The sequence below is a fragment of the Actinomadura sp. NPDC000600 genome (assembly GCF_040492135.1).
Lineage (GTDB): Bacteria > Actinomycetota > Actinomycetes > Streptosporangiales > Streptosporangiaceae > Spirillospora.
On record NZ_JBEUPD010000025.1, the window covers coordinates 56034 to 113704 of the forward strand.

49 protein-coding genes (2 of these 49 cut by a window edge) are annotated in these 57671 nt (G+C 72.9%); 20 read left to right on the forward strand and 29 right to left on the reverse strand.

Going from position 1 to position 57671, the window contains the following annotated elements; all coding sequences use genetic code 11:
• The 5 genes from ABWI07_RS30105 to ABWI07_RS30125 form a co-directional block, all read right to left on the reverse strand.
• On the reverse strand, positions 1-568 hold the 5' end (the start) of the coding sequence (locus tag ABWI07_RS30105) for an ABC transporter ATP-binding protein (RefSeq protein ID WP_353820585.1). The gene continues 1169 nt to the left of window position 1, outside the view; the window shows 568 of its 1737 coding nt (coding positions 1-568); its start codon is at positions 566-568; its stop codon lies beyond the left edge, outside the window.
• Between the two features lie 146 nt (positions 569-714).
• Positions 715-870, reverse strand: a complete 156-nt coding sequence (locus ABWI07_RS30110; RefSeq protein ID WP_168221299.1) for a VenA family class IV lanthipeptide — start codon at positions 868-870, stop codon at positions 715-717.
• Positions 871-875: 5 nt separating this feature from the next.
• Positions 876-2837, reverse strand: coding sequence for an alpha/beta hydrolase family protein (locus ABWI07_RS30115; protein ID WP_353820586.1), 1962 nt, complete (start codon positions 2835-2837; stop codon positions 876-878).
• Positions 2771-5626 (reverse strand): class IV lanthionine synthetase LanL, encoded by a 2856-nt coding sequence (gene lanL / locus ABWI07_RS30120; RefSeq protein WP_353820587.1) that lies wholly within the window; start codon positions 5624-5626, stop codon positions 2771-2773. Before lanL ends, ABWI07_RS30115 begins: the two co-directional genes overlap by 67 nt.
• A gap of 461 nt (positions 5627-6087) precedes the next feature.
• A complete protein-coding gene (locus tag ABWI07_RS30125) occupies positions 6088-7218 on the reverse strand; it encodes an ROK family transcriptional regulator (RefSeq protein WP_149264811.1) in 1131 nt (376 codons plus the stop codon).
• A 149-nt stretch (positions 7219-7367) separates the two neighbouring features.
• Here ABWI07_RS30125 and edd point away from each other — a divergent pair, with 149 nt between their 5' ends.
• From edd to ABWI07_RS30145, 4 genes are read left to right on the forward strand one after another with little or no spacing between them, the layout of a single operon-like run.
• Complete coding sequence (gene edd / locus ABWI07_RS30130) at positions 7368-9179, forward strand: phosphogluconate dehydratase (RefSeq protein ID WP_353820588.1); 1812 nt, start codon at positions 7368-7370, stop codon at positions 9177-9179.
• The gene (gene glk, locus ABWI07_RS30135) at positions 9176-10135 is read left to right on the forward strand and encodes a glucokinase (RefSeq protein WP_353820589.1); all 960 of its coding nucleotides are present in this window, start codon (positions 9176-9178) and stop codon (positions 10133-10135) included. Before edd ends, glk begins: the two co-directional genes overlap by 4 nt.
• Positions 10132-10758, forward strand: a complete 627-nt coding sequence (gene eda, locus ABWI07_RS30140; RefSeq protein WP_149264814.1) for a bifunctional 4-hydroxy-2-oxoglutarate aldolase/2-dehydro-3-deoxy-phosphogluconate aldolase — start codon at positions 10132-10134, stop codon at positions 10756-10758. Before glk ends, eda begins: the two co-directional genes overlap by 4 nt.
• A 36-nt stretch (positions 10759-10794) precedes the next feature.
• Positions 10795-11184, forward strand: coding sequence for a PPOX class F420-dependent oxidoreductase (locus ABWI07_RS30145; protein ID WP_353820591.1), 390 nt, complete (start codon positions 10795-10797; stop codon positions 11182-11184).
• Here ABWI07_RS30145 and ABWI07_RS30150 read toward each other — a convergent pair.
• Positions 11165-11335, reverse strand: a complete 171-nt coding sequence (locus tag ABWI07_RS30150) for a hypothetical protein (protein ID WP_200842446.1) — start codon at positions 11333-11335, stop codon at positions 11165-11167. The two genes, ABWI07_RS30145 and ABWI07_RS30150, sit on opposite strands and share 20 nt — an antisense overlap.
• A 73-nt stretch (positions 11336-11408) precedes the next feature.
• Here ABWI07_RS30150 and ABWI07_RS30155 point away from each other — a divergent pair, with 73 nt between their 5' ends.
• Positions 11409-12329, forward strand: coding sequence for a LysR family transcriptional regulator (locus tag ABWI07_RS30155; protein ID WP_353820592.1), 921 nt, complete (start codon positions 11409-11411; stop codon positions 12327-12329).
• Positions 12330-12337: 8 nt separating this feature from the next.
• Here the strand turns inward: ABWI07_RS30155 and ABWI07_RS30160 are convergent, their stop codons facing one another.
• Positions 12338-14932 (reverse strand): ABC transporter permease, encoded by a 2595-nt coding sequence (locus tag ABWI07_RS30160; RefSeq protein ID WP_353820593.1) that lies wholly within the window; start codon positions 14930-14932, stop codon positions 12338-12340.
• Between the two features lie 130 nt (positions 14933-15062).
• On the opposite strand from ABWI07_RS30160, the gene ABWI07_RS30165 reads away from it, so the two are divergent.
• Both ABWI07_RS30165 and ABWI07_RS30170 read left to right on the forward strand, forming a co-directional pair.
• Positions 15063-16415 (forward strand): sensor histidine kinase, encoded by a 1353-nt coding sequence (locus tag ABWI07_RS30165; RefSeq protein WP_353820594.1) that lies wholly within the window; start codon positions 15063-15065, stop codon positions 16413-16415.
• Positions 16412-17056 carry a response regulator gene (locus ABWI07_RS30170; protein WP_353820595.1) on the forward strand — a complete coding sequence of 215 codons (645 nt, stop codon included), beginning with the start codon at positions 16412-16414 and terminating at the stop codon, positions 17054-17056. Before ABWI07_RS30165 ends, ABWI07_RS30170 begins: the two co-directional genes overlap by 4 nt.
• Before the next feature lie 11 nt (positions 17057-17067).
• Here ABWI07_RS30170 and ABWI07_RS30175 read toward each other — a convergent pair whose 3' ends face one another.
• Entirely contained in the window at positions 17068-17610 is a 543-nt protein-coding gene (locus tag ABWI07_RS30175; RefSeq protein ID WP_353820596.1) for a DUF1707 SHOCT-like domain-containing protein, read from the reverse strand.
• A 2-nt stretch (positions 17611-17612) separates the two neighbouring features.
• Positions 17613-18257, reverse strand: coding sequence for a PadR family transcriptional regulator (locus tag ABWI07_RS30180; protein WP_353820597.1), 645 nt, complete (start codon positions 18255-18257; stop codon positions 17613-17615).
• A gap of 214 nt (positions 18258-18471) precedes the next feature.
• On the opposite strand from ABWI07_RS30180, the gene ABWI07_RS30185 reads away from it, so the two are divergent.
• Positions 18472-20454, forward strand: coding sequence for a bifunctional phosphatase PAP2/O-acyltransferase family protein (locus ABWI07_RS30185; protein ID WP_353820598.1), 1983 nt, complete (start codon positions 18472-18474; stop codon positions 20452-20454).
• Between the two features lie 140 nt (positions 20455-20594).
• On the opposite strand, the gene hpnH is transcribed toward ABWI07_RS30185, so the two are convergent.
• Genes hpnH through hpnC form a run of 6 tightly spaced genes read right to left on the reverse strand, consistent with a single transcriptional unit; the run spans position 20595 to position 27706 of the window.
• Positions 20595-21599 (reverse strand): adenosyl-hopene transferase HpnH, encoded by a 1005-nt coding sequence (gene hpnH / locus ABWI07_RS30190; protein WP_149264819.1) that lies wholly within the window; start codon positions 21597-21599, stop codon positions 20595-20597.
• Positions 21600-23591 (reverse strand): squalene--hopene cyclase, encoded by a 1992-nt coding sequence (shc, locus tag ABWI07_RS30195; protein ID WP_235037435.1) that lies wholly within the window; start codon positions 23589-23591, stop codon positions 21600-21602.
• Positions 23591-24616 (reverse strand): polyprenyl synthetase family protein, encoded by a 1026-nt coding sequence (locus ABWI07_RS30200; protein ID WP_149264820.1) that lies wholly within the window; start codon positions 24614-24616, stop codon positions 23591-23593. Before ABWI07_RS30200 ends, shc begins: the two co-directional genes overlap by 1 nt.
• Positions 24613-25932 (reverse strand): hydroxysqualene dehydroxylase HpnE, encoded by a 1320-nt coding sequence (gene hpnE / locus ABWI07_RS30205; protein WP_200842448.1) that lies wholly within the window; start codon positions 25930-25932, stop codon positions 24613-24615. Before hpnE ends, ABWI07_RS30200 begins: the two co-directional genes overlap by 4 nt.
• Positions 25929-26846, reverse strand: coding sequence for a presqualene diphosphate synthase HpnD (hpnD, locus tag ABWI07_RS30210; RefSeq protein WP_149264821.1), 918 nt, complete (start codon positions 26844-26846; stop codon positions 25929-25931). The genes hpnE and hpnD overlap by 4 nt, the downstream gene beginning before the upstream one ends.
• A complete protein-coding gene (gene hpnC / locus ABWI07_RS30215; RefSeq protein ID WP_353820599.1) occupies positions 26843-27706 on the reverse strand; it encodes a squalene synthase HpnC in 864 nt (287 codons plus the stop codon). The genes hpnD and hpnC overlap by 4 nt, the downstream gene beginning before the upstream one ends.
• Positions 27707-27840: 134 nt before the next feature.
• On the opposite strand from hpnC, the gene ABWI07_RS30220 reads away from it, so the two are divergent.
• The 5 genes from ABWI07_RS30220 to ABWI07_RS30240 all read left to right on the forward strand — a co-directional run bounded on the left by ABWI07_RS30220 (position 27841) and on the right by ABWI07_RS30240 (position 34166).
• A complete protein-coding gene (locus ABWI07_RS30220; RefSeq protein WP_353820600.1) occupies positions 27841-28824 on the forward strand; it encodes a DUF2804 domain-containing protein in 984 nt (327 codons plus the stop codon).
• A 309-nt stretch (positions 28825-29133) separates the two neighbouring features.
• Entirely contained in the window at positions 29134-30681 is a 1548-nt protein-coding gene (locus ABWI07_RS30225) for a carboxylesterase/lipase family protein (protein ID WP_353820601.1), read from the forward strand.
• Positions 30682-30905: 224 nt separating this feature from the next.
• On the forward strand, positions 30906-31124 hold the full coding sequence (locus ABWI07_RS30230; RefSeq protein ID WP_149264825.1) for a hypothetical protein: 219 nt from the start codon (positions 30906-30908) through the stop codon (positions 31122-31124).
• A 697-nt stretch (positions 31125-31821) separates the two neighbouring features.
• Positions 31822-33390, forward strand: coding sequence for an HNH endonuclease signature motif containing protein (locus ABWI07_RS30235; protein WP_353820602.1), 1569 nt, complete (start codon positions 31822-31824; stop codon positions 33388-33390).
• Between the two features lie 80 nt (positions 33391-33470).
• Positions 33471-34166, forward strand: a complete 696-nt coding sequence (locus ABWI07_RS30240; RefSeq protein WP_149264827.1) for a hypothetical protein — start codon at positions 33471-33473, stop codon at positions 34164-34166.
• Between the two features lie 52 nt (positions 34167-34218).
• On the opposite strand, the gene ABWI07_RS30245 is transcribed toward ABWI07_RS30240, so the two are convergent.
• On the reverse strand, positions 34219-34512 hold the full coding sequence (locus ABWI07_RS30245; protein WP_149264828.1) for a DUF1905 domain-containing protein: 294 nt from the start codon (positions 34510-34512) through the stop codon (positions 34219-34221).
• A gap of 384 nt (positions 34513-34896) precedes the next feature.
• Between ABWI07_RS30245 and ABWI07_RS30250 the strand changes: the two genes are divergently transcribed.
• Positions 34897-37662, forward strand: coding sequence for an aconitate hydratase (locus tag ABWI07_RS30250; protein WP_353820604.1), 2766 nt, complete (start codon positions 34897-34899; stop codon positions 37660-37662).
• 55 nt (positions 37663-37717) lie between these two features.
• On the opposite strand, the gene ABWI07_RS30255 is transcribed toward ABWI07_RS30250, so the two are convergent.
• On the reverse strand, positions 37718-38437 hold the full coding sequence (locus ABWI07_RS30255) for an SDR family oxidoreductase (protein WP_149264830.1): 720 nt from the start codon (positions 38435-38437) through the stop codon (positions 37718-37720).
• A gap of 84 nt (positions 38438-38521) precedes the next feature.
• On the opposite strand from ABWI07_RS30255, the gene ABWI07_RS30260 reads away from it, so the two are divergent.
• Positions 38522-39112, forward strand: coding sequence for a TetR/AcrR family transcriptional regulator (locus tag ABWI07_RS30260; RefSeq protein ID WP_353820606.1), 591 nt, complete (start codon positions 38522-38524; stop codon positions 39110-39112).
• On the opposite strand, the gene ABWI07_RS30265 is transcribed toward ABWI07_RS30260, so the two are convergent.
• On the reverse strand, positions 39109-39729 hold the full coding sequence (locus ABWI07_RS30265; protein ID WP_149264832.1) for a LysE family translocator: 621 nt from the start codon (positions 39727-39729) through the stop codon (positions 39109-39111). The two genes, ABWI07_RS30260 and ABWI07_RS30265, sit on opposite strands and share 4 nt — an antisense overlap.
• 74 nt (positions 39730-39803) lie before the next feature.
• Between ABWI07_RS30265 and ABWI07_RS30270 the strand changes: the two genes are divergently transcribed.
• From ABWI07_RS30270 to mug, 3 genes are all read left to right on the forward strand, one after another.
• Complete coding sequence (locus ABWI07_RS30270) at positions 39804-40742, forward strand: aldo/keto reductase (protein WP_149264833.1); 939 nt, start codon at positions 39804-39806, stop codon at positions 40740-40742.
• Between the two features lie 22 nt (positions 40743-40764).
• Positions 40765-41484, forward strand: coding sequence for a sulfite exporter TauE/SafE family protein (locus ABWI07_RS30275; RefSeq protein ID WP_353820607.1), 720 nt, complete (start codon positions 40765-40767; stop codon positions 41482-41484).
• A gap of 62 nt (positions 41485-41546) precedes the next feature.
• Positions 41547-42110 (forward strand): G/U mismatch-specific DNA glycosylase, encoded by a 564-nt coding sequence (mug, locus tag ABWI07_RS30280; protein ID WP_353820608.1) that lies wholly within the window; start codon positions 41547-41549, stop codon positions 42108-42110.
• On the opposite strand, the gene ABWI07_RS30285 is transcribed toward mug, so the two are convergent.
• The 6 genes from ABWI07_RS30285 to idi form a co-directional block, all read right to left on the reverse strand.
• Positions 42097-42705: a Uma2 family endonuclease gene (locus ABWI07_RS30285; RefSeq protein ID WP_353820609.1), complete on the reverse strand. Its 609-nt coding sequence runs from the start codon at positions 42703-42705 to the stop codon at positions 42097-42099. The two genes, mug and ABWI07_RS30285, sit on opposite strands and share 14 nt — an antisense overlap.
• Positions 42706-42797: 92 nt before the next feature.
• Positions 42798-43226, reverse strand: a complete 429-nt coding sequence (locus ABWI07_RS30290) for an ASCH domain-containing protein (RefSeq protein ID WP_235037436.1) — start codon at positions 43224-43226, stop codon at positions 42798-42800.
• Positions 43227-43488: 262 nt separating this feature from the next.
• Positions 43489-44409 (reverse strand): carbohydrate ABC transporter permease, encoded by a 921-nt coding sequence (locus ABWI07_RS30295; RefSeq protein ID WP_149264838.1) that lies wholly within the window; start codon positions 44407-44409, stop codon positions 43489-43491.
• A complete protein-coding gene (locus ABWI07_RS30300; protein ID WP_235037437.1) occupies positions 44406-45314 on the reverse strand; it encodes a carbohydrate ABC transporter permease in 909 nt (302 codons plus the stop codon). The genes ABWI07_RS30295 and ABWI07_RS30300 overlap by 4 nt, the downstream gene beginning before the upstream one ends.
• Positions 45311-46615, reverse strand: a complete 1305-nt coding sequence (locus tag ABWI07_RS30305) for an ABC transporter substrate-binding protein (protein WP_353820610.1) — start codon at positions 46613-46615, stop codon at positions 45311-45313. Before ABWI07_RS30305 ends, ABWI07_RS30300 begins: the two co-directional genes overlap by 4 nt.
• A gap of 129 nt (positions 46616-46744) precedes the next feature.
• Positions 46745-47323: an isopentenyl-diphosphate Delta-isomerase gene (idi, locus tag ABWI07_RS30310; RefSeq protein ID WP_353820611.1), complete on the reverse strand. Its 579-nt coding sequence runs from the start codon at positions 47321-47323 to the stop codon at positions 46745-46747.
• Between the two features lie 150 nt (positions 47324-47473).
• Between idi and dxs the strand changes: the two genes are divergently transcribed.
• Entirely contained in the window at positions 47474-49396 is a 1923-nt protein-coding gene (gene dxs, locus ABWI07_RS30315; protein ID WP_353820613.1) for a 1-deoxy-D-xylulose-5-phosphate synthase, read from the forward strand.
• Here dxs and ABWI07_RS30320 read toward each other — a convergent pair.
• The 5 genes from ABWI07_RS30320 to ABWI07_RS30340 all read right to left on the reverse strand — a co-directional run bounded on the left by ABWI07_RS30320 (position 49393) and on the right by ABWI07_RS30340 (position 56218).
• Positions 49393-49758 (reverse strand): hypothetical protein, encoded by a 366-nt coding sequence (locus ABWI07_RS30320; protein ID WP_149264842.1) that lies wholly within the window; start codon positions 49756-49758, stop codon positions 49393-49395. The two genes, dxs and ABWI07_RS30320, sit on opposite strands and share 4 nt — an antisense overlap.
• A 65-nt stretch (positions 49759-49823) precedes the next feature.
• Positions 49824-51182 (reverse strand): FAD-dependent oxidoreductase, encoded by a 1359-nt coding sequence (locus ABWI07_RS30325; protein ID WP_149264843.1) that lies wholly within the window; start codon positions 51180-51182, stop codon positions 49824-49826.
• Positions 51183-51233: 51 nt separating this feature from the next.
• Positions 51234-52727 (reverse strand): amino acid permease, encoded by a 1494-nt coding sequence (locus ABWI07_RS30330; protein ID WP_200842451.1) that lies wholly within the window; start codon positions 52725-52727, stop codon positions 51234-51236.
• 210 nt (positions 52728-52937) lie between these two features.
• Complete coding sequence (locus tag ABWI07_RS30335) at positions 52938-55019, reverse strand: 3-hydroxyacyl-CoA dehydrogenase NAD-binding domain-containing protein (RefSeq protein ID WP_235037438.1); 2082 nt, start codon at positions 55017-55019, stop codon at positions 52938-52940.
• The gene (locus tag ABWI07_RS30340; RefSeq protein ID WP_149264845.1) at positions 55016-56218 is read right to left on the reverse strand and encodes a thiolase family protein; all 1203 of its coding nucleotides are present in this window, start codon (positions 56216-56218) and stop codon (positions 55016-55018) included. Before ABWI07_RS30340 ends, ABWI07_RS30335 begins: the two co-directional genes overlap by 4 nt.
• A gap of 233 nt (positions 56219-56451) precedes the next feature.
• On the opposite strand from ABWI07_RS30340, the gene ABWI07_RS30345 reads away from it, so the two are divergent.
• On the forward strand, positions 56452-57671 hold the 5' portion of the coding sequence (locus tag ABWI07_RS30345) for an AMP-binding protein (protein WP_353820614.1). 556 nt of this gene lie beyond the right edge of the window; 1220 of the gene's 1776 nt are visible here — the first part of the coding sequence; it begins with the start codon at positions 56452-56454; its stop codon lies beyond the right edge, outside the window.

Below are 57671 nucleotides of genomic sequence, written 5' to 3' on the forward strand. Positions count from 1 at the left end.
CCCGGACGACGAACACCCGCAGCGCGACCAGCAGCGGCGGCACCCCGGCCGCGAACGCGGCGGCGAGCCACCAGTCGATCAGGGCCAGGCCGGCCAGCGCGCCGGCGGTGGTGGCCAGCGCGGCGGCGGCCGACAGCAGCAGGACGGGGAACGCCGCCGGACCCGACGCGGACTCGGTGAGCCGGGACAGCACGTCCCCCGCGGGGAAGCGCCGGCGCCCCTCCGGTCCGAGGGCCAGCACGTGCCGCAGCAGCCGGTGCCGGAGCCAGGCGGTGACGTCGCTGCCGCAGTAGGAGCCGAGCACGTCCTCGCCGGTGGTGGCGACCGCCGCCGCGGCCAGGACGAGCGCGAGCCACGCCGCGGAGGCGCCGACGTCCTGCTGGGCGCGGGCGGCGTCGACCGCCCGGGCGAGCATGACGGGCGTCGCCAGCGTCGCGGCGACGCGGACGATGGCGAGGAGGACCAGCACGCCCATCGCCGCCCGGAAGCGGGCCATCGCCGTGCGCAGGAGCCGCCGGCCTCCGGCGCGCAGTGCCGCGGAGTCGCCCGATGTGCCGGTGAGGGCCACGCGCCACGACTCCGTTCGCTTCCGGGGGATGTCTTCTACACTCGTAAGTGGGTCCGGTCACGGACCGGCTCGTGGCCGGTCCGTGACCGGGGTTCTGCGGGCCGGGGTTCATTCAGGGGTCCCGGGTTCCGCATGGGCTGCGCTGATCAGGCGCAGGAGATGCCGATGCAGATCGTGTTGAGCAGCGTCAGCAGGCCGACACACGCGCAGGTGCCGCCGAGCTGGATGCCGTCGATCTCCACGGGGTCGGTCTCGGGCAGCTCCTGCAGAGCGGCCACGAGGTCGCCGTCGAACGTGTTCATGCGTTTCACCTCCCTTCCTTGTCGAGGGCCAAGGCCCGCCCCGCCGTGAGGCAGAAGCGGACCACCGCTTCACGCAGGACCGGGGACCAGGCCTGGACGACCTCGTGGTGGTCGCCGGCGGTCTCCAGGTAGTCGAAGTCGACTCCTTCGGTCCTGCCGAGTTCGAGGAGGCGGCGGCGCAGCGCCCTGGACTGCTCGACCGGGACGGCCTCGTCCCGGACGCCGTGCGCCACCAGCAGCGGCGCCGTCAGCGCATCGCACGCCCGCAGGACGTCGCGCCCGGCGTCCTGCTCGTCGTGGGCGTCGAGGCGGCTGAGCCGCGACACGCGATCCCTGACCGCTCCGTTGGCGGTGCGGTGCAGGCCGGCCGCCGAGGTGAACGGCGCGAGCGCGACGCAACCCGACCACAGGTCCGGCCGGCGGCAGGCCGCGAGCAGGGCCAGGAAGGCGCCGTAGCTGCCGCCGAGCACGACGGGGCGCGGCAGCGCGGTGCCGCGGCCCTCCGCGAGCGCGTCCGCGACGTGGACGACGTCGTCGAGGTCGGGGCCGCCCCAGTCGCCGATGACCGGCCGCAGGTGCGCGTCGCCGTAGCCGGTGCTGCCCCGGTAGTTGGGGGCCACGACGGCGGCGCCCGCGGCGGCCAGGTACTGGAAGAGCGGCTCGAACTCGTACCGCCACGCCGACAGCGGTCCGCCGTGCAGGGCCAGCACCAGCCGGGGCCGCGTGCGCCAGCCGGGGCCGCCGTAGACGATCGCCTCGATGGGCCCCGCCGGTCCGGAGAGTTCGACGAGTTCCGCGCCCCGCCAGGCCGCCGCGCCGTCGGAGGGATGCGCGGCCAGGTCCCAGCCGGAGGGCGCGGGACGCCGCACCGTCGCGAGGGTCGGCGGCTGGTGCGGGGCCGAGAACCGGACGTGGACACGGCCGTCGCCGCCCCAGTGCGCGGGCGGCCAGAGCATGCCCGGCGGGCCGGGGACCGGGGTGATCCGGTCGTCCCCGGTGGCGTAGACGGCGAGGCGTGCGGCGGCGCCGGCGATCTCCCGGACGAGCAGCCGCTCGCCGGAGGCGTCGAAGGCCAGCGGGGTCCGGTACGCGGCCGACCGGTTGAGGTTCTCGGGGAACCGGACGGGGCCGCCGCCGGGCAGGCGCAGCCCGATCTGCGGCGCGCCCCGCTGCTGGGCGCCCGGCGTGGTGGTGGTCACCGCGAGGGCGCCAGAGCGCGGGCTGTAGGCCGCGATCCGGTCGCCGGTGGTGTCCGACACCGACCAGAAGCGCTGCCAGGTGCGTTCGCGCAGGTCGACCAGGATCCCCTCGGTCCGGTGCCCGGCGCCGTCGTGGTCGAGGGCGAGGGTGCGGCCCTCGTCGGCCCAGACGCCGCCCGACAGCACGCCGGGGATCCGCAGCACCGGCTCCAGGACGGGGGACGAGGGCGACACCCGCCAGATGCGCGAGTGCCGTTCGTCCTCGATGGCCACGAGCAGCGCGGTCTGCGCCTGCCCCGGAGAGGCCAGCAGGAACCCGGCGAGCATCTCCGGCACCGGCCACGACCGCACGGGCCTCAGCCCGGCGGGGGTCGGCTCGGCGGCGACGAGGGTCCCGTGCCCGGCGGGCTCGCCGTGGTCGCCGACGGCGGGCCGCACGACCAGCACGCGGCCGTCGTTCAGCGGCAGCGCCCCGCAGCGGCGGTCGATGATCCCGCCGCCCGGGCAGTCCCCGTCCGGGAGGGCGGCGTCGTCGAGCGTCCGCAGGGAAGGCCCCGGGTTGACGGCGGGCCACGTCAGGTCCCATCGCTCCAGGACGACGCTGTCCTCCGCGGACCGCAGGCAGGTGGCCCAGCGGCCGTCGGCCGAGAAGGCGAAGCCGAACCGGCTCGGCACGGGCGGAAGGTCCGGCAGGGCCCCGGTCATGACGCCCGCCCGGCGGTCGTCGGCGCGGGGGCCGCGGAGCCGGCGGCCTCGTCGGCCGTCCACTGGCGCGGCGTGCCGTTCTGGAGGCGCACCAGGAAGCCGAGGACGCCGCTGAGTCCGTCCCCCCAGGTGATCGAGACGTTGCCCTGCTCGTCGGGGAACACCGTCCGGCCGCCGCGATGCGCCCGGTTGGCCAGGACCATGCGGGCGAGCCGCCACGCGTCCTCCCGGAAGCGCTCGTCGCCGGTGAGGGCGGCCAGGTCGAGCAGGAAGTCGCCGTTGCCGGACAGGCCGTGGCACTGCCCGAGCGTCGCGCGCCAGCGGTTGTCCATCACCGCGCGGGCGGCCAGTTCGGCGGCCCGGCGGAAGCGCCGCTCCCCGGTGGCCCGGCCCAGGCGGCCGAGGAAGCCGCCGATGCCGGCCGAGCCGTGGCACCAGTACGGCGCGGTGGCGATGTCCCCCGAGTTCGCCGGCCACATCGCCGACCGCCCTGTGTCGATCATGGTGTCGAGCAGCGTCTCCCCGACGCCGGCCGCGAGCGCCCGGTGGGCGTCGCCGCCGACCGACCCGGCGCAGGCGAGCAGGAAGGCGCCGACGCCCGCGACGCCGTGCGCGAATCCGTAGTAGCGCCGTCCGGCGAGCTTGGACTCGATCTCGGCGGGCGTGCTCCAGTCGAGCCCGCCGTCCCGCTCCTCGGCGGTCGCGGCGAGGGCGTCGGCGGCCGCGACCGCCCGCTCGGCGAACCTCGCCCGCCCCGTCCGGGCCCACATGTGCAGGGCCGCGAAGCCGAGGCCGGCCGTCCCGTGCGTCACGTCCGGGCTGGGGACCGCCTCCGGCAGCCGCTCCGCGACGGCGAGCGCCCCGTCGACCAGCTCGCCGTCGTCCAGGGCCAGGCCGGCGTCCAGCACCGCCCACGCGGCGCCCGCCGTGCCGAAGTACAGCCCGGGGGGCCGGTCGCCGTCCCTGTCCAGCCGCCGCAGGACCCAGTGGCCCGCGTCGCTGATCGCCTCGGCCAGGCGCGGGTCGGCGCCGACCTCGTAGCACCGGGTCAGCGCGCCCAGCGCTCCCGCGGCGCCGTGCTGGAGGCTGCAGGGGTCGGGGGCGCCGTGGACGCATGAGGCGGGCCACAGCGTCTCGGCCGACTCCGGGGTCATGGTGGCGATGAGCTGGTCGACGATCCCGGCGATGGACAGCCTGCACTGCCCCTGCAGCGACGGGGTGCGCACGGTGCGCGGCGCGCCGCCGCGCCGGCCCGCCGGAACGCCGCCGGCCTCGCGGCCTCCGCCTTCGCGCTCCGGGGCCATCCTGGCCAGCTCCTCCCGCGCCCTCGGCGGCCCCCAGCGGTGGCCGGGCCGGTCGGCCATCAGGCCGAGCAGGAGCGGGACGAGCCCGTCGGGCAGGTCGAGGTCCAGGGTGCGGGCGGCCAGCCATTCCGCCAGGCGCTCGTTCAGGGACCTGGCCGGGGGGCTCTCCTCCAGGAGGTAGGGGGGTCCGCCGGTGAGGACGTGGCAGAGCGTCGCGCCCAGGGCGAAGTAGTCGGCCGACCGGGCCGGCGCGGCGCCGTCCATCTGCTCCGGCGCGCTGTAGCCGGGGGTGCCCACCCGCATCCCTTCGCGCTCGGTGTCGTCCCGGGTGAGGGCCAGCTCCAGGTCGATCATCACCGGGGCGCCGCCGGGGCGCACGATGATGTTGCTCGGGTTGAAGTCGCGAACGATGAGCCCGGCGCGGTGCGCGTTCGCCATCAGCTCGGCCAGGCGCCGGCCCATCTCCAGGGCCGGGGCGAGGTGGGGGCCCCATCCCGCGTCGCCGACCAGGTCCGCGACCCACTGCCGCAGCGAGATGCCCGGGATCATCTCCTGCGCCAGGAAGAGGTGGCCGCTCTGGGTGAAGAGCTCGACCGGGCGCGGCGCGAAGCCCAGGGTCTCGACCGCCCTGAGTACGCGGTCCTCCGTCCGCAGCCGGTCGCGGGTGTCCCTGCCCTTCGCGTCGACGTCCACGTGCGGGCGCGCCTCCTTGATGACGACCGCCTCGCCTGTCTCGTTGTCCGTCGCCCGGTACACGCCGCCCTTGTTGGTGTGGCGGATCGCCTCGTGGACGGTGAACCGCGATCCGATCAGAACGCCTTTCCCCTTCTCCGTGCCATTCTTGATGGCTGTGCTATTTCGGCTGTTTTCGGTCCCGCCGGTCGCGTCCGCGCCGTTCTCGCTCTGCGTCGGCGGAACGTCCTGGGGGAATGGGCAGACGGCCCATGGAGGCGGCGCGTAGGTGGCGCCGCGGCGGTCTTCCACGGGATTGCCGTCGGGGTCGAGAATGACCCAGGCGTAGAACCCGTCGTTGGTGATCCGCCGCACCTCGACGAAGGCTCCGTAGCGGTAGTGGACGAGGCTCCCCGGCCCGTAGGGGCGGTCGGAGAGGATGCGCGGGCCGGGCAGGCCGGCGGTCGCCACGTGCAGTTCCGCCGCGAGCCGGACGGCCTCGTCGTCGTCCACCGGGTAGACGGTGATGAACTTTCCGGAATGGCCGCGCGAGGTGTTGCGGGCGTTCAGGGCGGCGACCAGGTCGCGGGTGGCGGCGAACTTGAAGAGGGAGCGGCCCGCCAGGAGCACCGGCAGCGAGCGGGCGAGCACCTGCTCGGCCGACGCCGGCGTGGCGGAGACGTGCAGCTTCCAGCCCTGCTGGGGGCACTCGGCGTTCCGCGGGCGCACCTGGGCCCACATGCCGCTGCGCACCGTCGTCCACCGGACCGGGCCGGCCGCGGCGGCGAGCGCCCGGTCGAGGACGTCGAGCAGGCGGGTGTCGCCGTCGTCCGCGGCGGACGCCCCGGACAGGACACTGAAATGGAAGTCCGCCATCTCCGCTCGTCCTCTCTCTTTCCGCTCGACCGTCCAGGTCGCCGGCGCTTGCTATGGAACGTGTCGGCTTTTGTGATCAAAAGCCGGGAAAGCAATGGGATGTAACTTTCGTCGAGCAGGGACACGGTAACCACGAATCATCCGGAAACGCTAGAGCGCGAGTTCTGTCCGACATCCACTTGATCGGTAGAAAAGACTTACCTGACGGGAAATATGTCATGTGACGCGTGTGCAGAGAGTGACGATCTTTTCCGGCGTCGTTCCCGCAATGGGGGGAAATGTCGAGTTTCCCATCACCCGGAATCGATGATCGCGTTTTCGCGCCGGGTTGCGGTCCGGTTTCCGGACACCTCATGGCCGATGACTGCCACACCGGCCGGTGGCGACGCGCCGTGCGGTTGTGCTAACGCCCCGTCGCGCACGAAAAGGGCGGCCGCGCTCTCGCCTGCGGTTCCCGCCTCTCAGGCGCCGGCGGCGGCCGCGTCCACGGCGCCGGGGGAGAGGATGTTGTCCAGCACCATGGCGGCGCAGCCGGCCAGGCCCGCGCCCTCGCCCAGGCGGCTCGGCTCGATCCGCAGGTCCCGGGTCGCCAGCGCCGTGGAGCGCCGGTAGACGATCTCTCGCAGGCCGGCGATCAGCGGCTCGTCGGCGCCCGCGAGGTCGCCGCCGAGGACGACGACCGCGGGGTTGAGCAGGTTGACGGCGGTGGCCACGACCTCGCCGATGCGGCGGCCGGCGTCGCGCAGCAGGGCGACGGTCGCGGGGTCGCCGGCCCGGGCGAGGGCCGCCAGGGCGGGCAGGTCGTCGGCGGGGGAGCGGGCCAGCAGGGCGGTCCCGCCGGCGACGGCCTCGACGCAGTTCACGTTGCCGCAGCGGCAGGGCGCCTCGCCGGGGAACGGGACGGGGACGTGCCCGATCTCCCCGGCCGCGCCGAGCGCGCCGCGCTGGATACGGCCGCCCGCGATGATGCCCGCGCCGATCCCGGTCGAGACCTTGACGAACAGCAGGTCGCCGACGCCCGGATGGGCCTGGTGCTCGCCGAGGGCGGCGGCGTTGACCTCGTTGTCGAGGTAGGCGGGGACGCCGAAGCGCTCGGCGACCGGCGCGCCGATCTCGACCGCGTCCCAGCGCCCGGCGACGTGCTCGACGGCGTCGGGCACGCCGAGGCCGACGCCGCGGACGGTCGACGGGTCGGTGCCGGACGCGTCGAGGAGCGACGCCCACTGGTCGAACAGGCGCGGAAGCGTCTTGCCCGGGGTCGTCTCCGCCGGGGGCCCGTCGGCGCGGGCCAGGACCGTGCCGGCGAGGTCGCACACGGCGAGCTGGCCGCGGGACTGGCCGAGGTTCGCGACGAGGACGGCGCCGCCCGCGGCGTTGAACTCCAGCCGGGCCGGGGGGCGCCCGCCGGTGGACGGCCCGTCGGCGCGCTCGACGACCAGCCCGCGCGAGATCAGCGCCGCGACGCGGGACGCCACGGCGGGACGGGACAGCCCGGTGAGGCGGCCCAGCTCGGCGCGGGTGGCGACGCCGTCCTCGCGGATCAGGCGCAGCATGTCGCCGCCGGTGGCCGGACGGGTGACGGGGCGGGGCATCCGGTCAGTCAAGCAGTCAGGGCTTCGGTACGTCCAGTTGGGAGAACTTCCAGACTTTTGTCATTCAAAGTTCATAAGTCCTGTTGAACGGGTGACCTATGTCTCGCTACCTTGGTGATCCAGCGATCCCCCTGGGCTTGGAGCTTCTGATGGCTGTGCATCCCGTGCTGGCGGCAGTGACCCGGCGCGTCGTCGAGCGGAGCGCCGGATCCCGCGGCGCCTACCTGGACCGGATCCGGGCCGCCCGGTCGGAGGGCCCGGTGCGCGGCGGGATGGGGTGCGCGAACCTCGCGCACGGCTTCGCGGCCTGCGGCGTCCAGGACAAGCTGTGGCTGCGCGGCGACGTGACGCCCAACATCGCGATCGTGTCGGCGTACAACGACATGCTGTCCGCGCACCAGCCGCTCCAGGACTACCCGGACGTCCTGAAGGCGGCGATCCGCGCGGGGGGCGGGACGGCGCAGTTCGCCGGGGGCGTCCCCGCCATGTGCGACGGCATCACCCAGGGCCGCGCCGGCATGGAGCTGTCGCTGTTCAGCCGGGACGTGGTGGCGATGGCGACGGCCGTGGCGCTGTCGCACGACATGTTCGACGGCGCGCTGCTGCTCGGCGTCTGCGACAAGATCGTCCCGGGGCTGGTGATCGGGGCGCTGTCGTTCGGGCACCTGCCGGTGCTCCTGGTGCCCGCCGGGCCGATGGCGTCGGGGCTGCCGAACGGCGAGAAGGCGAAGGTCCGCAAGCGGTTCGCGGCGGGGGAGATCGGCCGCGAGCAGCTGCTCGCCGCCGAGGCCGCGTCCTACCACTCGCCCGGCACCTGCACCTTCTACGGGACGGCCAACTCCAACCAGCTGCTCATGGAGGTCATGGGGCTGCACCTGCCGGGGGCCAGCTTCGTCCCGCCCGGGACGAAGCTGCGCGAGGCCCTGACCGAGGCGGCCGGCAGGCGCGTCCTCAAGCTCACGGACCTCGGCGACGGCTACACCCCGATCGGGGAGCTGCTCGACGAGCGCGCGTTCGTCAACGGGGTCGTGGCGCTGCTCGCGACCGGCGGCTCCACCAACCACACGCTGCACCTGGTGGCGATGGCCGCCGCGGCGGGCATCGAGCTGACCTGGGACGACTTCGACGAGCTGTCCAAGGTCACGCCGCTGCTCACCCGCCTCTACCCCAACGGGACCGCCGACGTGAACCACTTCCACGCGGCGGGCGGCACCGCGTTCCTCATCGGCGAGCTGATCGACGCGGGGCTCCTGCACGAGGACGCGAGGACGGTCGGGGGCGACACCCTCGCGGCGTACCGGAACGTTCCCGAGCTCGTCGGCGGCAAGGTCGAATGGCGCGCGGCGGTCGGAGAGTCCGGCGACACCGAGGTGCTGCGCCCGGTCGCCGAGCCGTTCGACTCGCACGGCGGCCTGCACACGGTGCGCGGCAACCTGGGGCGGGCGGTCGTCAAGGTGTCGGCGGTCCGGCCGGAGCACCGCGCCATCGAGGCCCCCGCCCGCGTGTTCGACTCGCAGGAGGCCCTCCAGGAGGCGTTCGCCGCCGGCGAGCTGGACCGGGACGTGGTGGCGGTCGTCCGCAACCAGGGCCCGCGCGCCAACGGGATGCCGGAACTGCACCGGCTCACCCCGCCGCTGTCGGTGCTCCAGGACCGTGGGCACCGCGTCGCGCTGGTGACGGACGGTCGCATGTCGGGCGCCTCAGGGGCGGTGCCCGCCGCGATCCACGTGTCGCCGGAGGCCGCGGCGGGCGGGCCGCTCGCCCGCGTCCGCGACGGCGACGTCGTCCGGCTCGACGCGGACGCCGGGGTGCTGGAGGTCCTCGTCCCCGACGAGGAGTTCGCCGCCCGCGAGGCCGCCGCGCCGCCGCCCGACCAGACCTACGGCACGGGACGGGAACTGTTCCAGGTGTTCCGCCATGCCGTGGGCCCGGCCGAGCGCGGGGCCGGGGTGCTCTCATGACTTGGCTGGTCGCGGATGTTGGCGGGACGAACGCGCGGTTCGCGCTGGTAGACGGTCCGGACGGCGTCCCGTCCGAGGTCAGGTCGCTGCCGACCCGCGACCATCCGGGCCTGGCGGAGGCCGCGGCCGCCTACCTCGACATGGTCGGCGTGCGTCCTGCGGCCGCGTGCCTGGCGGTGGCGGGGCCCGTCACGAACGGCACCTTCCACCTCACCAACGCGGGCTGGCCCAAGGGCAGCCCGGAGGCGGTGCGCGCCCACCTCGGCATGGCGCACCTGGAGGTCATCAACGACTTCGAGGCGCTCGCCCTGGCCCTGCCCCGCCTCGGCGAGGACGACCTGGTCCCCGTCGGGGCGGGAACCGCGGACACCGGCGCGCCGCTGGCCGTGGTCGGGCCGGGCACGGGCCTCGGCGTCGCCGGGCTCGTTCCGACGCCGTCGGGCTGGGTGCCGCTGCCGGGTGAGGGCGGCCAGGTCGACGTCCCGGCCGCCACCGACCGGGAGACGGCGGCGGCGCGGCTGCTGCGCGCCGAGAAGGGCTCGGCCACCGCGGAGTTCCTGCTGTCGGGGGCGGGTCTCGCCCGCCTCCGCCGCTACCTCGCCGCGATCGACGGCGCGCCGGCGCGCGACCTGACCCCGCGGCAGATCAGCGAGGACCTGGACGACCCGCTGAACCGCGAGGCCGTGGAGATGTTCTGCGCGCTGCTGGGGTCGCTCGCGGGCAACGTCGCCCTCACGCTCGGCGCCCGGGGCGGCGTCTTCCTCGGCGGGGGCATCCTGCCGCGGATCGTGGACGTGCTGCAGGGCAGCGCGTTCCGTGCCCGTTTCGAGGGGAAGCCCCCCGTCGAGGACTACATGCGCGCCATCCCGACCTCGCTCATCGTCCATCCCGGCCCGGCCCTGGTCGGCGCCGCCGTCCGGCTCGCGCAGAGCCTGCCCCACCTGGAGCCCGCATGATCGCTGAAGACCTGTTCGACCTCGCGCCCGTCATTCCCGTCGTGGTGCTGGACGACGAGGAGGCCGCCGTCCCGCTGGCCCGCGCCCTGGTCGAGGGCGGCCTCCCGGTGATCGAGGTGACGCTGCGCACGCCGTCCGCGCTGGCGGCGATCACGCGGATCGCCGCCGAGGTCCCGGACGCGGTGGTGGGGGCGGGGACGGTCGTGCGCCCCGAGGACGCCGAGCGCTCGGCCGCCGCCGGGGCGCGGTTCCTGGTCAGCCCCGGCTGCACGCCCCGCCTCCAGGCGGCGATGGTCGCGACCGGGCTGCCGTTCCTGCCGGGCGTCGCGACCGCCTCCGAGGCGATCGCGCTGCTGGAGGGCGGGATCACGGCGATGAAGTTCTTCCCGGCCGAGGCGGCGGGCGGCGCCGCCTACCTGAAGGCGCTCGGCGGGCCGCTGCCGCAGATCCGGTTCTGCCCCACGGGCGGGGTCGGCCTGCGGAACGCGGCCGACTACCTCGCGCTCGGGAACGTCGGATGCGTCGGCGGCTCCTGGCTCACCCCCGCGGACGCCATCCGCGACGGCGACTGGGACCGCGTCCGCAAGCTCGCCTCCGAGGCGGCGGCCCTCCGCTCGCGGTGATGTCACATCGGGCGCCGGGCCTCACGTCTCCCGGGTATGGACACGAAATCGACGCTTGAGACTCTGAGGAAGCAGCGCACCGTCCTGCTGACGAGCTACCGCAGGGACGGGACGCCGGTCGGGACGCCTGTGAGCGTCGTCGTCCGCGGCGACCGCGCCTACTTCCGCACCTACGACAAGGCGTTCAAGGCGAAGCGGCTGGCGCGCAACCCGGAGGTGGAGATCGCGCCGAGCACCCTCCGGGGCGAGGCCACCGGCCCGGCGGCGCACGGCCGCGTCCGCCTGCTCACCGAGGAGGAGGCGCGGCCGATCCGCAGGCTGCTGGCCCGCAAGCACCCCCTCCTGCAGGGCCTCGCGGTGCCGCTGGCCCACAAGCTGAAGCGGTACCGGACGCTCCACTACGAACTCACGCTCGACGAGGGCTGACCGCGCGGTGCGGGCACGGCCCGGCGGCGAGCCCCTGGCCGCCGCCGGTGGGGACGAGGTCCATCCGCAGCCGCCCGCAGGCGCAGCGCGTCCACGTGACGACGCCGTCGCTGGTGATGTGCCGGGACACGAGAGTGGTGTGTTCGCTCATGCCAGCAGTCTGCGACCGTTCCAACGTTGCCGTCTATTTCAGATTTCCTTAGGGAATCGTGCAAGATGGTTGCATGATCGACCTGCGCAGGCTGCACATGCTGAGGCTCGTCCACCAGTACGGGACGGTCACGTCCGCGGCGGAGGCGATGCACCTGACGCCGTCGGCGGTCTCCCACCACCTCCGCGAGCTGGCGCGGGAGCTGAGGGTCCCGCTGCTGGAGCCGCAGGGCCGCAAGGTGCGGCTCACGCCGGCCGCGCACCTGCTGATCGGGCACGCCGACGGCCTCCTCGCCCGGTGGGAGGAGGCCCTCGCCGACCTGGCGTCGCACCGCGCCGGTGAGGTCGGGCCGCTGCGGATGTGCGGGTTCACCACGGCGGTCTCCGGGCTCGTCGCGCCCGCCGCCGGCGCCCTGCTGCGGGAGGACCCGGATCTCACGATCGAGGTTCGCGAGTGCGACACCGACGAGGCCGTCGGGCTGCTCGCCGCGGGGGAGACCGACATCGCGGTGATCGAGCCGACGCCCGGCGCGCCGCCGCCCGGCGATCCGCGCTTCGACCGGGAACCGCTCCTGGAGGAGGCGCTCGACCTCATCGTCCCGGCGGGGCACCCGCTCGCGCTCCGCGACGGCGTCCGGCTGGAGGACGCGGCGGGCGAGCCGTGGATCAGCGTCCACGGCTGCGTCCACCACCAGCAGGTCATGGCCTACTGCGCCGCGGCCGGGTTCACTCCGCGGATCGCGCACAACGCGACGACCTGGTCGGTCATCTGGGCGCTGGTCGCCAACGGGCTGGGGGTGTCCCTCGTGCCGCGGCTGGCCGGCGATCCGGCGGGCCAGGAGGTCGTGCGGGTGCCGCTGGCCGGGGACGGCGTCCCGAAGCGCCGCGTGCTGACCTGCGTGCGCCGCGGCAGCCGCTCCCACCCCCTGATCGCGCGCGCCCTGCACGCCCTCCACGAAGCCGTCCCCGCCCCCTGCGCCCTGGCAGCCGCCTGACCCCTGAGTCACTCGGCGGCGATCGCCTCCAGGACGTCCATCCGCGCGGCGCGGCGGGCAGGCCAGACGGCGGCGGCGACGCCGATGACCGCGGCCGCTCCGACGCACGTCGCCAGCCGCGCGTAGGGGACGGCGAGCACCTCCATGCCGCTGTCACCGCCGGCGAGCGCGTGCTGCAGGGCGATCCCGAGCAGGGCTCCCGTGCCGACGCCGAGCAGCGCGCCGAAGAGGGAGACGACGACCGCCTCGTAGCGGATCATCCGGCGGAGCTGGCGGCGCTGCATGCCGAGGGCCCGGAGCGTGCCGATCTCGCGCGTCCGCTGCGTCACCGCCAGGGCGAGCGTGTTGACGATGCCGAGCGCCGCGATCAGGACCGACAGCACCAGCAGGCCGAGGACGAGCCGGAGGAACAGGTCGATCCCCCCGGCGGCGTCGTGCTCGACCTGCGCGCGGTCCTTGAGTTCCAGGTTGGGCCATGGGGCGAGCGCCCGCTCCAGAGCGGCGCGGTCCGCCGTCCCGACGTTGATCTCGATGCGGTCGACGGGGGCCTGCGAGTCGTGCTTCCGGTAGCCGGCCCAATCGACGATCAGGGCGGGTGCGGTGGGGGTGAGGGCAGGGCGGTCCGCGTAGACGCCCGCGACGCGGAACGTCCGCTTCGTCCCGTCCTGGTATTGGCCTTCGATCGTCGTGCCGGCCTTCCACCCGTGCGCCCGGGCGAGGGTGCTGCCGACTAGCAGCTCGTCCCCGCGGAGCCGAGCGGACCCTTCCCAGAGCGGGAGCCGGAAGTGGCTCAGCAGCTCGCCGGGCGATCCGGCCGCGCCGGTCGGGACGGAACCGGCCAGCCTGAGCCGGGCCGTGCGGATCGTGACGGCCGTCCGCACGCCGGGCACCGCCGCCACGGCGTGGGCCGCGCCCGCCGGCACCGGCGTGACCTCGCTCCGGCCCTCGACCTGGTAGTCGGCGGTGAGGCTCGCGTCGAGCCGCCGGTCCACCGAGGCCGCCATCGACTGGACGACCACCGACACCGCCGCGATCAGCGCCAGCCCGATCGTCAGCGCGGACGCCGTCGCGGCGGTCTGCCGGGGCTCGCGCAGGGCGTTCCGGCCGCCCATCCGCCCCGTGCCGCCGCCCCACCGCGCGAACGGCCACGCCAGGACGCGGACCGCGGGACGGCTCAGCGCCGGCGAGACCGCGACCACCCCGGTGAGGACGGCCATGGCGCCCGCCCCGGTCAACGTGAGCGCGGTGTCCCCGGCCGCCGCGAAGCCGCCCGCGATCAGCCCCGCGCCCGCCGCGCACAGGGCCGCGCCGCCGAGCGCACGCCGCCGCAGCGGGCGGGTCCCGTCCGTTGCCGCCTCGCGCAGGGCGGCGACGGGCGGGATCCTGGACGCGCGCCGCGCCGGGACGAGCGCGGCCGCGAGCGTCACCAGCGTCCCCACCGCGTAGGACGTGATGACCGCGGACGCGGGCAGCGCCAAGGGCCCGAACGGCAGCTCCTCACCGCCGGTGAGGGCCGCCAGGAGCCGGGCGAGCCCCGCCGCGACGCCCGCGCCCGCGGCGAGGCCCAGCGTGGAGCCCGCGAGCCCGACCCCGGCCGCCTCGCCGAGCACCGCCCCGGTCACCTGACCGCGCGACGCGCCGACCGCCCGCAGCAGCGCCAGCTCCCTGACCCGCCCGCTCACCAGCATCGCGAAGGTGTTGAAGATGACGAAGGAGCCGACGAAGACCGCGATCGCGGCGAAGACCAGGAGGAACGTCCGCATCGCGGTGAGGATCGGCTTGACGGCCCCGGCCTGCTCGGCGACGGCCTTCCGCCCGGTGACCGCCTCGACCCCGGGAGGGAGGGCCGCCGCCACCGCGTCCCGGAGCCGCTCCTGCGAGACCCCGGCCTCGGCGTGCACCACGATCCGCGCGTACGTCCCCGGCCGCTCGGACAGCAGCCGCTCCGCCGTTCCGGGCGCGAACGCCGTCATCGAGACCGCGCCGCCGAGCCCGGAGTCGCCGACCTCGAACAGGCCCGCCAGCCGGAACGTCCGGGTGCCGGAGAGCAGCGCCACCGTGACGCGGTCGCCGAGCCGGTAGCGGGCCTCGCGGGCGGTCGCGACGTCGACCGCGACCTCGTCCGGCGCCGCCGGGGGGCTCCCGGAGACGAGGCGGGGCAGGGACAGGTCCCGGTCGCCGTCCCACGCGACTCCGGTCTGCGGTTCGCCGCCCGCGATCCTGCCCCGCCGGTCCACGACGGCGGCGAAGCCGCTGACGACCCCGTGCGCCTTCCCGACGCCGTCCACGCGCCGGACGGCCGCCAGCAGCGACGCCGGAACCGGACGCTGCGGCGCCTGCTCGCCCGGCCCCGGCTCGAACGCCCGCCGCGAACGGACGATCACGTCTGTCCCGCCGCCGAGGTCGGCGAAGGCGCGGTCGAACGAGCGGTCCAGCGTCGCGGAGAAGACCAGCGTCCCCGCGACGAACGCGACGCCGGCGACGACCGCGGCCGTCGACGGCAGCAGCCGGGCCCGGTGCGCGACGAGGCCCCGCAACACGAGCCTGGTGAGCCGGGGTGCGTGGGGGAGCCGCCGTCCGCGGAGAACGCCTCTGACCGTCATGCGGCCGATTCCAGCCGGGCGGGCAGTCCCGGCGGGAGCGCGGATCGTCGGGTCCGGGCCATGCGAAAGGCCCGCAGGACGCGACTTTCGTAGGGGTGGCGGGCCGGGCGGGGGTGCGTACGGTATGGGCATGAGCGCAGCGGACCGCGGGGAGCGGGAGGACGGCCGCCCGCGGCGGGGACGGGTCCGCCTGCCCTCACCGCGTCCCGTCCTGGCACGGCTCCTGCCGCCCGGACGGCGCCGCGACCGCGTCGCGGACACGGTGGCGGTGCTGGCCGGGGCGGCGCTCTGCGTGAGCGTCGCCACGGACCCGGCGGGGATCGTCCGCCCGTACGGCGGCGCGTCGGCCGCGCTTCTCATGGCGCCCGCCGCCGCGCTGATGCTCCGGCGGCGCCTGCCGATGACCGTCGCCTGGCTCACCGCCGGATTCGCCGGCCTGGTGTGGGTCGTGGAGCTGATCGCCCCCGGCGCGCTGCTGAGGGTGGACGCCGACCACGCGCTCGCCCCCGTGCCCTGGTGGCCGCCGACCGCGCCGCTCGCCGCCTACGCGGTGATGGCGTTCCCCCGCGACGCGGCCCGCCCCGCCTGGCTCCGCGCCCTGCCGGTCGCCGCGATGCTCGTTCCGATCGTCCGCCTCCAGGACGTCCTGCCCGAGGCGTCCCTGCGCTCGATACCCGCGCAGGACACCGGGAGCGTCGAGGGGATCGTCTTCCGCAGCGTCGCCGTAGTGGTCGGCGGGGCGCTCCTCGGCCTGTACGCCGCCGCGCGGCGCCGCGTCCTGCAGGGCCTGACCGAGCGGGCGGAGCGGGCCGAGCGGGAACGGCACCTGCTGGCCGAGCGCGCCCGCGCCGAGGAGCGCGCCCGCCTCGCCGCCGAGATGCACGACGTCGTCGCGCACCGGGTGACGCTGATGGTGCTGCAGGCGGGGGCGCTGCGCGTCCGGGCGCGGGACGAGCCGACCCGCGCGGCCGCCGAGGAGCTGCGCGGCACCGGGTGCCAGGCCCTGGAGGAGCTGCGCGACGTGATCGGCCTGCTGCGCCGCGACCCCGGGGAGGCGCCCGTCCCCTCGTCCGCGCCGCTGCCCGACCTGTCCGCGCTGGTCGCCGACTCGGCGGCGGTCGGCGTCCCCGTCGAGCTGGCCGAGCACGGCGACCCGCCGTCCGCCTCGCCCGCCGTCGGGCGCACCGCGTACCGGATCGTCCAGGAGGCGCTGACGAACGCCCGCAAGCACGCGCCGGGCGCCGCCGTCCGGGTGGACGTCCGCTACCGGACGGACGGGGTGACCCTGACCGTCCGCAACGCCGCCCCGTCCCGCGAACCGGACGCCGAGCTGGCCGCCAGCGGATCCGGGACGGGCCTGGCGGGGCTCCGCGAGCGCGTCGAGCTGCTCGGCGGGACGTTCGCGGCCGGGCCCCACCTGGGCGGGTTCCGCGTCGAGGCGTCCCTTCCCGCCTACCTCCCACTCGCCGGGCCCGTCCCGTGATCACGGTGCTGCTGGTCGACGACGAGCCGATGGTGTGCGCGCACCTGCGCACGATCCTCGGCGCGGCGGACGACGTCCGGGTGGTGGGGGAGGCGCACGACGGGGCGGCGGGCGTCGAGGCCGTCGTCCGGTACCGGCCGCACGTCGTGCTCATGGACCTGCGGATGCCGGGCGTGGACGGCCTCGCCGCGATCGAGCGGATCGCCGCGCTGCGCTCGCCGCCCGTGGTCGTCGCGCTGACCACGTTCGACGCCGACGAGTACGTCATCCGGGCGCTGCGGGCGGGCGCGGCGGGGTTCCTGCTGAAGTCGACGCCGCCCGAGGACCTCGTGAAGCTCGTCCGGGTCGCCGCCGACGGGCACACGGTCATGTCGGCCGCCGCGACGATGCGGCTGCTCGGCACGGCCGATGCCCGCGCGTCCGGCCGCGACCGGACGCGCGCCCTCGTCGGCGGGCTCACCGGGCGGGAGACGCAGGTGCTGGCCTGCCTCGGCGAGGGCCTGTCCAACGCGCAGATCGCGGGACGCCTCCACCTCAGCGAGGCCACCGTCAAGGGCCACGTCTCCCGGCTGCTGGACAAGCTCGGGTGCGCCAACCGCACCCAGGCCGGCCTCCTGGCCCGGGACGCCGGCCTGGGCTGAGCCGTCCCGGGTCAGGAGCCCGGGGCGTGGCGGCGGGATCGGCGGATGCCGAAGGCCATCAGGACCGCGCGGAGGATCCAGACGGCCAGGGCGATCTGCAGGGCGACGAGGAGGCCCGTGCCCGGCCCGGCGGTGAAGGCGAGCACCAGGAACACCGCGAACACGACCGGGAACGCCGGGAAGAGCGGCCCGGGCCGGTGGCGGCGGGCCATGTGGTGCTGGCGGCGGGCCATATGCCGCTGATGGCGGTGCCAGGCGGGGTGCCCCGGGCCGCCGAACATGACCGCCATGCCCGGCTCCCACGCGTGCCCGGGCTCCCACGGCGCTTCCCTCCGGGGTTCGGGCAGCCCCGTCGGGGACGGCAGGTCCCGGACGATGGCGCGCAGGTCGCCGCGCGTTCTGGCGCTCAGCACGGCCTCCAGCCGCTCGTCGAGCTCGGCGCGGTCGAGCCTGCCCTCGGCGAAGTGGTCGTGCAGGGCGACCATGACGGCGTCCCGCTCGGCGTCGCCGATGCGGAGCGCGTCGTGCATGGCCGTCTCGTCGTGCCGGGCCATGATCACTCCTCGGTGTCGTCGGCCGTCGGCCCCGGGTCGCCGAGGTCGTCGGCCAGGATGCGGTACAGGCTGCGCCGGGTCTCCGACAGGACGTCCTTGGCCTGGGCGACCTGCTCCGGCGAGCCGGAGTGGACGATCTGCATCACCGCGGCGCCCGTCTGCGCGGCCTGCTTGAACAGCTCGGGGACGCCCTCGCCGAACTCGGGCGTCATCTCCGCCCACGGCTCGGCGAGCCGGTCGGCGTTCTCCTCGACGTGGGCGCGGCCCTCGTCGGTGAGGTGGAAGGTGCGGCGGCCGCCGGCCTCGTCGCCGACGATCAGCCCCTCGTCCGCGAGCTGCTGCAGCGCCGGGTAGACCGCGCCGGGGCTCGGCTTCCAGGCCCCGTCGCTGCGCTCGTTGATCTCCTGGATGATCTGGTAGCCGTTGCGCGGCTCCTCGGCCAGCAGCACGAGGATCGCCGCCCGGACGTTCCCCTTGCGCGCCTTGGCGCCCCGGCCCCACGGCCCGCCGCGCCCGCGCGCCCACGGCGGGCGCGGACCGGGCCCGTGCCCGAACCCGCCGGGCGGGCCGAAGGGGCCCGGCCCGCCGCCGAACAGGGCGCCGAAGTTCGGGAAGTCACCGCGGCCCCAGGGACCGCGACCGTGCATGTGCCCCATGTTCTGCACCACCTTCTGAGAGCTCTCTCTGACCTCTCGCGATACGACAACGATATATCGAAGACGTACGGATCGGCCAGATGGTTCCCCGATTTCCGGCACGATCCGGCGAGTCCGCCGGAACCGGCCGGAGCGGGTCTCCGAATGCCGGGCGCGGGGCCGTCTGAGGCGGCGCGTGTCTGGGTACCACCGTGGCGAGGGGACGATGGGCACACAGGAAGCGGTCGCCGCGCAGGACGCGGCCTTCACCCCGGGCGTCACGGGTACCAGGCTCCGCGCCGGGAACGAGCTCGTGCTCGGCCTGGCGCTTTTCGCGCTCTACGCACTGGTGGCGATCCTTCCCGAGCAGGCGAGGGCGACCGCGGCCCGCGGGCACGGGGAGTCGCTGTACGCCCTGGAGCGCGCCCTCCACCTCGACGTGGAGCCGACCCTCAACGGCTGGCTGGCGGGGCAGCCGGTCCTGCGGGTCCTGGCCAACTACGAGTACGCCATCACCTACGTCGCCAGCGCGCTCGCCCTGCTGGTGTGGCTGTATCTGCGCCACCCCGAGCGGTACCGCACGGCCCGCAACGCCTTCGTCATGCTCAACCTCGCCGGCCTCGCGTGCTTCGCGCTCTACCCCGTCATGCCGCCCAGGCTGATGCACACCGATCTCGGCTTCGTCGACACCGTCGCCAACGGCCGCACCTGGGGGTCGTGGGGTTCCCCGCTGGTCAAGCACGCCGACGAGTTCGCCGCCGTCCCGTCCCTGCACATGGCCTGGACGCTGTGGGTCGGCGTCGAGCTCGCACGGGTGAAGGCCAAGCGCTGGGTGCAGGGGCTGAACACCGTGCACATCCTGGTCACCCTCTACGTCATCCTGGCGACCGCGAACCACTACCTGCTGGACGCCGTGGCGGCGATCCCGTTCGTCGTCGTGCCCGTCTACCTCGCCGAGCGCCGCGCGGCCCCGCCCGCGGGGCGCGTCCAGGGCCCGGACGCGTTCTTCCTCGCGGTGGAGACGCCCGAGGCGCCCCAGCAGGCCGGCGGCGTCATCATGCTCGACACCTCGCGGGCCGGCGTCGGCCGCGCCGACCTCGTCCGGGTGATCGAGGAGCGCCTCGACGGGCTGCCCCGCTTCCGGCAGCGGCTCGTCCGGCGGGGGCGCTGGCGCCGTCCCGTCTGGCGCGACCAGGACCGGGTCGACTGGGAGTGGCACGTCGCCGAGAAGCAGGTGGACGGCATGGACGGGCTGCGCGCCGAGGTGGCCCGGCTCCAGTCCGAGATGCTGCCGCTGGACCGCCCGCCCTGGCGGATGGTCGTGCTCAAGGGCGCCGAGCCCGGCCGCACGGCGGTCGCCTACATGATGCATCACGTGGTCGCCGACGGCGTCGGCATCGTGGCGCAGGCCGTCCACCTGATGGAGCCGCCGCCCGAGCCGGTCGCCGCGCCTCCCCGGGCGCCGTTCCGCAAGGCGCTCGCCACCGTGGTGGGCGTCGGCCAGCTAGCCACCGCCGTCGGCAGGCCCGAGCCGCTGCCCGCCTCCGGGACCAGCGAGCGCCGGTTCGGCACCATGGTCCTGCCGCTCGGCATGGTCCGGGACGTGGCCCGCCGCTACGGCACACGGGTCACCGACGTCGTGCTGTGCGCGGTCGCGGGCGCCCTGAACCGCAGCGTCAGCGAGGAGGACGGCCGGCCCGGCACGTGCCGCGTCGCGGTCCCGCTGATGATGCGGCCCCCGGGCAGCGCGATGGTGGGCAACCACACCACCGCCGTCATGGTGGACCTGCCGATCGGGAAGATGACCGAGACCGAGCGGCTCGCGCTGATCGCCGAGCGCGGCCGGGTGCTGCGCTCCGGGACGCGGGCCCAGGCGGCGTGGTTCGTCATGTGGCAGGCCGGACGGCTGATGCCGCCCCCGCTGCACGCCCGCTTCGCGCGCATGTCCTACAGCGGCCGGTTCCTGCAGGGCACCGTGTCCAGCCTTCCCGGGCCCGACGCGCAACTGCGGCTGTGCGGCGCCCCGATCACCGCCGTGTACCCGATCGTCCCGCTCGCCCCCGGCACGCCCCTGGCGATCGCCGGGCTCGGCGTCAACGGCGACCTGTGCTTCGGCCTCTCGGTCGACCCCGGCCTGACGGAGGACGCCGACGCCCTGATGGACGCCGTCCACGACGTGATCGAGGAGCTCCGGGAAGGCCCCGCCTGATCACACGCCCGGCCTGGTCAGAAGCCCGGCCTGATCACACGTCCGGCCTGATCACACGTCCGGCCTGCTCACACGCCCGGCCTGATCACACGTCCCGCCTGATCACACGTCCCGCCTGCTCAGAAGCCGGGCGGGCCTGATCACACGCTTCGCACGGCGCGCAGCGACTCCTTGAGCGAGCCCATCGTCGCGAACACGGCGGTGGGCTCGTAGCCGCAGTGCGCCATGCAGTTCGCGCACCGGTCGTCGCGGCCCCGCCCGTAGGCGTCCCAGTCGGTCTCCTCCAGGAGCTCCTGGTAGGTCGCGGCGTAGCCGTCGTCCATCAGGTAGCAGGGCCGCTGCCAGCCCTTCAGCGAGTACGACGGGATGGCCCACGCCGTGCACGGGAAGTCGACCTTCCCTTCGAGGAAGTCCAGGAACATCGGCGAGTGGTTGAACCGCCACCGCTTGCGCCGGCCGTCGGCGAACGCCTTGCGGAACAGGCTCCGGGTCTCCTGCACGCCGAGGAAGTGGTCCTGGTCGGGCGCCTTCTCGTACGCGTACGCGGGCGAGATCATCATCTGGTCGACGCGCAGCTCGTCGTTGAGGTAGTCGAGGACGTCGATCACGGTCTGCGGGGTGTCGGTGTTGAACACCGTCGTGTTCGTCGTGACCCGGAACCCGCGCTCCTGGCACATCCTGATCGCGTCCACCGCCTGGTCGAACACGCCCTCCTTGCAGACGGACGCGTCGTGCCGCTCGCGCAGCCCGTCGATGTGCACCGCCCAGGCGAAGTAGCGCGACGGCCGGAACTGATCGATCTTCTTGGGGATCAGCGCGGCGTTCGTGCACAGGAACACGTACCGCCTCATCCGGACCAGCTCGGCGACCAGCTCGCCGATCCGCGGATGCATCAGCGGCTCGCCGCCCGCGATCGACACCATCGGGGCGCCGCACTCGCGGACCGCCGCGACCGCCTGCTCGACCGGCATCCGCTGCTTGAGCACGTCCGCCGGATGCTGGATCTTCCCGCAGCCCGCGCACGCCAGATTGCACGCGAACAGCGGCTCCAGCTCCATGATCAGGGGATACTTCGTCCGCCCCGCGAGCCTGTTGCGCAGCACGTAGCCGCCGACGCGCAGGCTCTGGCGCAGTGGCATCGCCATTTAGGAGATCTCCTTCAGGTACCGGCCGAGCGCCGAGAGCGGGAACACGATCCGGTACAGGTGGTAGTTGATGTAGAAGTCGCCCGGGAACCCGGTGCCGGTGAAGTGGTCCTCGTCCCAGGTCCCGTCCGCGCGCTGGTGCTCCACGAGCCAGCGGACCCCGCGCTCGACGGCCGGTCCGCGCTCCCCGGCTGCCAGCAGGGCGAGCAGCGCCCACGCGGTCTGCGACGGCGTCGAGACGCCGTGGCCGATCCACGTCCGGTCCCGGTAGGAGCGCAGGTCCTCGCCCCAGCCGCCGTCGTCGCGCTGGTGGCGCTCCAGCCAGCCGACCGCGTCGCGGATCGCCCGCTTGCCCGGCCGGACGCCCGCCGCGATGAGCGCGGGCACGACGCAGCCCGTCCCGTACACGTGGTTGGCGCCCCAGCGGCCGAACCACGACCCGTCCGGCTCCTGCGCCTTCAGCAGCCACACGACGGCCCGCTTGACCACCGGGGAGTCGGCCATGCCGCGGTGCGACATCGCCTCCACGACGTGCGCGGTGACGTCCGCGGACGGCGGGTCGATCACTTCGCCGAAGTCGCAGAACGGCAGCCGGCGGCACAGGGCGCGGGTGTTGTCGGCGTCGAACGCGCCGAACCCGCCGTCCCGGGAGGCCATCCCCGCCATCCAGCGCAGCCCCCGCTCGATCGCCGGCCCGGCCGCCAGGTGCCGGACGCGGCCGAGCGCGAGGATCACCTCGGCGGTGTCGTCGGTGTCGGGGTAGCAGTCGTTGTCGAACTCGAACGCCCAGCCGCCCGGAGGCAGGTCGGGACGCCGCACCGACCAGTCGCCGGGCCCCTTCACCTCCTCGCGGATCAGCCATTCGGCGGCCCGCTCCAGGGCCGGATGCCCGGCGGGCACGCCCGCGTCGGCCAGCGCGTTCATCGCGAGGGCGGTGTCCCAGACGGGGGACTGGCAGGCCTCCAGCCGCCGGCCCCCGGCGTCCCGGATCGTGAACCGCTCCAGCCCGTCCAGGCCCCGCCGGACGATCGGGTGGTCGAGGCCGTAGCCCAGCAGGTGCAGCGCGAGCAGCGAGTACACCCAGGGCGGCTGGATCCCGCCCCAGGACCCGTCCCGCTCCTGCCGCGCGATGATCCACTCGGCGGCGCGGCGCAGGGCGGCCCTGCGCAGCCCCTTCGCCGGGCGCCGCTCGTACACGTGCAGGGCCTTGTCGAGCGCCCCGAACGCCGCGTCCCAACCGGACAGGCCCTGCCCGCCGTCATGGGGGACGTCGTAGTCGGGGTACAGCTCGTCCAGCGCGAACGGCAGCGGCCGGACGGGACGCAGCGCGGCCACCACCGTCAGCGGGACGATCGTCTGCCGCGCCCAGCACGCCCAGTCGTAGACGTTCAGCGGGAACCAGCGCGGCAGCAGCACCATCTCCGGCGGCAGCGCCGGCAGCTCCTCCCACGGCCAGCGGCCGAACATCGCCAGCCAGAACCGCGTGAAGACGCGCGTCGCCGGGATGCCGCCCCCGCTGCGTACGAAGGCCGCGGCGCGGACCATGTGGCCCTCGTCCGGCCGGTCTCCCGCGAGCCGCAGCGCGACGTAGGCCTCCACGGTCGTGGACAGGTCCGGCGGGCCGTCGTGGAAGTTCGCCCAGGTGCCGTCGGCGGACTGCTGCGACCTGATCCAGCGCGCGGCCTCGAAGGTGTCCGCCTCGTCGCGGATGCCGAGGAACTCGCGCAGCAGCAGGTCCTCGGCGTCCATCGTCACGTTGGTCTGGAGCTCGCCCTTCCACCAGCCCTCGGGCGACTGGAGGCGGAGCAGGTGGTCGCGAGCGGCCGCCAGCGCCTCGGCCGCCGTCCTGAGCCTGCCCGGCCCACCGGCGTCCGGCGCCGGTGCGGGCATCGCCTCTGCGGCGGGCGGCGTCTCCGTGGCGGGTGCCGGTGCTGTGGCGGGTGCCGGTGCTGTGGCGGGCACCGGTTCTGTGGCGGGCTCTGTGGTCGTCATCAGTGGTCCCGGCGGGTGACGAAGTCGGCGATGTGCAGGAACTCGGTGCGGACGGGGTCCGGCAGCCGCGCGGCGAGCAGGTGCTCGGCGGCGCGCTGGATGCGGCTCTCGGCCTCCATCTCGGCCCACGCGCGCCCGCCCGCCGCCTCCACCAGCGCGGCGGCCTCGGCCAGTTCCTCCTCGGCGGGCTCCTCGTCGGCCGGAAGGGGCCGCGCGTACAGCTCGGCCAGCCGCGCCGCCTCCGGGGTCCCGGAGTTCAGCGCGGCGACGACCGGCAGCGACATCTTGCGGGACCGCAGGTCCGACTGGGCGGGCTTGCCGGTGGCCGCCGGGTCGCCCCAGATGCCCAGCAGGTCGTCCACGAGCTGGAACGCGAGGCCGAGGTCCTCGCCGAACGCCTCCAGCGCCGTGCACAGCCGATCCGACGCCCCGTCCAGGACGGCCCCGATCGAGCACGAGCACGCGAGCAGCGCGGCGGTCTTGCCGGACGCCATCGCGACGCACTCGTCCACGCTGATCTGCCTGCGCGTCTCGAAGTCCATGTCGAGGGACTGCCCGGCGACCAGGCGGCGGACGGCTCCGGCGAGCGCGCGCGCCGCCCGCGCCGAGCCCTGGCCGGGCGCCTCCAGCAGGACCTCGCCCGCGAGCGCGAGGAGCGCGTCGCCGGCGAGGATCGCGGACGCCTCGCCGAACACGGTCCACGCCGCCGGGCGGTGCCTGCGCGTCCGGTCGCGGTCCATGATGTCGTCGTGCAGGAGCGAGAACGCGTGGGCCAGCTCGACGGCGACGGCGCCCGGCAGCCCGCTCTCCGGGGGCGCCAGGGCGGCGCGCGCGGACAGCAGCGCCAGCGCCGGGCGCAGCGCCTTGCCCGCCGGCGCCTTGCGGGGGCGGCCCTCCTCGTCGGTCCAGCCGAGGTGGTAGGCCGCGACCCGGTAGGTGCGCGGGTCGAGCCGCCCGACCGCGGCGCGCAGCGCGCCGTCGACCAGCTCACGGACATCGGTCAGCGAAACGGGCACGGCCGTCATCGGTCCTTCACCTTCTCCAGGTGGCGGCGGACCAGGCGGGCGGCGGTGAGACCGCTGCGCACTGCTCCCTCCATGGTGTCGGGCCAGCCCGTGTCGGTCCACGCGCCGGCCAGGTACAGGCCCGGCGCGCGCGTCGCCGCGCCCGGCCGGGCGGCTCCGCTGCCGGGGCGCTGCCGGAACGTCGCGCGCCGCTCCCGCGTCACGAACACCTCCCGGACCTCCGCGCCCCACGCGGCGGGCAGCAGCCGCCGCAGCTCCGGGAGGAACCGGGAGCGCAGCTCGGCGGTCGGCATGTCGATCCACCGGTCGGCGGCCGACAGCGAGACCGCGAGGTACTGGCCGCGGCGCAGCCCGCTCACCGCCGTCCGGTCGAACACCCACTGGACGGGCGAGCCGACGGCGGCGGCGAACGGCGCGTCCATGACCGTGCGGTCGTAGACGACGTGCACGTTCACGATCGGGCTGGCGTCCAGCTCGGGCCAGCGCAGCGGGTCGGGCAGCGCCTCGATCGGCAGCAGCCGCGCCGCCGCCTCGTGCGGCACCGCCATGATCACCGCGTCCGCCGCGATCGGCGCCCCGTCCACGACCACCTTCGGGTCGGCGGTGACCGCCTCGACCCTCGCCTTCAGCCGGACGGTCCCGCCCATCTCCGCGATGCGCCGCAGCGCCGGGCCGCCGTGCAGCTCCTCCAGCGGGACGAGCGGCAGCCCGATGTCGGCCGCGTCGGGGCGTCCGAACAGGGCCCGGCGGCACACCATCGCCGACAGCCCGAGCGCGGCGTCGTCCACCTCGGCGTTCAGCGCGGACGTGAGGAACAGCCCCCACAGCGCCTCCCGCGCCCACGGCCGCTGCCCGCGCAGCGCCAGCCACGCCCCGGCGGAGACCTGGTCGAGCGCCGGGTCGTCGGGGTCGAGGCGCCGCAGGGCCGCGGCGGCGCGCACGGCCCGCAGCCGGTCGGCGGCCGGCAGCGGCGCGTACCGGGCCAGCGCGGGCAGCAGGTGCAGCGGGCTCGGCAGGCCCGACCTGCGCAGCCGCGCCGGCGGGGCGCCCGCGCGCAGGACGGGGACGTCGAACCGGTCCTGCACGTCGACGAGGTGGTCGGCGCGCAGCCGGTGCAGCAGCCCCTGGTAGGCGGTGCAGCACCGCAGGAACACGTGCTGGCCGTTGTCGACGCTCAGCTCGCCCCGTCCGAACGAGTGCGTGGCGCCGCCCAGCCACGGCCGGGACTCCAGGAGCGTGACCGGCACGCCCGACTCCTGGAGCGCGATGGCCGCGCTGATGCCCGCGAGCCCCCCGCCCACGATGACGACGCTCACCGCTCCACCCCCGACAGCGCGCGCGCCGCCACCACGGCCTTCTGCCAAGTCGGCAGCGACATCCGCGCGTTCAGCGCGATCTGCGGGCTCGCGGCGATGCTCTCCAGGAGCCGCCGGTAGATGCCGGCCATCGCCGCCGTGCACGCCGCGCTGCGCCGGTCCAGCAGCGGCAGCAGCCGCAGGCCCTCGGCGTACCAGGCCCGTGCCCGCTCCGCCTGGAAGCCGATCAGCTCGCCCAGCCGCCACGGCGGGTCGACGAACGCGCCCGACTCGTCCAGCTGCAGCGTGCAGCCGAACCGTGCGAGGTCCTCGGCCGGGATGTAGATCCGCCCGGCCAGCCGGTCCTCGCGCAGGTCGCGCAGGATGTTGGTGAGCTGCAGCGCGACGCCGAGCGAGTCGGCGAGGCCCTCGGCCCGCTGCCGGCCCTCGGCCCCGAACACCCCGAGCGACAGCCGCCCGACCGAGCCCGCGACCCGCTGGCAGTAGCGCAGCAGGTCGTCGAAGGTCTCGTAGTCGGCGCCGCGCACGTCGTCCTCGCAGCCGTCGATCAGCTCCTCGAACGCCTCCAGGGGGATCGGGAAGCGGCTCGCCGCGTCCGCCAGCGCGGTCAGCACCGGATGCCCCTCCAGCGCCCGGACGTCCACGCGCCGCCGCAGCACCTCCTGCACGGTCGTCAGCCGCTGCCGCGACCGGTCCAGCAGGTCGAGCCGCACGCACGCCGGCTCAGGGCCGTCGCCGATGTCGTCGATGCCGCGCGCGAACGCGTAGACGGCGCTCATCGCCCGCCGCTTCGGCGCCGGCATCAGCCGGATCCCGTAGGAGAAGTTGCGCGCCTCCTCGCGCACCACCCGCTCGCAGTGCCGGTACGCCTCGACAACCCGGTCGGAACGCTCGCACGCCTCCGAAACCGTCATCGCCCCCTCCTTCCAAGGGCCCGCGCCCACCCGGCCGGCAGCGTGGCCCGCCGTGGACGCAGCGCATGCGCGAGCACGTCGTACCGCCCGCGTTCCAGAGCCGACAGCGCCCCGCGCCCGCCGGCCACGTAGCCCGCCACGGCGATGCGCGCCCATCCCGTCAGGCCCGACATCAGGGGCACGGCGCCGCCGTCCAGCAGTTCGCGGGCGCGGCCTGCCTGCAGCGCCAGAACGCCGCGCAGCCGGGTCGGCGTCACCGGCCGCGCGAGGTCCTCCTCGGCGCAGCCGAACCGGCGCAGGTCCTCGCCGGGCAGGTAGATCCGGCCGGCGCGGTAGTCCTGCCCGGCGTCCTGGACGTGCTCGATGATCTGCAGCGCCGCGCAGACGTCGTCGGACGCGGCCGCCAGCCCTGGCGTGTACGCGCCGAACAGGTGCAGGACGATGCGTCCCACCGGCGCGGCGGACAGCGCGCAGTACCCCTTGAGGTCGGCGAACGTCTCGTACCGGTGGACGGTCTGGTCCTGCCGGTTCGCCTGCACGAGGTCGCGGAACGGGTCCTCTGGGAGCCGGTAGGCGTGCACCGTCCCCGCGAGCCTCCGAAGCTGCGGCAGGACGGGCGTCCGCCCGGCGAAGACGCGGTCCAGGTCGTCGTCCACGAGGCCGAGCAGCTTGGACCGCTGCTCCGGCGGCGCCTCGTCGCCGATGTCGTCGACGAGCCGCGCGAAGCCGTAGACGGCCCGCAGGGCGGCGCGGTGCCGGGCGGGCAGGACCCGCGCCGCCACCGGGAAGTTCTCCCGCGCGGCGAGCCGGTCCAGCGCACGGTCGTGCTCCTCGGCGCTCCAGGGCGGTTCAATGATCACCTAGAGGACATCGACCGGTCCGGCACGAGAGAAACTCTGGCCGAGGTATGGGCTTGTTTAAACGGCGGCGTGTCCGGGGCTGAACCGTTCCGGGGGACGCGGGGCCGCGCGGGCCCGCTCGGTAGCCTCGGGGCATGCCGACCCATGAGCGCGAGATCACCGAGCCCGTCGACCTGTGCACGCCGGACGGACGCCTCGACCCCGCGGCGGTCGGCTGGACCCGCCGCCCGCTGCACCGCGCGAACCTGCGCGGCTGGGGGCGGGCCAAGCGCTGGGAGTACTGGGGCATCGTCACCCCGCGGCACATCGTCGGGCTGGTCGCCTCGTCGCTCGACTACGCCGCGGTCCACGGCGTGTACGTGCTGGACCGCGCGACCGGCGAGGAGACCTCCAGGGACGGCGTGGTCCCGTTCGCGCGCGGCGCGGTGTTCCCCGACCGCAGCGGCGAGGGGGAGGCGTCGGTGCGCGGGGCGGGGTTCGCGGTCGGCGTCCGGCAGGACCCGTCCGGCTCGCGCGTGCGGGCGCTCGTCCCCGGACTGGTGGACCTGGACGTCCGGATCCCGCTGCCGGACGGCCACGAGTCGCTCGGCGTGGTGGTCCCCTGGAGCGACCGGCGGTTCCAGTACACGGTCAAGGACCTCGGGCGCCCCGTCCGGGGGCGGCTGCGGCTCCCGTCCGGCGACCACGAGATCGGGGAGGGCGCCTTCGCCGTCCTCGACCACGGGCGCGGCAAGTGGCCGTACCGGATGACGTGGAACTGGGCGGCGGCGTGCGGGCCCGGCCTGGCTCTCCAGTTCGGCGGCAAGTGGACCGACGGCACGGGCATGACGGAGAACGCGCTGTTCGTGGACGGCCGGCTCCACAAGATCGGCGAGGAGCTCGACTGGTCGTACGACCGCGCCGACTGGCTGCGCCCGTGGACGATCCGCGGGCCGCGCGTCGAGGTCGAGTTCCGGCCGTTCCATGAGAAGGCCACGCGTACCGAGTTGGGCGTCGTCGGTACCGAGACGCATCAGTGCTTCGGGCACTTCAGCGGACGCGTCCAGAGCGACGACGGCACGTGGATCGACGTGGACGGCCTCACAGGGTGGGCCGAGGAGGCGCGTCAGCGCTGGTGAGCCGCGCGTTCACCGATGGTGCCGGGTCCTCGGGATTCTGAACGGCGCCGTCCTTCGTTGTCACGGGCGGACAACGAAATCACCACATACTGGACGATTTGCCGGTCGCGCGCTTGCCTCCCTTTCCGGATCAAGTTCTCCTTTTGATCAGGAAGATCGGGGATCTGGTCCGGCGGACCGGGTTCTCGGGGACCCGGTTCTCGGCGACCGGGTTTCCGGGGCCCTGCTTCGGCGGACCGGGCATCGGGGGTGTCGGAAAGAGTCGCGCTGAAAGGGGACCCTGTGAGGCTCAGAACCATTCCGCTACTCGTGGCCGCCCTCGTTTTCGGAGGTGCGGCTCCAGCGGCGGCCCAGCACCGGGCACCGGATTCGTCCGCCGTCGTCCGCACCGACCTCGGGCCGGTGCGAGGCCTGGTCAAAGACGGCTACCGGCTGTTCCAAGGCATTCCCTATGCCGCACCGCCGACCGGGGGCCTGCGCTTCAGGCCACCGCAGCCGGCGCGCGCGTGGAAGGGCGTTTACGACGCCACTTCCCCGCGCGGCCAATGCGCGCAACTCCCCGCCCCCTATGGCGGCGAGACGAGCTACGAAGAAGACTGCCTCCATCTGAACGTCACCACACCGGATCGCGCGAATCGCCGGCACGGACTGCCCGTAATGGTGTGGGTGCACGGCGGCGGTAACACGACCGGCACCGCGAGCATCCACAACGCCGCCAAACTGGCCGTGAACGGCGGCGTCGTGGTCGTCACGATCAACTACCGCCTCGGCCCGCTCGGCTGGCTCGCGGACCCGTCCCTGGAGACCGGCGCAGACCGCGGCCACCAGGCGGGCAACTACGGCCTGCTCGACCAGCAGGCCGCCCTGCGCTGGGTGCGGCGCAACGCCGAGACCTTCGGCGGGGACCCCGGGAACGTCACGCTGTTCGGCGAGTCCGCCGGTGGCGCGGACACCTGCGCCAACCTCGCCTCGCCCACGGCCGCGGGGCTGTTCCACAAGGTCATCGCGCAGAGCTACACCTGTACCGCACCCGTCCGCACCGAGGCCTCGGCCGAGGCCGAAGGGGCGGCGATCGGCAAGGCCATGGGGTGCGACAAGGGCTCGGCCCCGGCCGATGCCGCGTGCCTGCGCGCGCTGCCCGTCAAGACGCTGCTGGAGACCTTCGAGGCCAAGGCGACGGAAGTGGGCCCTGTCGCGGGCGGCGACCGCGTCCTGCCGCTGGAGCCCGCGCAGGCGATCGAACGGGGCCGCATCAACCGGGTACCGGTGATGCACGGCAACACGCTGGACGAGATGCGCCTGTTCGTCTCCCTCGGCTTCCCGAACCCGATCACCGCGGCGGAGTACGAGGATTTCGTCCGCTCCACCTACGGCGCCGACGCGGACAAGATCCTGGCCCGCTACCCGGCGGCGGACTACCCCGAACCCAGGCTCGCGCTGGCGGCGCTCCAGACCGATTCCAACGAACTGGTGTCGGCCTGCGCGCACCAGGACGCGTTCCGCCTGCTCAAGCGTGCGGGCGTCCCGGTGTACGCGTACCAGTTCGCCGACCGCGGCGCTCCACCGCTGCTCGACGTCCCCGGCTTCGAGGAGGGGGCCGAGCACACGAGCGAGCTGACCTACCTGTTCCCCGGCCTGTACGGCGACCTGAAGCCGCCGCAGGAGCGGCTCTCCGACGCCATGGTGGGCTACTGGACGTCCTTCGCCCGCAACGGCAGGCCGATGGCGCGCCAAGCCCCTGACTGGCCCCGTTTCCGTTCGCCGGACGACGTCCTGTACCTGGCGCCCGGTTCCGGCGGCATCCACCCGACCGACACCACCGAGACCAGCAACTGTTCCTTCTGGAACTCTCTCTGACGGGACCGAGACCGGGACCGGGGCTGGGACCCGGGGCTGGGGCCGGGACCGGGAGCGGGGGCGGCATGGCGGAAGATGACCATGCGGAGACCCCGTTCTCGGCAGGAATCCATGATCCAAAACGGGTGTCATTGGACCTCTTGCGCGAACTGGATCTTGAGCGCATCGTGGACCCATCGCGCCGAAGATCATTTCGGCCGCCCCCCAGAGGGAGGAGGATGCATATGCGCCTTCGCAGGTCAGCCGTCGGCGTCGGGCTCGCCGTCGCTGCGGTCTGCGGCATGAGCGTGCCCGCCCATGCCGCCGACTGGAAGTCCTACGGCCGCTACACCAGCAAGTCCAAGTGCATCGACGCCGGGCAGCAGTACGTGCGTGAGGGGTTCAACTCCTACAAGTGCACGCAGGACCTCGGCTACCCGCCGTGGATCCTCTGGCTCAAGTAGAGCAACGCAGCATGAGGGCGGGTGCGGCCGGAACCCCTTCCGGCCGCACCCGTCTCTGTTGCGCCGGGCAAATGGGGGCCGGGTTGCGGGGCTCGGCGGGGTCTAATCATGGGTTGCCGTCGGGGACGGCTCACCAATCCAGGAGAATGCCGTATCCCTTTTGGGTCGCCTCTTGCAGTGCGTTCACTCGATCACCCAGCCAATGCCCATGGTCTCCCTCGATCTCTTGATGTGAACCATTTTGCCGTTGATCGTCGCTTGGTGTGACGTGGGGGCCTGTGGTGGTCTCTCTGTGGCACGTTCCTTTGAGGCCGGGTGCGTGGCTGGCGTCTCTTTTCTCTCGGTATTGGTGTGGTGCTGGTGGGTCGGTGGCTGAGGTGCCTTCCGTAGGTTGTCTCGCTTTTTTGTCTTGCTGCCGGTTGCTGTCACGTTGGTTGCGGTCGTTGGGGTGAGGTCGGGTTTTGTCGTGATGGTCTGTGCGTGGTTTCTGCTCTTGCCGCGCTGCGCGCGGCTGGTAGGCGCCTAGGTGGCGGCTGGTGGGGCGGTTCTCTGAAGGTGGCTGTGGTGCTTCTTGTTGATTAAAGAAAGTCGGAGAAAAGATGTGATGATGGCGTGGCATGTCTGAATTGGCGCAAGCTGTTGAGGTGAATGTGGCATAAAATTGGGGTGGGGATTAAGGGGGTGAGGTTTCGTGTTGATGTCCGCCGCGACGGTCGAGCATGAGCGGGAATGGGACGAGCGGGTGGGGTGCCTGCCGGTCGTGCGGCTCTCTGGCCAAAAGGAGCGGCTGGCCGATCTCGCCGATGACGAGCTGCTCGAAGTCGCCAAAGCCGCTCGGCGGCATGCTTCGTGGGCGCAGGCGCGGGAACTGGCCGCCATCGCCGAACTCCACCGGCGCCGCACGGACGCGGAAAGCGACGACCAGCTCGACCACCGCTTCCTGTCCGCGCACGAGTCGGTCATCGAAGAGGTCGCCGTCGCTTTGACGGTCACCGGCAACGCCGCCGCCACCCTTGTGCACCTGGCCGACCGTCTCACCGGGCCCTTGGCCGCGACCGGCGCGGCACTCGAAGCCGGACGGATCGACCTGGCCAAAGCCCGCGTCATCTGCGACACCACCGACGGCCTTCCCGGCCAGGTCGCCGATTTGGTCGAAGCCGCCGCGCTGGAGAAGGCGTCCGACCAGACCACCGGCCAGTTGCGCCGCCGTATCAAGCGCATCGCCCAACGGCTGGCTCCCGAGTCGATCGAGGAACGCAAACGGGAGGCTGTGCGCAGGCGACGGATGGAACTGTGGGAGAACCCGTCCGGTACCGCTGATCTGGCGTTGTGCGATCTGGCCGTCGAAGACGCCCACGCCGTCTACAACAAGATCACCGCCGCCGCCCTCGGCCTGAAGGCCGAGGGCGACCCCCGCCCGCTCAGCGCCATTCGCGCCGACCTGGCCCTCCAACTGCTCCACGGCACCGACCTCCCCGAAGCCATCCGAGCCGTCCTCACCCAGGCCTGCACCGCCCCCCAGTCTCCCGCCCCCGACCCCGTTGCCACCGCTGCCGCCGGGGCCACTGGCGTTCAGGTCGGTGGCACTGAGGTCGGCGGCGTTCAGGGCACTGGGACCGAGTCCGCTGGCACCGAGTCCGCTGGCGGTCAGGTCACCGGCGGTCAGGTCAGTGGCATTGAGGGCAGCGGTGCCGAGGTCACTGGCTCCGGTGTCACCGGTGCGGGGATTGTCCGCGCCAGGGCCGGTTCCACCGGCTACGCCGTTCGCAGTGCTTCCGCCTGTCTGGACGACGACGATGGCGGTGTGGATGCGGCGGTCGCCTCATTGGCCGGGGTCGTCGGGGGGCTTCTGGCCGATGCCAGTGAGCGCGCTCGGCCCGAGGACAGGCGCGCCGCTGTCGGAGGGGCCGCGCAACGCATCCACCATCGGCTGGCCGAGGCTCGTGACATGGCCTGCCAAGGTGATCAGCCGAGCCACGGACGGCCCGGCTACCGGCCGCCTGCCCAGGTGCGCCGAGAGGTCGAGGCTCGCCACGAGACCTGCGTGTTCCCCACCTGCAACCAGCCGTCGCACCGCTGCGACCTCGACCACACCGTGCCGTGGCGGCCCGGCATCACCTGCCGCTGCAACCTGGCCCCGCTCTGCAGACGCCACCACAGGCTCAAGCAGCGTCACGACTGGAAGCTCTTCCAGATCTGGCCCGGTCTGCTGATCTGGGTCACTCCCTCCGGTGCCTGGCGCATCGTCCGCCCCGACCGGCAGTGAGCCGCCGCGCCGCAACGATGAGACGGCCCCGGAGGGAAGGGCCAGGGTCGCATGTCGGGCGCGACTGTTTGAATGCGGCCATGACCGCCGCAGATCTCGCCCAGCGTCTCCCGTCCATCGCTACCGTCCGGGCGCTGAGCCAGTCCTTCGCCGTCCTGGACGCGATCCTGAGCCCGGAAGGCTACGCCACCTACACCTTCGATGGCCGGTGGGCCGAGGGCCAGGAACTCGCCTCGATGGACAACGGAAGCGGCGACGAGTACTCGATCGTCTTCACCCCCGCCGGCGCCTTCATCCGCGGGTTCGACCACGAGTCGCAGATGAGTCCGTATGCCGACGACGACTACGAGCTCTGGCCCGGCCTGGTCGAGTCGGTCCCGGAGCAGTTCGCCGCCCAAGTCACCGAACCGGCTTTCTGCCATGACGGGGGCGCAGGACCGTTTCTGACGGCGACCGTCTGCCTGTGGCGCCTGAACGACGATCCGGCCTGGAGGACCGGGGACATCGAGTACCCGCCACAGGAGGGGCGGAGCGGGGCCCCCGACGGATCGGACTGGCTGTTCGACCTCCTGGCCAAGGGCACTCCCGAGGCCTACTGCGCCTACGCCACCGACTACTTCGAGGTCTCCCTCGACCCGGCCGCCGTCAGGGAGATCTTCGAACACCGGCCCGTGACCGCCGACCTCGTCCGGCGGCTCAACCCGGACACCGACCTCACCTCCCTGACCGAAACGCTCGACAACGTCGGCTACCCCTTCACCGCAGAGAACGCATAGCCAGCGGGACCTCTCCGGTCGCACCCGTTCCTGTTGCCGGGCACATGGCGCCCTAGCCGAGGCGCTCGGTGAGGTTGACGGTGACGGTGTCGCCCGCCTCCTTGCCTAGAGTCTTGAGGAGCTCCGCCTTCACGGCGAGTTTGTGGTTGCCGTCGCCCAGCGCCATGAAGGAGCCCCGGAACGGGTGCCCGTCGACGGTTCCTTTGACCTTCACCAGGCCGCGGGTGCCGAAGAAGTCCGCCGACTCGGGCCAGACGACGTAGGTCCAGCCGCCCTTGGCGGGGCTCTTCCGCAGGGTCTCGGTGAATTCCTTGTCGAGCGGTGTGCTCTTCGTCTGCGCGGTCATGGTGCGTCCTCTCCGGGCCTCGTATCACCCATGCTGACGTGTTGTGAAAGAGACCATGCGGGGCGGCGGAACTCATCGGTCCGAGGACGACCGGCTCACACCTGCCCGCCCCGAGGGCTCGTCGAGCGCTGTCGTACGAGGCGCAAGTAGCTTGATGTCGAGATAAATTGGAGATAGCTTGACGTCAAGAGAAAAGAGGCGGAAGTTAGGCGGCCCTGATTCCCGGTCAGGAGTCCGACTAAGGCAGGATCAAGGGAGACGAAGCTCCCGTCCCGCCGCGCGCCGTCCCGCGTCGGCCTCGGGGACGGGCCGTACTGAAGATCAACCCAGCGCCGCGCGCTCATGTCCCGGACCCGACGCGCGGTGGCGACGGAGGAGGAGTCCGTGTCCGCGAACAGCTTCGGCAGCCTTGACAAGCTGCAGGTTGGCGACAGGTCGTACGACATCTACCGGCTGGACGCCGTCGAGGGCTCGGCCCGTCTCCCGTACAGCCTGAAGGTGCTCCTGGAGAACCTGCTGCGCACCGAGGACGGTGCGAACGTCACCGCCGAGCACATCCGCGCGCTCGCGCAGTGGGACGCCAAGGCCAAGCCGAGCAAGGAGATCCAGTTCACCCCCGCGCGGGTGATCATGCAGGACTTCACCGGCGTGCCGTGCGTGGTGGACCTTGCCACGATGCGCGAGGCGGTGCGGGACCTCGGCGGCGACCCGACCCGGATCAACCCGCTTGCGCCGGCCGAGATGGTGATCGACCACTCGGTGATCGTCGACTACTTCGGCTCGCCGGACGCGTTCGAGCGCAACGTGCAGCGCGAGTACGAGCGCAACAAGGAGCGCTACCAGTTCCTGCGGTGGGGGCAGACGGCGTTCGACGAGTTCAAGGTCGTCCCGCCCGGCACCGGCATCGTCCACCAGGTGAACATCGAGCACCTGGCCCGCGTCGTGTTCGACCGCAACGGGGTCGCCTACCCCGACACCTGCGTCGGCACCGACTCGCACACGACGATGGAGAACGGCATCGGCGTGCTCGGCTGGGGCGTCGGCGGCATCGAGGCGGAGGCCGCGATGCTCGGCCAGCCGATCTCGATGCTCATCCCGCGCGTCGTCGGCTTCAAGCTGACCGGCGAGCTGCCCGCCGGCACGACCGCGACCGACCTCGTGCTCACCATCACCGAGATGCTGCGCGAGCACGGCGTCGTCGGCAAGTTCGTGGAGTTCTACGGCGAGGGCGTGCACGCGCTGCCGCTGGCGAACCGCGCCACGATCGGCAACATGAGCCCCGAGTTCGGCTCCACCTGCGCGATCTTCCCGATCGACGACGAGACGCTGAAGTACCTGCGGCTCACCGGCCGCGACGAGGAGCAGATCGCGCTCGTCGAGGCCTACGCCAAGGCGCAGGGCCTGTGGCTCGACCCGTCGGTGGAGCCCGAGTTCTCCGAGTACATGGAGCTCGACCTCGCGACGGTCGTCCCGTCGCTGGCCGGCCCGAAGCGCCCGCAGGACCGCATCTCCCTGTCCGAGGCCAAGCAGACCTGGCGCCGCGACGTGCAGAACTACGTCGAGAGCATCCAGGGCTCGGCCGACGAGGCCTCCAGCGAGTCGTTCCCGGCCTCGGACTCCCCGGCGATCAGCCACGACTCCAACGGCGACAAGCCGCGGCCGCACGGCACCAACGGCTCCGGCCGCCCGCACAACCCCGTCCCGGTCACGCTGGAGGACGGGACGGAGTTCGAGCTCGACCACGGCCACGTCGCCGTCGCCGCCATCACCTCCTGCACCAACACGTCCAACCCGTACGTGATGATCGGTGCGGCGCTGCTGGCCAAGAACGCGGTGGAGAAGGGCCTGACCCGCAAGCCGTGGGTGAAGACCTCCCTCGCGCCCGGGTCCCAGGTCGTCACCGACTACCTGGAGCGCGCCGGCCTCACCCCGTACCTCGACAAGATCGGCTTCAACCTGGTCGGGTACGGCTGCACCACCTGCATCGGCAACACCGGCCCGCTGCAGCCGGAGATCTCCAAGGCCGTCAACGACAACGACCTCGCGGTCACCGCGGTCCTGTCCGGCAACCGCAACTTCGAGGGCCGCATCAGCCCCGACGTGAAGATGAACTACCTGGCGTCGCCGCCGCTGGTCATCGCCTACGCGCTCGCCGGGACGATGGACATCGACATCCTCAACGACCCGATCGCCGAGGGCGCCGACGGCCCGGTCCGCCTGGCCGACATCTGGCCCGCGCCGGAGGAGGTCGCCTCGATCGTCGAGTCGTCCATCGGGCAGGAGATGTTCACCGAGAGCTACGCGGACGTCTTCAAGGGCGACGACCGCTGGCGGGGCCTCGACATCCCGACCGGCGACCTGTTCGAGTGGGACGAGCAGTCCACCTACGTCCGCAAGGCGCCGTACTTCGACGGCATGGGCGCCGAGCCGGCGCCGGTCGCCGACATCCACGGCGCCCGCGTCCTCGCCAAGCTCGGCGACTCGGTCACCACCGACCACATCTCCCCGGCCGGGTCCATCAAGGTCGGCACGCCCGCCGCGCAGTACCTGGAGGACAACGGCGTCGCCGTCAAGGACTTCAACTCCTACGGCTCGCGCCGCGGCAACCACGAGGTCATGATCCGCGGGACGTTCGCCAACATCCGGTTGCGCAACCAGCTCCTGGACGGCGTCGAGGGCGGCTACACCCGCGACTTCACCCAGGACGGCGCGCCGCAGTCGTTCATCTACGACGCCGCGCAGAACTACGCGGCGCAGGGCACCCCGCTCGTGGTCATCGCGGGCAAGGAGTACGGCTCCGGCTCGTCCCGCGACTGGGCGGCCAAGGGCACCGCGCTGCTCGGCGTCCGCGCCGTCATCGCGCAGTCCTACGAGCGCATCCACCGCTCCAACCTGATCGGTCTCGGCGTCCTGCCGCTGCAGTTCAAGGAGGGCGAGTCCGCCGAGTCCCTCGGCCTCACCGGCACCGAGACGTTCGACATCACCGGCGTCACCGCGCTCAACGAGGGCGGGATCCCGGAGGAGGTCACCGTCAAGGCCGACGGCAAGGAGTTCACCGCCGTCGTCCGCATCGACACCCCGGGCGAGGCCGACTACTACCGCAACGGCGGCATCCTCCAGTACGTCCTGCGCAACCTGCTCCGCAAGTAGTCCGCACGCAGAAACGGGCCGCCTCCCTGGACGGGGGGCGGCCCTTTCCGTGCGGTCAGCGGCCGGTGGGCAGGCTCAGGCCGCCGTTGCACTCGATGACGCTGCCTGTGATGAACCCGTTCGTCGCGGTCAGCAGGATCGCCTGGGCCACGTCCTCGGGGCGCCCGACGCGGCCGACCGGCAGGGCGGCGGCGTGCTCGGCGAACATCGCGGTGCGCTGCTCGGCGGGCATGCCGTCCCACCACGGCGTCTCGATGACGCCGGGGGAGACCGCGTTGACGCGCAGCGGGGCCAGTTCCGCGGCGAGGGGCGGCACCATCGCCTCCAGCGCCCCGTTGATGGCCGCCAGGCCGGCGGTGCCGGACAGCGCGGCCCGCGCCGACGACGCGGTGACGAACGTGACCGAGCCGCCCGCAGCCAGCCGGGGGAGCGCGGCCTGGAGGATCCGCAGGTGCAGCCAGAACTTGGCCTCGAAGCCGGTGCGCAGGTCGGCGAGGTCGAGGGTGGCGATGGGGCCCGCGCCCGCTCCGCCGCTCAGCGCGAGGACCAGGTGGTCGTACGTCGTCTCCTCGGCGAAGAACGCGGCGACCTCCTCCGCCGAGGCCGCGTCCAGGCGGCGTGCGGTGAGCCCGTCCGCGGCGGCCTTGGCGAGGCGCTCGGCGTCGCGTCCGGTGACGACGGCGTCGGCGCCCTGACCGGCGAAGAGCCGGGCGGTGGCCGCGCCGATCCCGGACGTGCCGCCGCAGACCAGGACCCGCTGCCCGTTCAGCGTCATGATGTGGCCTTCCTTGTCGAGACTTGTCGTCTCGACAATTGTTTGCCGAGACGGGCGGTCTCGTCAAACGGGTATGCTCGCCCCATGACCGGTGAGACCCGCCGACCGCACACGGGTCGGCGCCGCAACGAGGCCGCGCGCCGGGCGATCCTGGACGTCGCCGTCGAACTGCTCGGCGGCACCGGTGACACGCCCGTGACGATCGACACGATCGCGGCGGCGGCCGGGGTCGGGAAGCAGACGATCTACCGCTGGTGGCCGTCCAAGGGCGCCGTGCTGCTGGAGGCGGTGGCCGAGCGCGCCGGCGCGGACATCCCCGTCCCGGACACCGGCTCGCTGCACGACGACCTCAGGGCGTTCCTCCGGGCGACTTTCCGGGCCGCAGGGCACGAGCGCACCGTGTCGGTCCTGCGGCACACGATGGCGGAGGCGCAGCGCGACCCTCATGCCCGCCCGCACATGCGCGCCTTCATCGCCGGGCGGCGCGAGGTGCTGCGAGGTCTGCTGGAGCGGGCCCGCGACCGCGGCGAGGTCTCACCCGCGACCGACCTCGACCTCGTCGTCGACCAGGCCTACGGGCTGCTCTGGTACCGCATCCTCGCGGGGCACGCGCCGCTGTCCGAGGAGGCGGCGGACGCGCTGGCCCGTGCTCTCACCGAGCAGGTCCGCGGCTAGGGCTCGACGGCCAGCCGGACGCCGAAGCCGATGAACGCCAGGCCCGTGACCTGCTGGATGCGGCGCTTCACGGCGGGACGGGCGAGGGCGCGGCGCGCGGCGCCCGCGGCGCCGACGACGAGCGCGAACCACAGCAGGCCCTGGACGGCATGGATCGCGGCGAAGAGCATGCTCGTCCAGAACACCGACGCCCCGTCCGGCACGAACTGGGGCAGCAGGCTCATGTAGAACACGCCGATCTTGGGGTTGAGCAGGTTGGTGGTGAACCCGGTGCGCAGTGCGGCGGTCCCGGAGAGATCCGCGTCCGGCGTCCCGGCGGTGTCCTGGGATGCGCGGCGGGCCCTCCACAGCGCCTGCCCGCCGAGCCACAGCAGGTAGCAGGCGCCCGCGCCGCGCAGCACGTCGAACGCGATGCGGGACGCGGCGAGCAGCGCGGTCAGCCCGGCGGCGCTCGCCAGCGCCCAGCACAGGCAGCCGGAGGCGACGCCCGTCGCGGCGAGGTAGCCCGTCCGCCGGCCGCTGGTCACGGTGGTGCGCAGGACGAGCATGGTGTCCAGCCCGGGTGTGATCGTGACGAGGGCGGCGACGGCGGCGAAGGCCAGGCAGGCGGTCAGCACCCGGGCATTTTCCCAGGAATCATCCGTCGGGTGAAGGGGAACGGCCGCCTCGGAACCTTTGATTGGATCACTCCATGACTGACATCAAGAAGATCGGTGACCTGGACGTCTTCCCGTTCTGCCTGGGCGGCAACGTCTTCGGCTGGACCGCGGACCGGGAGCGCTCGTTCCAGATCCTGGACGCCTACGCCGCGGCCGGCGGCAACTTCCTCGACACCGCCGACTCCTACTCGGCGTGGGTCGAGGGCAACCACGGCGGCGAGTCCGAGGCGATCATCGGGGAGTGGGCGCAGTCGCGCGGCAACCGCGACGACCTCGTCATCGCGACCAAGGGCGGCCGCCACCCCGAGCACCAGGGCCTGGCCGCCGCGACGATGAGGGCGGCCGTGGACGACTCGCTGCGGCGGCTGCGCACCGACCGCATCGACCTGTACTTCACCCACTTCGACGACCCGTCCGTGCCCGTCGAGGAGATCATGACGACGCTGGACGAGCTGGTCGCCGCGGGGAAGATCCGGCAGATCGGGGTGTCGAACATCGAGCTCGACCGGCTCCAGGCGTCCCTGGAGTTCAGCGAGCGCGAGGGGACGGCCCGCTACACGGCCATCCAGCCGCAGTACAACCTCGTGTCCCGCGACTCTTACGAGGGCCCGCGCCGCGACCTCGCAGAACGGTACGGGCTGGCCGCCGTCCCTTACTACGGCCTCGCGTCCGGCTTCCTCACCGGCAAGTACCGCCCGGGCTCCACGGTGGACAGCGCGCGCGCCGGGAGCGCGGCGCGGCACCTGGAGACCGAACGCGGACACGCCGTCCTTGCCGCGCTCGACATCGTCGCCGAGGAACAGGACGTACCGGTCGCGACCGTCGCGCTCGCCTGGCTCGCGGCCCAGCCGACCGTCGCCGCGCCCATCGCGAGCGCCCGGACCCTCGACCAGCTCCCGCCGCTCGTGGAGGCCGCCCACACGACCCTGACCGCCGACCAGCTCGAACGCCTGGCCGAAGCGTCGTCGTGAAGGGGCGATAGGGTCGCTCGACGTGCCACCTGTCGAGTTCGTCCTGATCGGGGGCCTGGCCGCGCTGGCCGGCGCGATCGTGCAGGGCAGCGTCGGCCTCGGCGTCGGGCTGGTCGCGACACCGATCGTCACGATGCTGTTCCCTTCCCTGATGCCCGGCGCGATCCTCGTCATCGCGCTCGTCCTGCCGTTCGCGACGCTCGCCCAGGAGCTGCGGCACGCCGACCTGCGCGGGCTCGGCTGGGCGTTCACCGGCCGCCTCGCGGGCACGCCGATCGGCGTGTGGCTGGTGGCCGCCGCCCCGGACCGCGTCCTCGGCGTCGTGATCGGCGTGGTCGTCCTCGCCGCGCTCGCCGTGACGGCCTGGACCGCGGACGTGCCGCGCAACCGCCGCACGCTCGCCACCGCCGGCGTCATCTCCGGCACGACCGGCACCGCGTCCGGCATCGGCGGCCCGCCGATCGCGCTGCTGTACCAGCGCGAGAGCGGCCCCCGCGTCCGGGCGACCCTGGCGGTGTTCTTCATCGCCGGCGCCCTGCTGTCGCTCCTCACCCTCGCCGCCGCCGGCCGCCTCCCCGCCCGGCAGGTCGTCGCGGGCGCCGAACTGGTCCCGTTCGTGTTCGCCGGGTTCCTCGCCGCCGGGCCGCTGCGCCGCTACCTCGACGCGGGACGCCTCCGCGTCGCGCTGCTCGTCGTCGTCGGGACGTCCGCGGCGGCGCTCATCGTCCGCAACCTGATCTGACGCGTCCCCAGGCCGATCTGGAGGCCGCTCGCGGTGGTGTTGGTCACCCTTAGCCTGTTCTGATGCGCCCCACGAAGGCCGATCTGGAGGCCGCCCGCGACCGCGTCATCCCCGACATCCTGCCCGAGGACGCCGGAACGCTCCGCGTCCTGTTCTGCGGCATCAACCCGGGCCTGTACTCGGGTGCGACCGGCCACCACTTCGCCCGCCCCGGCAACCGCTTCTGGCCCGCGCTGCACCTCTCCGGCTTCACCGACCGCCGGCTGCACCCGTCCGAGCAGGACCTCCTGCCCGGCTACGGCCTCGGCGTCACCAACCCGGCACCGCGCACCACCGCCCGCGCCGACGAGCTGACCGACGCCGAACTCCGCGAGGGCGGACAGCGCCTGGCCGCGCTGGTCGAACGCCACCGCCCCGCCTACCTGGCCGTCGCCGGCGTCACCGCCTACCGCACGGCCTTCGGCCGCCCAAAGACGCAGATAGGCCCCCAGGACGAGGCCTTCGGCCCCGCACGCCTCTGGGTCCTCCCCAACCCGAGCGGCCTGAACGCGAGCTGGCCCCTCGACCGCATCGCCGCCGAGTTCCGCCGCCTCCGCAAAGCCGCCGAGGCCCTCAGAACTCCGTAAGAATCCGCGGATCGAACCGGACGGTGATGGTGGTGTCCGCCTCCACCTTCGCGTCTACCAGGTTCCCAGCGCCCACCGTTTGGACGCGACGGTAGGTGGCAGCGGCGTCGTCCAGAGCGAAGATCTGGACGCTGGGGCTGGGAGCGAACTCGGCGAGCCAGTACTGAGGAATGCCCAGGGTCGCGTACTCCTTGAGCTTGCGCACGCGGTCGGTGCGCTCGCTGCCACTGCCCGGAGACACGACCTCGACGACGAGCAGGACCTCGATGCCTGGAATCACGACGGGGTTGCGGTCGACGATCGAGGCGCGGGCGACGCTCCTCGGCACCACGAACACGTCGGGTTTGCGAATGCCCGCCGGCGTGCTGATCTCCCATTCGCCTCCACCGGCGATGAAGACGGAGGCCTTCACATCCGTCGCCGCCTCTTGGAGGATGTCCTGCACCTGCCTTGCGGCCCAATTGTGAGGGGCGCTCGGGGACAACTCGATCAGCCACCCGTCTTCGAGTTCAAGGCCGCGGCCTTCGTCCTCTCGGGCGTGCAGGTCCTCCGCCGTGTACGGGCCGAACCCGCCATGACCGTGCGCGACGCTCACGTTTCCGCTCCCGCTGGTGGCGTGCCGAATCCATGCAGGGACTACGTTACCCCGCCCGACTTTCACAACTTGGCGTAGCGAGTTCTTTACGCTCAGTTGGCGTTGTTGAGGGCGGCGGTGGCGAACATCGTCTCGACCTCTTTGACGAGGGTGGGGGTCGGCTGCCACAGGTCGGTGCGGCCCAGGGCGATGATGGGGCGGGGGAGGGCCCGGATGTCCGCCAGGCGCCAGTGGTGGGCCGTGGGGCCGGCCCAGGGGCCGCAGTCGCAGGCGGCGCCGCGGACGGCGGCCGAGCAGACGTCGTCGAGCTCGGCGACCGCGATGACGGCGCCGATCGTGGCGAGCGGGTCGCGGGGGTCCCATCCGGCCGCCTGGATCAGCGGGGAGTCGCACGCCTTCAGGTCGACGCGCATCGAGGCGTGGATGAGCAGCGGACCGCGGTAGGCGGTCGGGAAGCTCTGGTTGGACACGGCCTTGCCACCACGCGCGATCGCGAACGCCCAGGGCTGCTGAACACTCATCGCCTGCACGCGGTCACCTCCAGTGTTCGCCCGGTCTCTGCGCCCCCGGGTATCGCCGGGACGCCCGGCGGTGGACGCCGGGGGTCGCGCGACGATGCCCGAGAGGCTAGGCGCATCCCGCAGGAAATGCCAACGTACGAGGCGAACGGGTCGTTGTCCGTCATGGGCTGTTCGAACCCATGGTGGAATTGATCACCCATGTGACGTCTGAGACCCATATGTGGTTGACGTGGCGCGTGATTCTCGTCTTTCGGCGCGATTCTCAGCCCTTCAGCGCGCCCGCCATGAGGCCGCGCATGAAGAACCGTCCGAGCAGCAGGTAGACCAGCAGCGTCGGCAGGGAGGCGAGGAGCGCCTCGGCCATCTGCTGGTTGTACTGGACGGCCACCGCGCCCGACCCGGCCGTGTTGTTCAGCATCACCGTGACCGGCCAGCTGTCGGGGGCGCCGAGGAACACCGCGAACAGGAAGTCGTTCCACATCGAGGTGAACTGCCAGATCAGCGTCACCGCGAACGCCGGCCCCGACACGGGCAGGACGACCGACCAGTAGGTGCGGAGCATCCCCGCGCCGTCGACCCGGGCCGCCTCGACCAGCTCGTCCGGGATCGTCACGTAGTAGTTCCGGAAGATGAGCGTGCAGATCGGGATGCCGTAGACGACGTGCGCGAGGACGAGGCCGCGGATCGTCCCCACCAGCTCCATGTCGGTGAGCAGGCCGGCCAGCGGGATCATCACCGCCTGGTAGGGGATGAACATGCCGAACAGGAACAGCGTGAAGACCACGTCCGCGCCCGGGAACCGCCACTTGGACAGCACATAGCCGTTCAGCGAGCCGAGCACCGCCGAGATCAGCGACCCGGAGACGGCGATCTTGACGCTGTTCTCCAGGCCGGGGCGCAGCGCGTCCCACGCGGAGGTCCAGCCGGACATGCTCCAGCTGCTCGGCAGGCTCCACGCGCTGCTCGGGTCCGCCTCGTCCAGCGGCTTGAAGCTCGTGACGACCAGCACGTACACGGGGATCAGGAAGAGCAGGACGAACGCCAGCAGGACGACCAGCTTGACGGCCTGCCAGCCGCGCGACGACCCGCCCGGCTCCGCCGCCGCTCCGCCGCCCCGGCCGCGCAGTCCGCGCGCCAGCCGCCGCCACACCGGCGCCGGGGGCACCGCCTCCACGCGCGTCATCGCGTCCGCTCCGAACGTACCGACCAGACCAGATAGGGGATCACCAGCAGGGCCACCGCGAACAGCAGGTAGGTGGCGATCGTGGCGCCGTTCGCCGGGTCGTGCCGGTCGAAGATCTCGACGTAGGTGGCGACGGCCGGCACGTAGGTGATGATCTGCTTGCCCGCGATCGCCATGATCAGGTCGAACACCTTCAGCGAGATGTGCCCGAGGATGATCAGCGCGGACAGCGTCACCGGGCGGAGCTGCGGGAGGACCACGTACCGGTACACCTTCCACTCGGACGCGCCGTCCACCCGTGCCGCCTCGCGCAGCTCCCCGGGCACGCCGCGGAACCCCGCGAGGTACAGCGCCATCACGTAGCCGGACATCTGCCAGATCGCGGGCAGGGCCATGGCGGCCATGCCCCAGCTCGGGTCCTGCCACCAGCTGTTCGCCAGCCCGCCGAGGTGCAGCTTGTCGAACAGCTGGTTGAAGCCGACCGCGCGCTCCGGCGGCGCCGGGTTCATCAGCCAGCGCCACACGACGCCGCTGGCGATGAACGACACCGCCATGGGGAACAGGTAGACGACGCGGAAGGACGCCTCGCCGCGGATGCCCTTGTCCATCAGGAACGCCAGGAACGCGCCGAGCAGCAGGGCGCCGACGACGAACACCGCCGTGAACAGCAGCGCGTGCTTCACCGCGCCGGGCCAGCTGGGCTGGTCCCACAGGTCGACGAAGTTCCTGCCCTTGTCGAACCCGTACTCGGTGACCTCGTCGTGCTTGCCGCTCAGCGCGACCCGCGTGTTCCAGAAGATGAGCCCGTAGACGAACAGGCCGATCGCGACGATGGACGGCGAGACCAGCAGCAGCCCGGGCAGCCACCTGCGGCTACGGGCCCACCTGGAACCGGGAGAGCTCACTGGCCGCTGTTCTTGGCCGCGCTCACCAGCCCCTGCTGGAGCTTGGCGACGTCCTTGCTCTGCAGGAAGAGGCCCACCGCCGTGTCGATGTCGGTGTGCTGCTTCTTACTGGCGTTGACGCCGTGCCAGAACGAGCCCGCCAGCTTGATGTCGGGCTTGTTCCACTGCTCGAACGCGTACTGGAGGTAGCCCTTGTAGAGGCTCTTGTCGGCGTCCTTGCGGGCGGGGACGGAACCCTTCTTCGGGTTGAACAGGTCCTGCCCCTCCTTACTGGACACCTCCTTCAGCCACGCGAGGGCGCCGCCGCGGTGGGGCGCTCCCTTGGGGAGGGTGAAGCTGTCCGACAGCCACATGTAGGTGCCGTCCGTGCCGGGGGAGGCCGCGTACTTGAAGTCGGTGTCGAGCTTCTTGCCGAGGCCGTTCGGCGCGCTGCCGACGAAGTACCCGTACGCCCAGTCGCCCATGATGTTGAACGCGGCCTTGCCGTCCACGACGGCCTTGGCGGCGCCCTGCCAGTCGGTGGACGCGGCCTCCAGCGTCGTGTACTTCATGATCTCGGCGTAGTCGGTCAGCGCCTTGGTGACGGCCGGGCTGCTCCAGTCGGCACCCGGCTTCCACAGCGCGTTGTAGGCGTCGGTGCCGAGGTCGCCCAGCAGGACGTTCTCCAGCAGGTGGTCGGCCGTCCACTGCGCGCCGAGCGACAGCGGGACCTTCTTCGTCTTGTCCTTGACGGCCTTCAGTGCGGTGATGAACTCGGCGATCGTCTTGGGCGGTCCGGCGATCCCCGCGTCCTTGAGGATGCCCGGGTTGTACCAGAGCATGTTCGACCGGTGGATGTTCACCGGCACCGAGTAGATCTTGCCCTTGTAGCTGATCTGGTCGAGGAGCTGCTGCGGGTAGACCGACTTCAGGTTGTTGTCGTCGTAGAAGGAGTCCAGCGCCTCGATCTGCCCGGCCTTGATGTAGTCGAGCAGCTCGGCGCCCGCGTGGCCCTGGAAGGAGTCCGGCGGCTTGCGGTTTTGGAGCCGGCTCGCCAGGACCGCCTGAGCCTGGGTGCCCGACCCGCCGGCGATGGCGGCGTTGACGAACTTGGTGCCGGGGTTCTTCTTCTCGAAGTCGGCCTGCATCGCGGCGAGGCCGTCCGCCTCACCGGGACCGGTCCACCAGGAGAAGACCTCGACCTGGGATTTGTCGTCGGAGCCCTTGTCGTCGCTGCCGCCGCAGCCCGACACGGCGAGGGCGGCGGTCATCGTCACGGCGGCGACCGCCTTCAGGCGCCGCCGGGGAGCACGTACTCGCATCGTCCGTCCCTTCGGTTACCCCGAAAAACAAGCGTCTGCTTGGACGGACGGACGGTCAACACCGGTCGCCGAATAGTGATCTTTCGGTGATGCGGCGGCCCGCGGCCCCGCCGGAGCGGGCGCCCGCGGCTACCAGCCGAGGGCGGGCGGCAGGGCGGAGAGCCCGGCGTCGGGCCAGTCGAGCGGCGCGCCGAGCGGCGCCAGCTCGGCCAGCTGGAGCCGGTACCAGAGGGAGGATTCGGGCCGGCGGGCCAGCTCCAGGCAGCGCTCCCACGTCCACCACTCCGCGTGCTCGACCTCCTCCGGGTTAGGGCGGACGGCCGTGCCCGCGGGGACGACGGCGCGCACGACGGGGCAGCGCTCGTGCTCGACCGTCCCGTCGTCGGCCACGGCGCGGTAGTGGAACCGGGGCAGAACGGACGTGAGCGTCGCGTCCTGGATGCCGAGCTCGTCCTGCAGGCGCCGGAGCACGGCGTCGCGGAGCTTCTCGCCGGGCCCCGGATGGCCGCAGCAGCTGCCCGTCCAGACGCCGGGGAAGGTCCGCTTGTCCAGTGCGCGCTGAGTGATCAGGACGCGACCGTCCGTATCCGTGACATAGCAGGAGAATGCCAGGTGGTACGGCGTGTCACTGTGGTGGCTGGTGCTCTTGGGCGCGGTTCCGACCGCCTCGTCGTCCGCGTTGAGCAGCACAATCTCTTCGACGCCCATGCTCACTTCCTACCCCATCCCTCCTACCGGGGTCAGTCTTTTCACACCCCCCGGGCGGGTGGTCCGCGGCGCGTCGCGGGCGAACCGGGATTAAACTCAGAACGGCCCGAGCCAGGGGAGACCGAATCCCCGACGGAGGAGTTGAAACGAGTGAGCTTGCTGGAGTCGATCACAGGTCCCGACGACCTCAAACGACTGGACGCCGCTCAGATGTCTCGGCTCGCGGAGGAGATCCGCGAGTTCCTCGTCCAGGCGGTCTCCAAGACCGGCGGCCATCTGGGCCCCAATCTCGGCGCGGTCGAGCTGACGATCGCGCTGCACCGCGTCTTCGACTCGCCGCACGACAAGATCCTCTTCGACACCGGCCACCAGGCCTACGTGCACAAGCTGCTCACCGGCAGGCACGACTTCGAGCTGCTGCGCCAGCGGGGCGGGCTCTCGGGCTACCCCAGCCGCGCCGAGTCCGAGCACGACATCATCGAGAACTCGCACGCCTCGACCGCCCTGTCCTACGCCGACGGGTTCGCCAAGGCCTTCCAGCTGCGCGGCGAGAGCGACCGCGCCGTCGTCGCGGTCGTCGGTGACGGCGCGCTGACCGGCGGCATGTGCTGGGAGGCGCTGAACAACATCGCCGCGGGCGTCGACCGGCCCGTCATCGTCGTCGTCAACGACAACGGCCGCTCCTACTCGCCGACCATCGGCGGGCTCGCGTCGCACCTGGCCGACCTGCGCGTCACCCAGGGCTACGAGAACGCGCTCGACCTGATCAAGAAGACGGTGCCGCGGGCGCCCGTGGTCGGCAACGTGGCCTACGAGGCGCTGCACGGCATCAAGAAGGGCCTCAAGGACGTCCTCCAGCCGCAGGCCATGTTCGAGGACCTCGGCATGAAGTACGTCGGCCCGATCGACGGCCACGACGAGGACGCCGTCGAGCGGGCGCTGCGCCGCGCCCGCGGGTTCGGCCGCCCGGTGATCGTGCACTGCATCACCACCAAGGGCCGCGGCTACGCCCCCGCCGAGAACGACACCGAGGACTGCATGCACGGCGGCGGCGCGTTCGACCCCGCCACCGGCAAGTTCGTCACCGGCAAGGGCGGCCCCGACTGGACGAAGGTCTTCGGCGAGGAGATGGTGGCGATCGGGCGCGAGCGCCGCGACGTCGTCGGCATCACCGCCGCGATGCTCTACCCGGTCGGGCTCGCGCCGTTCGCCGAGGCGTTCCCCGACCGCATCTTCGACGTGGGCATCGCCGAGCAGCACGCGGTCACCTCCGCGACCGGCCTCGCGATGGGCGGCCTGCACCCGGTCGTGGCGCTGTACGCCACGTTCCTGAACCGCGCCTTCGACCAGGTCCTGATGGACACGGCGCTCCACCGCCAGCCCGTCACCTTCGCCTTGGACCGCTCCGGCGTGACCGGGAGCGACGGCGCCAGCCACAACGGCATGTGGGACATGTCGATCCTGCAGCTCGTCCCGGGCATGCGCATCGCCGTCCCGCGCGACGGGGCCCGGCTCCGCGAGCTGCTGCGCGAGTGCGTGGCCGTCTCCGACGGCCCGACCGCGATCCGCTACCCCAAGGGCCCGGCGGCCGGCGACATCGAGGCGGTCGGCAAGGCCGGCGGCATGGACGTGCTGGCCCGCCACGACGGCTCCAACGGCGCCCGCGTCCTGCTGGTCGCGGTCGGCTCGATGGCGACGCCCGCGGTCGAGGCGGCCGAGCTGATCGCCGCGCAGGGCATCGGCGTCACCGTCGTCGACCCCCGGTGGGTGAAGCCGCTCGACCCGGCGCTGCTCGACCTCGCCCGCGAGCACACGCTCGTCGCTGTCGCCGAGGACAACGGCCGCACCGGCGCCGTCGGCGACGCCGTGGCACGGCTGCTGCGCGACGCCGGCGTCGACGCGCCCCTCCGCACCTTCGGCATCCCGCAGGAGTTCCTCGACCACGCGTCCCGGGGGCAGATCCTCGCCGACATCGGGCTCACCCCGCAGGCCCTCGCCCGCGACGTGACCGAGTCGGTGGCCCGCCTCACCGCCGACGCCGACGAGCCCGCCGCCTCGGAGGAGCGGTCCTAGCCGCCCTCCGCCGACAGCAGCCGCCACGCGTGGGTGATGGACGCGGCGGACGTGCCGAGCTCACGTCCCGAGTACGTCCATTGCCCGCGCAGGCACCAGAGGCGCCCCGCGCCGTCCTGGACGTAGACCTGGAGCGGGAAGCACGCATCGTGCGCGCGGATGACGCCCGCCGGGTCCACCACGGGCGCGAGGCTGGGCGCGCCCTCGCAGCGCACGCCCATGACGAACGTGTGCGGGTCCTGGCGCAGGAGACCCTGCGTCAGGTCGTACACGAGTACGGAGACGTAGTCGGGGCCGAGCCACCTGAGGTCGGGGACCGTCTCGGGTGGGGGGAACCCGTACAGTTCTGGACCGCCGGTCACACGCGCACCGTAGCGTCAGCCTCACCGTCGAGTCACTAGTTTCCCGGTGGGGACTTCGCCGGGGATTACGCGGACCCCCGGCAGGCGGACCGCATCGCCTCCCAGCGGGCGAGCTTGACGCGTTCCCCTCGGTCGAGGCTGCGGGCGAGGGCGATCTCGGCGGCGTCGAGGTTCAGCCAGTCGTCGTAGGTGACGACGGGCAGCCCCCGCGACTCCAGCAGCTCCTCGATGGCCCCTTCCGGTGCCGTCTTCGCGTCCGCGAGGTCTTCCAGGAGGTTGCGGACGGTCTCGGCGGCGTCGGACTTGTTGGTCCCGACGACGCCGGACGGGCCGCGCTTGATCCAGCCGGCGACGTACTCGCGCGGGACGTAGCCGCCGTCCGGGCCGAGGATGCGGCCGCCCTCGTTCGGGACGACGAAGGAGCGCTCGTCGAACGGGACGCCCTCCAGCGGGACGCTCTGGTAGCCGACGGACCGCAGCACCATGCCGACCGGCAGCGTCTCGAACTCGCCGGTGCCGGTGACGCGGCCCGACTCGTCCAGCCGGGTCCGCTCCAGCCGGAGGCCCTCCACCCGGTCGGTGCCGAGGATCTCGGCGGGGGCGCGCCAGAACCGCACGTCGATGTGGCGGGCGCGCCCGGGGGCGGGCTCGCCCGTCCAGCCGTTCAGCACCTTGATGTTGCCGCGGACGTGCCGGTCGCTCTCGGCCAGTTCGGCGCTCGCCGGGTCGAGTTCCATGTCCTGCGGGCTGACGTGGATGCTCGCGTTGGGCAGCTCGCCCAGCTCGCGCGCCTCCTTCGTGGTGAACTTCGCCTGCGCCGGCCCGCGCCGCCCGATCATGTGGATGCGCTTCACCCGGCTCCGCGACAGCGCCTCGATCACCTGCTCGGGCACGTCGGTGTCGCGCAGCTCGGCGGCCGTCTTGGCGAGGATCCGGACGACGTCCACCGCGACGTTCCCGACGCCGACCACCGCGACCTCCTCGACCGACAGGTCGAACGCGTGGTCGGCGGCGTCGGGGTGCCCGCAGTACCAGTTGACGAAGTCGGTCGCGGCGATGCTGCCGGGCAGGTCCTCACCCGGGATCCGCATGTGCCGGTCGACCATCGCGCCGGTCGAGTAGAGGACGGCGTCGTAGCATCCGAGCAGGTCGTCGCGGGTGAGGTCGCGGCCGAGCTCGACGCACCCGAAGAACCGGACCGCCGGGTTCTCCAGCACCCGCTGCAGGTACTTGGCGATCGACTTGATGGACGTGTGGTCGGGCGCGACGCCGTAGCGCACCAGCCCGTACGGCGTCGGCAGCCGGTCGAAGACGTCCACCCGTACGTCGTCGCCGCCCTGCTTCACGAGGGCCTCGGCGGCGTAGATCCCCGCCGGGCCCGAACCGATCACCGCGACGCGCGCTGGAGAAGCCATGCGGGTCATTGTGCCCACCCGTCGGTCGAAAGGACACCGTGAGTCCCGTCACTGGGGGCGTCAGGACTTGTAGACGATGCGCTCCCCGTCCCCCCGGCGTCCCACCATGCTGTGCCGGTACCCGTACAAAGCGTAGACGACGCCGCCGATGACCATCCAGGCGAGGAACCGCAGCCAGGTCTCCACCGGCAGGTTGATCATCACGAACAGGCAGGCGAGCACGGACAGGATCGGGATGACCGGCACCCACGGCGTGCGGAACGCGCGCGGCAGGTCGGGGCGGGTGTTGCGCAGCACCACCACGGCGACCGAGACGACGAGGAAGGCGAACAGCGTGCCGATGTTGACCAGCTCGGCCAGCTCGGCGAGCGGGATGAACCCGGCGAGCACCGCGACGATCACGCCCATGATGACGGTCGCGCGGTAGGGGGTGCCGAAGCGCGGGTGCACGGCCGAGAGCCAGGGCGGCATCAGGCCGTCGCGGCCCATCGCGAAGAAGATGCGGCTCTGCCCGAGGAGCAGGATGAGCACGACGGTGGTGAGGCCGACGACCGCGCCGATGCTGATGATCGTGGCGAAGACGGGATGGCCGACGGCTTTGAACGCGTCCGCGAGCGGCGCGGCGACGCTCAGCTCGGTGTACTTCTGCATGCCGACGACGACGGTCGCGACGGCCGCGTACAGGACGGCGGTGATGACGAGGGAGCCGATGAGCCCGACCGGCAGGTCCCGCTGCGGGCGCCGCGCCTCCTCGGCCGCGGTCGCGACGATGTCGAAGCCGATGTAGGCGAAGAACACGATGGCGACGGCGGAGAAGATGCCGAGCCAGCCGTAGCTGACCGGCGCGCTGCCGGTCAGGACCTGGATCAGCGGCGCCTTGAGGCCCTCCACGCTCGGCGTCGGCTTGGACGGCGGGATGAAGGGGTGGTAGTTGGCGCCCTTGACGAAGAACAGCCCGGCGAAGATCACCAGCAGCACGATGGCCACCTTGATCGAGACGACCACCGCGTTCACCCGCGAGGAGATCTTGACGCCGAGGACGAGCAGCGCGGTCACCGCCAGCACGAGGCAGATGGCGGGGACGTTCACCGTCCCGCCTTCGCCCGGCGGGGCGGCGAGCGCCGTCGGGATCGTGATCCCGACGTCGTCCAGCAGCGAGGCGAAGTAGCCCGACCAGCCGACCGACACCACGGCCGCGCCGAGGGCCATCTCCAGGATGAGGTCCCAGCCGATGATCCAGGCGGGGAACTCCCCGATCGTGGCGTAGGAGAACGTGTAGGCCGAGCCGGCGACCGGGACGGTGGAGGCGAACTCGGCGTAGCAGAGCGCCGCGAGGCCGCACACGACGGCGGCGAGGATGAACGACAGCGCGACCGCCGGACCGGCCTTGTCCTTGGCGACCTCGCCGGTGAGCACGAAGATGCCGGTTCCGATGATCACGCCGATTCCGAAGACGGTGAGATCGAACGCCGACAGGTCGCGGCGGAGCCGGTGCTCCGGCTCCTCGGTATCCCTGATCGACTGCTCGACCGACTTCGTGCGCAGCACGTTCACGTCTCGTTGCCCCTTCGCGTCCCGGTGTCCGGTTTTCGGCATAAGGCCGACAGCCGTATGCCCATATGTGCGCGGGTTATGATCCGCCGAAACCCGTGCATGTCCGTGACGTGGGGAAACGCCGGAAAAGAGGCGTTCCGAACCGTGTTCGGAACGCCTCTCTCCGTGATGGGGGCTCCGGATCCGTCCGGGGATCCGGTCGGCCGCGGGTCAGGCGGGCAGGGAGGCGACCCCCGGCTCCAGGAAGCGACCGCCCGCGGCCCGCTCGGCGACGCCCGACCTGTCCAGGTACGGGGTGATGCCGCCGAGGTGGAACGGCCAGCCGGCGCCGAGGATCATGCACAGGTCGATGTCCTGCGCCGCCGCGACCACGCCCTCGTCGAGCATGATCCGGATCTCGTCGGCGAGCGCGGCGAGCGCCCGGTCGAGGACCTGCTCCTCGGTGGACGGGCTCGTCCCGCCGGAGAAGATCTCCACGACCTCGGGGTCGAGGGTGAAGTCGGGCAGGTACACGCCGCTCTTGCCGGCCGCGACCATCTTCGCCAGGTTGTCCGACAGCGGGAACCGGTCCGGGAAGGCCCCGTGCAGGGTCTCGTTGACGTGCAGCGCGATCGCCGGGCCGACCAGGCCCATCAGCACGAACGGCGGCATCGGCAGGCCGAGCGGGGCGGCGGCGCGCTCGGCCGCCTCGATCGGCGTGCCCTCGTCCACCGTCTTGACGATCTCGGCGAGCAGCCGCAGCAGGACGCGGTTGACGACGAATGCCGGGGCGTCCTTGACCAGGACGCACGACTTCTTCAGCGCCTTGCCCGTGGCGAACGCCGTGGCGAGGGCCGCGTCGTCGGTCCGCTCGCCGCGGACGATCTCCAGCAGCGGCAGCACCGCGACCGGGTTGAAGAAGTGGAACCCGACCACCCGCTCGGGGTGCGCGAGCCCGGAGGCCATCTCGGTGACCGACAGCGAGGAGGTGTTGGTCGCGAGGACGCACTCCGCGGAGACGTACTCCTCGACCTCGGCGAACACCTTCTGCTTGACCGACATCTCCTCGAAGACGGCCTCGATGACGAAGTCGGCGTCGGCGAACGCGTCCTTGGTCAGCGAGCCGGTGATGAGCCCCTTGAGCCGGTTGGCCTTGTCGGGGGACAGCCGGCCCTTGCCGAGCAGCTTGTCGATCTCGCCGTGCGCGTAGCCGACGCCCTTGTCCAGGCGCTCCTGGTCGAGGTCGGTCAGCACGACCGGCACCTCCAGGCGCCGCGCGAACAGCAGGGCGAGCTGCGATGCCATCAGGCCGGCGCCGACGACGCCGACCTTGGTGACCTTGCGGGCGAGCTCCTTGTCCGGCGCCCCCGCGGGCCTCTTCGCGCGCTTCTGGGTGAGGTCGAACGCGTACAGGCCGGCGCGCAGCTCGTCGCTCATGATGAGGTCCGCCAGGGCCTCGTCCTCGGCGGCGAAGCCCTCGTCGCGGGTGCGGTCCTTGGCGGCGGCGACCAGGTCCAGCGCCCGGGTGTAGGACGGGGCCGCGCCGTGCAGCTTGCCGTCCACGGTCCAGCGGGCCATCGCGACGGCGTCGTCCCACGCCTTGCCCTTGTCGACCTCGGGACGCCGGACGGTGATCTCGCCGTTCAGCACCCGGGCCGTCCAGGCCAGGGACTCCTCCAGGAAGTCGGCCGAGTCGAAGATCGCGTCGGCGATGCCCAGCTCGTAGGCCTGCGCGCCCTTGAGCATCCGGTTCTGGGACATGGGGTTCTCGATGACGACCTTGAGCGCCTTCTCCGCGCCGATCAGGTTCGGCAGCAGGTAGGTGCCGCCCCATCCGGGGACGAGGCCGAGGAACGCCTCGGGCAGCGCGAACGCCGGGACGCCGCGCGAGATCGTCCGGTAGGTGCAGTGCAGGCCGACCTCGACGCCGCCGCCCATGGCAGCGCCGTTGTAGTAGGCGAAGGACGGGACGTCCAACTCGCCGAGGCGGCGGAACACGTCGTGGCCGAGCCGGCCGATGGCCGCCGCGTCCTCGCGCCGCCGGATCAGCGGGACGCCCTTGAGGTCGGCGCCGACCGCGAAGATGAACGGCTTGCCGGTGACGGCGACGGCCGCGATGTCGTCGCGGGCGGCGACGGCGTCGAGCGCGGCGTTCAGCTCGGCGAGCCCGCCGGGGCCGAACGTGTTGGGCTTGGTGTGGTCGAAGCCGTTGTCGAGCGTGATGAGCGCGAGCGTGCCCGCGCCGTACGGCAGCGTCACATCGCGGACATGCGCGTGCGTGACGACCTCGTCCTTGAAGATGTCAGGGTTCACTTGGCGCCCTCCCAGTTCACGTTCTCCCAGAGGACGGTTCCGCCCATGCCCATGCCGACGCACATCGTCGTCAGCCCGAACCGGACGTCCGTGCGCTCCTCGAAAAGGCGGGACAGCTGGTTCATGAGCCGCACGCCGGACGAGGCGAGGGGATGGCCGAGGGCGATCGCGCCGCCCCACGGGTTCACCCGCGCGTCGTCGTCGGCGATCTTGAAGTGCTCCAGGAACGCGAGCACCTGCACGGCGAACGCCTCGTTGATCTCGATGAGGCCGATGTCGTCCATGGTCAGCGAGTTGCGGGCGAGGAGCTTCTCGGTCGCGGGGACCGGCCCGACGCCCATGACCTCGGGCTCCACACCGGCGAACGCGAAGTCGACGAGCCGCATCCGCGGCGTGAGGCCGAGCTCGCGCGCGGCGTCCTCGGCCGCGAGGAGGCAGGCGGTGGCGCCGTCGTTGAGGCCCGCGGCGTTGCCCGCGGTGACGTTGCCGTGCACGCGGAACGGGGTCTTCAGCGCGGCCAGGCTCTCCATCGTCGTGCCGGGGCGCGGAGGCTCGTCCTCGGCGGCGAGCCCCCAACCCAGCTCGGCGGACCGGACCGCGGTGGGCACCAGGTCGGGCTGGATCTTTCCGGCCGCGTACGCCTCGGCGACCTTCCGCTGGCTGCGCACCGCGTAGGCGTCGGCGCGCTCCTTGGTGATGCCGGGGAACCGGTCGTGCAGGTTCTCCGCCGTCGAGCCCATGACCAGGGCGGACGGGTCTACCAGCTTGTCGGCGAGGAACCGCGGGTTCGGGTCGACGCCCTCGCCCATCGGGTGCCGGCCCATGTGCTCGACGCCGCCCGCGATGGCGACGTCGTAGGAGCCGAACGAGATGCCGGCGCCGGTCGTGGTCACGGCGGTCATCGCGCCCGCGCACATCCGGTCGACGGCGAAGCCGGGGACGCTCTTCGGCAGCCCGGCCAGCACGGCGGCGGACCGCCCGATGGTCAGGCCCTGGTCCCCGGTCTGGGTGGTGGCGGCGATGGCGACCTCGTCCACCCGCTCGGGCGGGAGGGACGGGTTGCGGCGCATCAGCTCGCGGATCGCGCGGACGACCATGTCGTCGGCGCGGGTCTGCGCGTACAGGCCCTTGGGGCCGGCCTTGCCGAACGGCGTGCGGACGCCGTCGACGAACACGACGTCGCGTGCGGTGCGAGGCACGGGTCGTCCTCCCTGGGATGGACTCTGATGGAGGTGTCGAGCCTCGTGCCGCCCCTGCCGGCGGCACGAGTACCCGCATCAGCGATGCTACTCGCTGGTAACCCTCAATGCTACTCGTCAGTAACCACTGACGCGGTGCTCAGCGGCCGGATGCCCGCCGGCATGGGCCCTGGTGCCCTTGTTCGGTTCATGACGGATGGGTAGCGTGACCCGAAATCACCGGAGGAGGCACGGTGACCCACGCGAGGCCCGCGTACCGGCCGGGGGTGCGCCGCCGGATCGGGCACATCCGCGACCTCGCGGCGCTGCTGCTGCGCACCGGCCTGCTGTTCTCCGGCGGACCCCGCCGGCTCCTCCGGCAGCTCGGCACGCTGCGCCGCTGGGGCACCTCGCTCGCGGGGCTGGTCGCCTCCGCCGCCGCCCGCTCCCCGTCGCGCCCCGCCCTGATCGACGACGAGGGCGAGCTGACGTTCGCCGAACTGGACGAGCAGGCCGCCCGCCTCGCCGCCGGACTGCCCCTGCACGGCCCCCGCCCCCGCGTCGGCGTCCTGTGCCGCAACCACCGCGGCATGGCCCTCACCCTCCTCGCGTGCTCCCGGCGCGGAGCCGAGGTCGTGCTGCTCAACACCGGTTTCGGAACGGGCCAGATCCGCGCCGTGCTCGGCGAGCTGCGCCCCACCCTGCTCGTCGCGGACGCCGAGTTCGCGCCGCTGCTGGCGAACGTCCCGATCGCGCTGCGCCGGAACGTGCTGTGGGCCGACCGCCGGCCGCCGGCCGCGGCCCCGCTCTCGGCGCCCGTCCCCGCCGCGACGCTGCCGCCGCCCCGCACTTCCCCGGACCTCGCGCCCGTCCCCGCCGACCAGGGCGGCCCGAGCATCGAGGAGATCATCCGCTCGACGCCGCCGGCCGCCGCCGCGCCGCCGCAGATCCAGAGCCGGACGATCATGCTGAGCTCGGGGACCACCGGACGACCCAAGGGCGCCCGCCGCCCGCCCCGCCCGGGCCTGTGGCCGCTGGCCTCGGTGACGTCCCGGATCCCGCTGCGCGCCCGGCAGACCATGATCGTCGAGGCGCCGCTGTTCCACACCTGGGGCTACGCCGCGCTGCAGATGGCGTGGGCGCTGCGTGCGCCGGTCGTCCTGCACCGCCGCTTCGACCCCGAGCAGACGCTGCGGACGATCGCCTCCTACCGCGACGTCACGGTGTTCGCCGTCCCGGTCATGCTGCAGCGGGTCCTCGACCTGGCACCCGAGGTCCGCGCCGAGTACGACACGTCCTCGCTGCGGATCGCGGCGCTGGGCGGCTCCGCGCTGCCCGGCGACCTCGCCACCCGGTTCATGGACGCGTTCGGCGACCGGCTCTACAACATCTACGGCTCCACCGAGGCGTCCTGGGTGTCCATCGCGACCCCGCGCGAACTGCGGCTCGACCCGCGCACCGCCGGGCGCCCGCC

Bases quoted from the DNA above. Each gene is read 5' to 3' on its own strand.
- ABWI07_RS30200 (WP_149264820.1), bottom strand. From the start codon at position 24,616: ATGACGGCCGTGCCCGTTTCGCTGACCGATGTCCGTGAGCTGGTCGAC.
- glk (WP_353820589.1), top strand. From the start codon at position 9,176: ATGACTTGGCTGGTCGCGGATGTTGGCGGGACGAACGCGCGGTTCGCG.
- ABWI07_RS30240 (WP_149264827.1), top strand. From the start codon at position 33,471: ATGACCGCCGCAGATCTCGCCCAGCGTCTCCCGTCCATCGCTACCGTC.
- lanL (WP_353820587.1), bottom strand. From the start codon at position 5,626: ATGGCGGACTTCCATTTCAGTGTCCTGTCCGGGGCGTCCGCCGCGGAC.
- ABWI07_RS30220 (WP_353820600.1), top strand. From the start codon at position 27,841: ATGCCGACCCATGAGCGCGAGATCACCGAGCCCGTCGACCTGTGCACG.
- ABWI07_RS30245 (WP_149264828.1), bottom strand. From the start codon at position 34,512: ATGACCGCGCAGACGAAGAGCACACCGCTCGACAAGGAATTCACCGAG.
- ABWI07_RS30235 (WP_353820602.1), top strand. From the start codon at position 31,822: ATGTCCGCCGCGACGGTCGAGCATGAGCGGGAATGGGACGAGCGGGTG.
- hpnH (WP_149264819.1), bottom strand. From the start codon at position 21,599: ATGGCGATGCCACTGCGCCAGAGCCTGCGCGTCGGCGGCTACGTGCTG.
- ABWI07_RS30230 (WP_149264825.1), top strand. From the start codon at position 30,906: ATGCGCCTTCGCAGGTCAGCCGTCGGCGTCGGGCTCGCCGTCGCTGCG.
- ABWI07_RS30150 (WP_200842446.1), bottom strand. From the start codon at position 11,335: ATGAGCGAACACACCACTCTCGTGTCCCGGCACATCACCAGCGACGGC.
- ABWI07_RS30125 (WP_149264811.1), bottom strand. From the start codon at position 7,218: ATGCCCCGCCCCGTCACCCGTCCGGCCACCGGCGGCGACATGCTGCGC.
- ABWI07_RS30325 (WP_149264843.1), bottom strand. From the start codon at position 51,182: ATGACCCGCATGGCTTCTCCAGCGCGCGTCGCGGTGATCGGTTCGGGC.
- ABWI07_RS30185 (WP_353820598.1), top strand. From the start codon at position 18,472: ATGGGCACACAGGAAGCGGTCGCCGCGCAGGACGCGGCCTTCACCCCG.
- ABWI07_RS30165 (WP_353820594.1), top strand. From the start codon at position 15,063: ATGAGCGCAGCGGACCGCGGGGAGCGGGAGGACGGCCGCCCGCGGCGG.
- shc (WP_235037435.1), bottom strand. From the start codon at position 23,591: ATGACGACCACAGAGCCCGCCACAGAACCGGTGCCCGCCACAGCACCG.
- ABWI07_RS30155 (WP_353820592.1), top strand. From the start codon at position 11,409: ATGATCGACCTGCGCAGGCTGCACATGCTGAGGCTCGTCCACCAGTAC.
- idi (WP_353820611.1), bottom strand. From the start codon at position 47,323: ATGGGCGTCGAAGAGATTGTGCTGCTCAACGCGGACGACGAGGCGGTC.
- ABWI07_RS30145 (WP_353820591.1), top strand. From the start codon at position 10,795: ATGGACACGAAATCGACGCTTGAGACTCTGAGGAAGCAGCGCACCGTC.
- ABWI07_RS30270 (WP_149264833.1), top strand. From the start codon at position 39,804: ATGACTGACATCAAGAAGATCGGTGACCTGGACGTCTTCCCGTTCTGC.
- ABWI07_RS30175 (WP_353820596.1), bottom strand. From the start codon at position 17,610: ATGGCCCGGCACGACGAGACGGCCATGCACGACGCGCTCCGCATCGGC.
- ABWI07_RS30180 (WP_353820597.1), bottom strand. From the start codon at position 18,257: ATGCACGGTCGCGGTCCCTGGGGCCGCGGTGACTTCCCGAACTTCGGC.
- eda (WP_149264814.1), top strand. From the start codon at position 10,132: ATGATCGCTGAAGACCTGTTCGACCTCGCGCCCGTCATTCCCGTCGTG.
- ABWI07_RS30305 (WP_353820610.1), bottom strand. From the start codon at position 46,615: ATGCGAGTACGTGCTCCCCGGCGGCGCCTGAAGGCGGTCGCCGCCGTG.
- ABWI07_RS30110 (WP_168221299.1), bottom strand. From the start codon at position 870: ATGAACACGTTCGACGGCGACCTCGTGGCCGCTCTGCAGGAGCTGCCC.
- ABWI07_RS30255 (WP_149264830.1), bottom strand. From the start codon at position 38,437: ATGACGCTGAACGGGCAGCGGGTCCTGGTCTGCGGCGGCACGTCCGGG.
- ABWI07_RS30160 (WP_353820593.1), bottom strand. From the start codon at position 14,932: ATGACGGTCAGAGGCGTTCTCCGCGGACGGCGGCTCCCCCACGCACCC.
- ABWI07_RS30290 (WP_235037436.1), bottom strand. From the start codon at position 43,226: ATGAGTGTTCAGCAGCCCTGGGCGTTCGCGATCGCGCGTGGTGGCAAG.
- edd (WP_353820588.1), top strand. From the start codon at position 7,368: ATGGCTGTGCATCCCGTGCTGGCGGCAGTGACCCGGCGCGTCGTCGAG.
- mug (WP_353820608.1), top strand. From the start codon at position 41,547: ATGCGCCCCACGAAGGCCGATCTGGAGGCCGCCCGCGACCGCGTCATC.
- ABWI07_RS30260 (WP_353820606.1), top strand. From the start codon at position 38,522: ATGACCGGTGAGACCCGCCGACCGCACACGGGTCGGCGCCGCAACGAG.
- ABWI07_RS30295 (WP_149264838.1), bottom strand. From the start codon at position 44,409: ATGACGCGCGTGGAGGCGGTGCCCCCGGCGCCGGTGTGGCGGCGGCTG.
- hpnD (WP_149264821.1), bottom strand. From the start codon at position 26,846: ATGACGGTTTCGGAGGCGTGCGAGCGTTCCGACCGGGTTGTCGAGGCG.